34 protein-coding genes are annotated in these 41,234 nt (G+C 59.5%); 17 read left to right on the top strand and 17 right to left on the bottom strand.

Annotated elements, in window-relative coordinates; all coding sequences use genetic code 11:
- Window positions 1-515 precede the first annotated feature (515 nt).
- From U9R81_RS05070 to U9R81_RS05030, 9 genes are all read right to left on the bottom strand, one after another.
- On the bottom strand, window positions 516-1,694 hold the full coding sequence (locus tag U9R81_RS05070) for a serine hydrolase domain-containing protein (protein ID WP_322494429.1): 1,179 nt from the start codon (window positions 1,692-1,694) through the stop codon (window positions 516-518).
- A gap of 180 nt (window positions 1,695-1,874) precedes the next feature.
- A complete protein-coding gene (locus tag U9R81_RS05065) occupies window positions 1,875-2,687 on the bottom strand; it encodes a lipoate--protein ligase family protein (protein ID WP_322494430.1) in 813 nt (270 codons plus the stop codon).
- Window positions 2,684-3,802 carry a winged helix DNA-binding domain-containing protein gene (locus U9R81_RS05060; protein ID WP_322494428.1) on the bottom strand — a complete coding sequence of 373 codons (1,119 nt, stop codon included), beginning with the start codon at window positions 3,800-3,802 and terminating at the stop codon, window positions 2,684-2,686. Before U9R81_RS05060 ends, U9R81_RS05065 begins: the two co-directional genes overlap by 4 nt.
- Before the next feature lie 307 nt (window positions 3,803-4,109).
- Window positions 4,110-4,472 carry a hypothetical protein gene (locus tag U9R81_RS05055; protein ID WP_322494427.1) on the bottom strand — a complete coding sequence of 121 codons (363 nt, stop codon included), beginning with the start codon at window positions 4,470-4,472 and terminating at the stop codon, window positions 4,110-4,112.
- On the bottom strand, window positions 4,444-4,686 hold the full coding sequence (locus tag U9R81_RS05050; protein WP_322494426.1) for a hypothetical protein: 243 nt from the start codon (window positions 4,684-4,686) through the stop codon (window positions 4,444-4,446). The genes U9R81_RS05055 and U9R81_RS05050 overlap by 29 nt, the downstream gene beginning before the upstream one ends.
- A 43-nt stretch (window positions 4,687-4,729) precedes the next feature.
- Entirely contained in the window at window positions 4,730-4,960 is a 231-nt protein-coding gene (locus U9R81_RS05045; RefSeq protein WP_322494425.1) for a hypothetical protein, read from the bottom strand.
- A gap of 60 nt (window positions 4,961-5,020) precedes the next feature.
- Window positions 5,021-5,935, bottom strand: a complete 915-nt coding sequence (locus U9R81_RS05040; protein ID WP_322494424.1) for a DUF4032 domain-containing protein — start codon at window positions 5,933-5,935, stop codon at window positions 5,021-5,023.
- A 321-nt stretch (window positions 5,936-6,256) separates the two neighbouring features.
- Complete coding sequence (locus U9R81_RS05035; protein WP_322494423.1) at window positions 6,257-6,889, bottom strand: metallophosphoesterase; 633 nt, start codon at window positions 6,887-6,889, stop codon at window positions 6,257-6,259.
- A 15-nt stretch (window positions 6,890-6,904) separates the two neighbouring features.
- The gene (locus tag U9R81_RS05030) at window positions 6,905-8,458 is read right to left on the bottom strand and encodes an ATP-binding protein (RefSeq protein WP_322494422.1); all 1,554 of its coding nucleotides are present in this window, start codon (window positions 8,456-8,458) and stop codon (window positions 6,905-6,907) included.
- Between the two features lie 308 nt (window positions 8,459-8,766).
- Here U9R81_RS05030 and U9R81_RS05025 point away from each other — a divergent pair, with 308 nt between their 5' ends.
- A complete protein-coding gene (locus U9R81_RS05025; RefSeq protein WP_322494421.1) occupies window positions 8,767-9,240 on the top strand; it encodes a glutathione peroxidase in 474 nt (157 codons plus the stop codon).
- A gap of 170 nt (window positions 9,241-9,410) precedes the next feature.
- Here the strand turns inward: U9R81_RS05025 and U9R81_RS05020 are convergent, their stop codons facing one another.
- The 4 genes from U9R81_RS05020 to hypF form a co-directional block, all read right to left on the bottom strand.
- On the bottom strand, window positions 9,411-12,047 hold the full coding sequence (locus U9R81_RS05020; protein WP_322494420.1) for an Eco57I restriction-modification methylase domain-containing protein: 2,637 nt from the start codon (window positions 12,045-12,047) through the stop codon (window positions 9,411-9,413).
- Window positions 12,048-12,238: 191 nt separating this feature from the next.
- Window positions 12,239-12,688 (bottom strand): type II toxin-antitoxin system VapC family toxin, encoded by a 450-nt coding sequence (locus tag U9R81_RS05015; protein ID WP_322494419.1) that lies wholly within the window; start codon window positions 12,686-12,688, stop codon window positions 12,239-12,241.
- Entirely contained in the window at window positions 12,675-12,953 is a 279-nt protein-coding gene (locus tag U9R81_RS05010) for a hypothetical protein (RefSeq protein ID WP_322494418.1), read from the bottom strand. The genes U9R81_RS05015 and U9R81_RS05010 overlap by 14 nt, the downstream gene beginning before the upstream one ends.
- Window positions 12,954-13,103: 150 nt before the next feature.
- A complete protein-coding gene (gene hypF, locus U9R81_RS05005) occupies window positions 13,104-15,458 on the bottom strand; it encodes a carbamoyltransferase HypF (protein ID WP_322494417.1) in 2,355 nt (784 codons plus the stop codon).
- Between the two features lie 340 nt (window positions 15,459-15,798).
- Between hypF and U9R81_RS05000 the strand changes: the two genes are divergently transcribed.
- The 16 genes from U9R81_RS05000 to U9R81_RS04925 all read left to right on the top strand — a co-directional run bounded on the left by U9R81_RS05000 (window position 15,799) and on the right by U9R81_RS04925 (window position 32,520).
- Window positions 15,799-16,662: a DUF1641 domain-containing protein gene (locus tag U9R81_RS05000; RefSeq protein WP_322494416.1), complete on the top strand. Its 864-nt coding sequence runs from the start codon at window positions 15,799-15,801 to the stop codon at window positions 16,660-16,662.
- A 182-nt stretch (window positions 16,663-16,844) separates the two neighbouring features.
- Window positions 16,845-17,189 (top strand): hydrogenase maturation nickel metallochaperone HypA, encoded by a 345-nt coding sequence (gene hypA / locus U9R81_RS04995; protein WP_322494415.1) that lies wholly within the window; start codon window positions 16,845-16,847, stop codon window positions 17,187-17,189.
- Complete coding sequence (hypB, locus tag U9R81_RS04990) at window positions 17,186-17,881, top strand: hydrogenase nickel incorporation protein HypB (protein ID WP_322494414.1); 696 nt, start codon at window positions 17,186-17,188, stop codon at window positions 17,879-17,881. Before hypA ends, hypB begins: the two co-directional genes overlap by 4 nt.
- Before the next feature lie 73 nt (window positions 17,882-17,954).
- Window positions 17,955-18,926: a hydrogenase gene (locus tag U9R81_RS04985; RefSeq protein WP_322494413.1), complete on the top strand. Its 972-nt coding sequence runs from the start codon at window positions 17,955-17,957 to the stop codon at window positions 18,924-18,926.
- An 18-nt stretch (window positions 18,927-18,944) separates the two neighbouring features.
- Window positions 18,945-20,582 carry a nickel-dependent hydrogenase large subunit gene (locus U9R81_RS04980; RefSeq protein WP_322494412.1) on the top strand — a complete coding sequence of 546 codons (1,638 nt, stop codon included), beginning with the start codon at window positions 18,945-18,947 and terminating at the stop codon, window positions 20,580-20,582.
- A 314-nt stretch (window positions 20,583-20,896) separates the two neighbouring features.
- Window positions 20,897-21,418 (top strand): hydrogenase maturation protease, encoded by a 522-nt coding sequence (locus U9R81_RS04975; RefSeq protein ID WP_322494411.1) that lies wholly within the window; start codon window positions 20,897-20,899, stop codon window positions 21,416-21,418.
- The gene (locus tag U9R81_RS04970) at window positions 21,384-21,710 is read left to right on the top strand and encodes a hydrogenase maturation protease (protein ID WP_322494410.1); all 327 of its coding nucleotides are present in this window, start codon (window positions 21,384-21,386) and stop codon (window positions 21,708-21,710) included. Before U9R81_RS04975 ends, U9R81_RS04970 begins: the two co-directional genes overlap by 35 nt.
- Window positions 21,707-22,930, top strand: coding sequence for a hypothetical protein (locus U9R81_RS04965; RefSeq protein ID WP_322494409.1), 1,224 nt, complete (start codon window positions 21,707-21,709; stop codon window positions 22,928-22,930). Before U9R81_RS04970 ends, U9R81_RS04965 begins: the two co-directional genes overlap by 4 nt.
- Before the next feature lie 260 nt (window positions 22,931-23,190).
- Entirely contained in the window at window positions 23,191-23,565 is a 375-nt protein-coding gene (locus U9R81_RS04960) for a hypothetical protein (RefSeq protein ID WP_322494408.1), read from the top strand.
- Between the two features lie 49 nt (window positions 23,566-23,614).
- A complete protein-coding gene (locus U9R81_RS04955; RefSeq protein WP_322494407.1) occupies window positions 23,615-24,472 on the top strand; it encodes a NifU family protein in 858 nt (285 codons plus the stop codon).
- Window positions 24,469-25,572 (top strand): NHL repeat-containing protein, encoded by a 1,104-nt coding sequence (locus tag U9R81_RS04950; protein ID WP_322494406.1) that lies wholly within the window; start codon window positions 24,469-24,471, stop codon window positions 25,570-25,572. Before U9R81_RS04955 ends, U9R81_RS04950 begins: the two co-directional genes overlap by 4 nt.
- A gap of 163 nt (window positions 25,573-25,735) precedes the next feature.
- Complete coding sequence (locus U9R81_RS04945; RefSeq protein WP_322494405.1) at window positions 25,736-26,002, top strand: HypC/HybG/HupF family hydrogenase formation chaperone; 267 nt, start codon at window positions 25,736-25,738, stop codon at window positions 26,000-26,002.
- Window positions 26,003-26,171: 169 nt separating this feature from the next.
- Window positions 26,172-27,293, top strand: a complete 1,122-nt coding sequence (hypD, locus tag U9R81_RS04940; protein WP_322494404.1) for a hydrogenase formation protein HypD — start codon at window positions 26,172-26,174, stop codon at window positions 27,291-27,293.
- A 290-nt stretch (window positions 27,294-27,583) separates the two neighbouring features.
- Window positions 27,584-28,639 carry a hydrogenase expression/formation protein HypE gene (hypE, locus tag U9R81_RS04935; protein WP_322494403.1) on the top strand — a complete coding sequence of 352 codons (1,056 nt, stop codon included), beginning with the start codon at window positions 27,584-27,586 and terminating at the stop codon, window positions 28,637-28,639.
- A gap of 282 nt (window positions 28,640-28,921) precedes the next feature.
- Window positions 28,922-31,921 carry a leucine--tRNA ligase gene (locus U9R81_RS04930; RefSeq protein ID WP_322494402.1) on the top strand — a complete coding sequence of 1,000 codons (3,000 nt, stop codon included), beginning with the start codon at window positions 28,922-28,924 and terminating at the stop codon, window positions 31,919-31,921.
- Window positions 31,922-32,094: 173 nt separating this feature from the next.
- Window positions 32,095-32,520 carry a hypothetical protein gene (locus U9R81_RS04925; RefSeq protein WP_322494401.1) on the top strand — a complete coding sequence of 142 codons (426 nt, stop codon included), beginning with the start codon at window positions 32,095-32,097 and terminating at the stop codon, window positions 32,518-32,520.
- Here the strand turns inward: U9R81_RS04925 and U9R81_RS04920 are convergent.
- The 4 genes from U9R81_RS04920 to U9R81_RS04905 form a co-directional block, all read right to left on the bottom strand.
- A complete protein-coding gene (locus tag U9R81_RS04920; RefSeq protein WP_322494400.1) occupies window positions 32,517-34,010 on the bottom strand; it encodes a Calx-beta domain-containing protein in 1,494 nt (497 codons plus the stop codon). The two genes, U9R81_RS04925 and U9R81_RS04920, sit on opposite strands and share 4 nt — an antisense overlap.
- On the bottom strand, window positions 33,994-36,723 hold the full coding sequence (locus tag U9R81_RS04915; RefSeq protein ID WP_322494399.1) for a sensor histidine kinase: 2,730 nt from the start codon (window positions 36,721-36,723) through the stop codon (window positions 33,994-33,996). Before U9R81_RS04915 ends, U9R81_RS04920 begins: the two co-directional genes overlap by 17 nt.
- A 139-nt stretch (window positions 36,724-36,862) precedes the next feature.
- Window positions 36,863-39,034, bottom strand: a complete 2,172-nt coding sequence (locus U9R81_RS04910; protein ID WP_322494398.1) for a GAF domain-containing protein — start codon at window positions 39,032-39,034, stop codon at window positions 36,863-36,865.
- A gap of 5 nt (window positions 39,035-39,039) precedes the next feature.
- The gene (locus U9R81_RS04905; protein WP_322494397.1) at window positions 39,040-41,025 is read right to left on the bottom strand and encodes a GAF domain-containing protein; all 1,986 of its coding nucleotides are present in this window, start codon (window positions 41,023-41,025) and stop codon (window positions 39,040-39,042) included.
- Window positions 41,026-41,234: the final 209 nt, after the last annotated feature.

Raw genomic sequence — 41,234 nt, 5'->3', positions numbered from 1 at the left:
AGGGGTGGAGTCGGCCCAAAATCAAGGCGCACCTCGCGCTCGTCTCGCTGGATTTTGCAAAAGTCCAGTTAGTAACCAACGCCTTACCGCTCATGCCAAGAGCAGGCAGGGTAACAGTAACATCATAATCAGTGCGTTCGAGACATCTGCTCGCATCAGGGAGAGGAAAACCCACTTTGTTGTCCTTGCGCGGGCGCGCAGTGCCCGAAGCAATCTCCCGCTTTAGCGCCGATCATCCCTCAGCGCATAACTACCCGCTGTCATTGCGAGGGGGCGGAGCCCCCGAAGCAATCTCCTACTTCAGCGGAAGCAACCTCTGTAGGCACAGCTCCCGCTTTCGCAGGGGATTGCTTCGCCGCCTCCGGCGGCTCGCAATGACATAGCTCAGCTTAATGGCATCCCGTTCTCTTGCAGAATACACCTCTCTCCGGCTATCAGCCGGAAATGTCACGTGTACGTTATGCAAGCCAGCCTGATCGTAGGCATGTGAGGCTTGACGATCCCCTTGTCTTCCCTCACGGCAGCATTGCGCCGATGGCCGCGGCAATCGCGTCGGCTTTGGTGCGTTCCATATTGCTCAAAACAATCACCGTGCTCTGCGTGTCGGGATAGTAAGCGAGGTGGGTGACGGCCCCCGACATAAAGCCGGGGTGGTAGATCACCTTGCGCCCGTTGCGATCTTCGATCTTCCAGCCGTAGCCGAAATTGTTGCGGACGGGGGTGTACATCTGGGAGAGTTCGGCGGCGGGTAGTAGTTGCCCGCCGTTGAGTGCAGTAACAAACCGGTAGAGGTCTTCAACCGTTGAATAAAGGCCGCCGGCGCTGTAGAGATTGCTGGTGTCGATCGGGATCGCCCGTTCCGCTCCCGGCCCCAGATAGCCAACCGTGCCGTTGAGCGCCGAGGCGTCGCCGCTGTCGTAGCCGCTGTTAGCCATACCCGCCGGGGCGAAGATGTTGGTGCGGATGTAATCGGCGTAGGATTGGCCGCTCACCGCTTCGATCACCAACCCCAATACCACATAGTTGGAATTGCCGTACCGAAAGGCGCTGCCCGGCGTGAAGTTGAGCGGCAAATTGCGGAACCGGGCCGCGAGCTGGGTGGGTGTGACCGGCGAACGTTCGAGTTGCTCGAAGTCACGGAAGTCAGTGTAGTTCGGGATGCCGGCGGTGTGGGTGAGCAGATGGTGGATCGTGATCGGTTGCCATGCTGGCGGGCAGTCGGGCAGGTAGCGGCAGACAGATTCGTTGACGTTGAGTTTGCCTGCCGCTTGCAATTGCATAATCGCCAGCGCCGTGAATGGCTTGGTGATCGAAGCGATGCGAAAGCGAGTCTGGGCCGTATTGGGCAAATCGCGCTCGACGTTGGCCTGCCCATAGCCGCGCGCCACCAAGATGCGCCCCTGCGTGGCGACCAGCACCGACCCGCGGAATTGGCCTTTGTCGGTCAGATCGCGCAGGTAGAGGTCGATTTGGGTGGCGATATCAACCAAGCTCGGCGTTGACGTCGGACGCACCGGTTCCATCACGGCCACTAAGGGGGTGCTGGCCGGCAATGGCCGGTCGGGGGTGACGCTGGGCAAGATGGTCGGCTGCGGCCCCACCGGCGCCCACGCCGAGATGACTGGATCACGCTGGCCGCAGGCGGTCAGTGCGATGATGGCGAGGATAGATACGACGAGATTCAAGCAGCGCATAGACATATCAAGACGCAAAGCGAGCAAAGGCGCAGAGACGTTAAACGCAAAGGCGCCAAGGTAGCAAAGGCGCAAAGTTATTAAACGCAAAGGCGCTAAGAGCGCCAAGGGGCGCACAGCATTGGAATGACCCTCTGCGTACTCTGCGACCTCTGCGGTAAATCCTCATGACTCCCCCACTTATCCCAACGGCGCAAACCGGGCCTGCGCCGCCGCCATTGCCACCAATTCCGCCGCCGTCCAATCGGAAGGCGTGATAGTTACATCGTACCGCTGATGGAGCGCGGCGGCAAATGCGGTTGCCAAGGCGGCTAGATCGGGCGGGTTGGCGCAGACAGACGCCAAATCAGTCACGCGATCCACTAGTCGTTCTACCAAGAGGCGGCGTTCAGGCTCAGCGATAGCCAACAGCTCTGCCAACAGCGCCCCCGGCCAATGGGTGTAGAGGCCAACTTGAAACAGCATCCCTTCGCGCCGGCGGATCTGGGCAAAGCCCACCAGTTTGCGCCCGCCTACCAGCACTTCATACGGTGATTGGCCGCCAAAACACGCTCGCGCCACCAGCGGATCGAGCGTTGCTCGGTCAGCGCGCGCGGCAGCGATCTCGATCAGCGTGGTCGCGATACCAAACTGGGCCAAGGTCGCTTGCCAGACCTCGCCCAACCAGCGGTACGACTCGCTGACGTCGGGATGGACCAGCGGATGATCCGCCGGCAACGCAATGTCTTGCATCAGGAAGCCGGGCACGAAGAGCACCGCAGTGCCGCCGCTGGCCCGCCGGTGCAGCGTGATGCCAGCGTCCGCCAAGGCCGCCCGATCAACCTCGCTCAACTTCTGGCCTGAACCAATCACCAACGCCGGTTGGGGGGCGGCGACATACCAGCGGATCGCCGGTTGGAATGTGGTCGCCAAACCAGCCAGCATCGCCGCGCCGGCAGCCAGCTCGCTGGCCGGATCGCCTTGCGCCGGCGGTAATAGCCGCCACACGTTCATTCCTCCCATCGGCATTCCCCCAACGGCGCCGCAAAGTGCGCAGCAACCCCGGCAGCCAACCTCTCAAGCTGCGTCCGCGTTGCCGCCGGCAATGCCCCAAATGGGCGCAACGTCACCACGAGCGCCGATCCACGCCAATCGTACCGCCACGTCCCAGCGATCCGCCCCGCCACCACGATCGTCGCCTCGACATGGCCGGCGGGTCGCCAGACCTGCTTATAGCCAACCGCATCAACCAACCAGCTCCGGTCGCGAGTAGCGAGCAAGAGTGGATCGAACCGGCCCAATAAGCGGGGTGGAAGATCGCCGGGTTCCGGCAATGAATTCAAACGCGCTAATTGGCTCTGCAACCACCACGCCGGCTTACCGGCAACCGTCACCTTCACCACCTCATCCCCCAACAACGCCAACCAACGCTTCATTTCCACCTGCGTGCGCCCACGCCAAGCGGTCAGATCGGCGAGGGTTGCCGGGCCAAAAGCGGCCAGATAGCGACGGATCAGCTCGGCATTCGCTTCCTCAGACGGCGGCGGATCCCACGCTAAATCAGGCCGCCAGCGCAACCGGTGGGCCATGCGGGCTTCGCCGCCGTTGGGGGCAGCGTGGCAAGCCAAGCCGCGCCGGGTCAGAATGGCAAAGATACCGCCCCAACCCGACAAATGGCGATCATCAATCTCAGGGGCGAGACGGCGCAGATCGCTGCGCCCCATCGTCTCGTGCTCGGCCAACCAGCGCGCAACGCGCGCGATAAACGCCTCATACGCTGCCGGATCCCAGCCCTCACGCAGTGCCTCTTGCTCCCAATAGGTGGCGCGATCAGCCTGTGCCGCGTAGATCAGCGGCCAATCAGTCGCAGCATAAAGATGCAACGTCCCGCGCTGGCACCACAACCGCACCAGCGAGCGTTCGTGGTAGAGCAAATGATCCAGTTGAGCCGCCGTAAACTCCGGCACACGATTCCAGAGCGCCAACCCGGCGGCGGGCAACATCTGCGCCTGCACACCGGCCAGATGGGTGGCCGCCGCCACCGCATCACCAAACGTCGCCAGCAATCCATTCTGCCCAAACCGGGCAACAGCCGACTGTGCGACGGTCAGATCAAGTACAACTTTCATGGCGATCTTATCACTTCAAGCGCCGCTGCGCCACGAGCAAAGACCCTCACCAGCAGTTCGCTGCCGGCAGGAATGGTAGGGGTTGGCGCAATCTCGACGGCGGCAAATGTGCTGTCAGAAACTGCACGGTATCGCTGAGCGCCCACTCTCGAGGCAGATAGACAGGCAGAGTCCGAGCGGCATCATGAGGTGCAGCAGCCCGCCGCACAAGCTGGGCCATCACCGTCTCAACCCGATCAAACTCGCCATACACGCATCGTACTACCAGTGCAACAACCGTCATTGCTGCGAGCAAGCCGCCGATTGGCTATGCCGAACGCTCTTCAGAATCAGCTATCAGCGGCCATGCCAAACCAACCCCGCCAAGAACCAGCGGCAACGTCACCCATGCTGGAGCGCCAGTCCGCAAGGCGAGCAAGCTTGCTAATACCGCAGCTAGACCTATCCAACTCACAATTGGCCGGACAACCACCCATTGCGTTACCACACGCCAACCAGTTGCCAGCCCCGGCCATACTGCTAACACGAGCGCCGACAATCCCGGCCACCATGGCCATGACACAGTGGGTAACCAGTATTCAGCCGTCACCGGAACCAGCGCCAAACCGATCGCCGGCGCGAGCGCCAACAGCGCCCCTGCATCACGCCACAATACGGGCCACCGCAACACAACGCCTGCCATCCACACCCATAGCAGCAAAACGCCCCAAGCGATAATCTGGACGCTCAAGCGGCCATTGCTTGACGCCGCTCAAGGCTATTCCTAACTCTCGCACATCGGACAGCGCGATGTATGGCTCGGTAGACCAGCGCAACACCGTCTCGCCAGTGATAGCAGTAGGCACTAGCAAACGATAGCGACGCCAATATCCGGCTACGGTCACAGTACCCAAGTCGCCATACCAATGCCGGCGCGCCGCGATAGCCTTAGAGAAACAATGCCGCTTGCGGTTGCGACCAGCGGAACAGATCGGTTTCGTTTTGTTCGTTACCGTGGAAGGCAACCAGCACCGGTTCGTGATCTTCACCAACGCGCCAAATGTGCGGTGAACGAGCCGGCGAGAACCATAACAAACCGATGGTGATGAGCGTCAACGCCACCGGCAGCAACAAGGCTGGTTGGAACGAAAAAGTTGGGTGCGCAAGTGTTCTAATCACGCTGCGTATTATAGCTTCAGATCGGGAACGGCGCAATCGTGGCGGAGAGTGGTTGATTGCCTAGATGGCGCCGGCTTGCTTGCCGCGCAACGCACCGAGCAGCCAATCGGTAATCGCCGCCAAGCTACGCCGGCCAAAGAGCCGCACATAATCCGACGCCGCCACGAGCGGCCCGGGATCGGCGCCGCCGTTGCGTTCACGCAAATACCAGCGATGATCCATGATCCAGCGGTAGAGGTCGGCCTCGGTGCGGCCGGGGAAGTAGCGTAGCGCATTCTGCGCCCGGATGACCTCGATAACCGGCATATAGACATTATCGTACCAACTCGCTACCGCCTCCTCGCGCGACACTGGCCGGCCCAACTCTTGGCCCAGATAGTAGCGATGGGCATTGATATGGCGCACCAGATCGAGATAGCCGCCGGGTTCGCTAAACTCGATCCGCTGATCGGGCCGCAGATCGGCAAGGCCAGTCCACTCGAGAAAGTCGCTATACTCCTCTTTCAAGAGCAGATCGCGCACGCTGAGATTGGTATCGAGCGGTACGTCAACCACCAACTCGGTCACAATCGCGTCAATCTCGCGCTGGCCCTGAAAGCGGGCCACCGAGATACGGTGATGGCCATCTTTAACAAAGTAAATATCACCCAGCTTATACAACTCGACCGACGGCAAGGGCGTACCTTCATGATGCGCGCGATCGATGCTCATCCAGCGAAAGCGATTGGCGTTATGCCGCGGCGCAAACTGGCGGTCGAAATCGCTGTAACGGCCCTCGCTGCCGATGATCTTATCCAGCGGAACTGTCTGATGGCCAAGGTAATGTTGCCCACGTACATTCAGCCGCGCCCGCACCTCATCGAACGGCAACAATTCGTTGGGACGGCGCGTAATCAGCGCCAGCAGCTCGCGCAGCATCTGGTCGCGGCGAATGCGGGTGAATTCATCATGAACGATCGCTTGAATGGCTGACATCGGCCACTCCTTTCGGCCTCATCATATAGTGATGGTCAGCGCACACACACCGCGCTCGGAAAGCGACCGGCGACGCCGGCGGTCGTTGTCGCGGGTAGCGTACCATGAGTCAGACGCGATTACAACCTAAAAGGTTGCACAAAGAACTATATCGAAAGGTTGTGAGATAGCCACAAAAAGACGCACAAGTGGTCTAACAGCCGTATAGAGCACCGTTGTCGATTAGGGGAAGCGGGTTGCTGTACATGTGCAGCATCACGATGCTATGCACTGTGTCTAAAGCAATGACGTTAAACCTCAAGTACCTAGCCAATGACCATCTCACACCACCAGATCCAGCACCCGATAGCCGGCGGTGTTGATGACGAGCGTATCACCCACCTGCGTCTCGGTAGCATGGCCAAAGCCATACGAGAGATGGATATGGCCGTGGATGAGATAGCGCGGGCGAAACCACTGCATCATCAATAGCAACGCGCGAAAGCCGCGATGGGGGTAATCAGGGCCGTTGTGAATGCCAAGCGGCGGCGCATGGGTCAACAACACATCAAGATACCGGCCATAGCGCAGCCGGTTGAGCAACAGGCGCGGCGCCATCCGCCACACTCGCAGCATCATCTGCGTGTCGGTGTACTGGTGGTGGCTATCGGGCTTGTAGCGGATCGAACCGCCCAAACCACTGATTAAGAGACCTTGATGGCATACCACCCGATCTTCGACACAGACCGCGCCACGAGCATAGCTGACCACTTGCCCATCGGCTTGCACTTCCGGCGAATCGTGGTTGCCCCAAACATAGAAACAGGGCTGGCCAAGCATCGTCACCACAAACTCAAGGTAATAGATCGGCAGATCACCGCAGGCCAGCACTAATCGGACATCGGCAAAGCGTTGTTTGATATTGAGACTGTAGACGGCTGGGACGATTTCGTCACTGATCGTAAGCGTGCGCATGCCGCCTATTGTACTCTATTTTGTACCCGCTGAAAAAGCTGGTTCAGGCAACGGCAAATAGATGGCGAAAGTACTGCCACGCCCCACTTCACTCGCCACTGTTACATAGCCGCCATGCGCTTCAGACACCCATTTCACGATCGACAATCCCAACCCGGCGCCACCGCTATGGCGTGAACGCGAGCGATCCACCCGGTAGAAGCGGTCAAAAATATGGGCAAGTTCAGCTTCGCTGATGCCGACACCGGTATCAGCCACACTCAGACAGGCAAACTGCTCGTAGCGTTCGAGACCCAACACCACCAACCCTCCCGGTGGTGTATATTGCAGCGCATTCACCCCTAAATTCAACAACGCTTGCTTAATCCGATCACGATCGCCATAAACCAGTATTTGATCCTCAGCGCCGATCCGTAACCGCACTTGGTCGGCCAACGGGCGTAGCTCGCGAAACACCTCAAGCAGCAGCGTATCCAGCTCAACCGGCTCGTGGCGTAAAGCGTCATGCGTCTCACTTTGGGCGAGCAGCAACAAATCATTCACCATCCGGATCAAGCGCGCCGTTTCGCGCCGCATATCACCGATCACCTCTTTGAGCAACGCCGGATCGGCGCCAGCGCCGCGATCGAGCACTTCGAGATTGCCCTGCATCGCCGTCAACGGTGTGCGCAACTCGTGGCTGACATCGGCGACAAAGCGCTGCTGCGTGGAAAAGAGTCGTTCAAGACGCGATAACAACTCATTGATCGTCACGGTCAATTGGTGCAGCTCGTCACGCTGAGCCGGTTCGGGGATCCGGCGACCGAGATCCTCTGCTCGCACAATGCTCTGCGCGGTCAACGTGATTTGCTCAATTGGGTGCAAAGCCCGCTTCGACAGATACATTGCACCGATCCCGGTCACGATCAAGGCAATCATCCCGCCGCCCAGCAGAATTTGCTGCAAGAGCGTCAATGTATCAGCCACATCATCAAGGGGACGGGAGACTTGCAAGAAACCGAGCAATTGGCCATCACGCAAGACAACCGGAGTAATCAGTGACTTGACCGGCACGTTGTTGACTTCACGGACAAGCGTGATCCCGTTCTTATCGGTTGAGGTTAATTGCAGCGCTTCTGGCGGCAACGGCAGCATATACGGTTCGAGATTCGGGGTATTGCTCACCAATGTGCCATCAGGACGAAAGAATTGGGCGCCGATATTGCGATTAGTGAACAGTTGAATGAAACCACGATTCAGATACAGTTCCAATTGCCCGCTCGGTGTCCGGATGCTTTGCAAGCCAACGGCATTGAGAATTGCCCGCACCTGCTGCGTCGCTGAGGTCAAATCGCTTTGCACCCCAGCGTAGAGCGCTTGCGCGACGGCAAAATGGACACCGATACCGATAATCAGCAACGCAACCGAAAAGAGGCTGGTGTAGAGTAGGGTCAACCGCACCCGAAACGGGACGGCGATCAAGTTCTGGCGCAAACGCTGCCACCACAGCCAGCGCACTGGCGCCGCAGGAGGTTGGTCGGGGGCAGAGGCAAGAATGGTTTGCGCCAGTTTGTCGTTGATATCAGTCATACGTCTGTGATACGGAATGTGGGTACATCTGTTGTCCTTTCAGGCATCCTGTCCGCTGAAGCAGGAGATTGCTTCGGGCGCTGCGCGCCCTCGCAATGACAGCCAAACCGTGTCCTTGCGCGCCGCGTAGGGGCAGAGCGATACGCTGAGCCGAGCGGTGCAGCAATCTCCCCCGACAGCGGGAGCGATGCCTTATTGCCATCAGCATACCACATTAGCTGCCGGCGTGACGGTTGACAATTCTGCGAAATCAGGTCATACTATTTAAAGTTCATTTTTTGAAACTTCAAACGTTCAAGCCAACACCGATGAGCATCTACGAATTTTCCGCCTACACCATTGACGGGGAACTTCAACCATTCTCCACCTATCGCGGCAAAGTGTTGTTGATCGTCAACGTTGCCAGCCACTGTGGGCTTACGCCGCAGTACGGCGACCTCGAATTGCTCTACCGGCGCTATCGTGAGCGCGGGTTGATAGTGCTTGGCTTTCCGAGCAATGATTTCAACCAAGAGCCGGATGATGAAGCGACGATCAAATCCTTTTGCGCCCGCAATTATGCCGTGACGTTTCCATTATTTGCCAAGATCCATGTGAATGGACCAGACACCCATCCGCTCTTTGCTTATCTCAAAGAGCAACAACCGGGGTTGTTCGGCAACACTGCCATCAAGTGGAATTTCACGAAGTTTCTGGTTGACCGCAACGGGCGTGTGGTGCGCCGCTTTGCGCCGACCGATACCGTCGGCGCGATTGAGCGCGAGGTGGTGGAGTTGCTGTGATGAAACGATGGAGGCGCATGTGGAGTTCGGCAGTTGGACTGCCGCACTCCATATTGTTATGGCGTGAGATCGCCGCCGCCGAAGTCGTCAAATCCGGCGCCGCTGCTGTTGTGGAACCAGACGCCGATCTGGCCGACTACATGGATCGACCGCATCGCAGCCGTGTGGCTCTACAGGTTATCCGCGGCGTCACGGCCCATGCGGTATTTAATGTCATAATTGATGATAAAATCCAATTCCGCATCGCTGAACCCGTAATCCGTCGCCAACGCGCGGTCAATCCGGTCGAGGATCGGTTTCGCCTGCGCTACATCCACATTGATTTCGCACGTCTGAATGATCGTCCCGCGCCGCAGCCGGGTGGTGCGGTGCGCGGCGTAGGTTGCTAATAACGCTTGTTCGAGTTCACGATATTTACTTATGTCAACATGATACAAATCAAATACCGGCAGTTCCCACACTTCGCGCGCAACCACATCCATACAATTTGAATTGATAATCCAATACCAATAAAAGAGTTGGCTATTCAATAACGCCACCACTACCGGACGAAGGTGCGCGGGTATCACAATCGGTTTGTAGTGTGACGATAGTTTTTCCAGCAATGCTTTGCGCCAGTATCTCCCGCCGGAATGATAATAGACTGTTGCGCCATCTTCGACCACGAAATCTTTCAGTTTGCGCTGGTGCGCATGCATTTTGGTCAAAATATCAATCTCGATTGGCGCGCCAATCTTGGGCAACGGATTCACGTGGGCCGGTATGCCATTCCACCGGCAATACGCGAGCTTTTCAAACAAGAAAGGCCGGTCGCTGTGCGCGCCGCTAAACCAGCGGTAGTAGGACGTGGTGTAGACGGTTGGTTCAGTTTCAGCGCGCGCGAGCAGGGTTATCGTCAGGTTCATATCAACCCCGGCAAAGAGTTTGCCGGGCCGCACCGCGTAGTTGCTGTGCCATTGGGTGTAGGCGCGGTAGAGGCGCTGTAACGACTGCATGCTATCTGTCGAAATAGAAGCGATGGGTACGATCATGCCAAAGTGGCCTCGTTTCGCTAACAACGTCAACGCGCGTTCGATCACTAATGCATAGAGATTGCCGCCATCTTCGGTGGTGTACCCCGCCACCCGATACTCATGCCGCACCTTACTGTAGGCAACATACGGCGGATTGCCCACAATCACCTCAAACCCGCCACTGGCGAGGATGTCAGGAAATGCGATAAACCAGTGTAACGGCTGGGTATTGTAGCCGCCGGCGGGCAATCGCCAGAGCAGGCCGCTCTGAGCCAAATCAAGGTCGAGCTGCGTGTTGAGTTGGTTGAGCCGTTCGCGCAGGCGCCGGCGCGTGGCGCTCGCATCCGCCGGATCGAGGTTGAAGCGAAGCCGCGTGTCGCGAGACGTAGCCAGTTCGCGCTGTACAGCCTGTATCTCACTTAGCAGCTCAGGCGCAGCCGAGCCAATTTCTTCCGGTTGTGCATATCCCACCAGCGCATTGCCGGCCCGCAGGTTGAACTCGATGTCGGGCAACGGTTCGATCTGATCTGTATCGTCGAGTTCCGCCACTATGCTGAGAAACAGCCGCCACTTGCTGATCTCAACCGCTTCAGCCATCAGATCAACGCCGTAGAGGTTGCGCACCACGATGCTCTTGGTGATGAAGTAGTCCCGGTTCGTATGCCCATCCGCTTCTGCCACCACTGCGCCCAACGGCAAACCCGCCGTCTGCTTCAACTCGATCAGCTCGTCCATCCGGTCGAGCACGGCGACGTAAATCGGCTTGAGCACGCGCAGCGCCGCCAACAGAAATGCGCCGGAACCGGCGGTCGGGTCGAGTACGCTGAGCGGCAACCGGCCCTGTGCCGGATCGCCGGCCAAGGTGGTGTAGAGCGCGTACACCTCGGGCGCATCGAGCAGCGGGATCAGATCGAGCAGCAACGCTTCAAGGTCGAGATTCGCCGTCACCGCGTCGTTGATCGTCGTGATCTGACCTGCCGCCGCGGCGGCCTCAATCGCTGCCACCCGCGCGCGCCGCTGCGCCTGCTCGCGCGCAGTTTCGGTTGGCAACGGCTCAGCCTGTTTCAGCGCCGGGTAGAGGTAGGTTGTGATCGTCTGCGCCAACCGGAGCGGCGCGAGCGAGGGACCAGCTTTGTCGAACAGCGCCGGGATGATGGTCGCGCGGCAGATGTAGCCGGTGATGTCAGCGCGAGTATAGTAGGCTCCCATCTGCTTTTGATTAATGTATTGCTCAAAGATATACCCCAACACATCGGGGTCGATCGCGCGGTCGCTCGTGCCGGGCCGCTCGCTCAGGCGCCACCGCCAACTGCTGAAAAACGCAAACAACCGCTCAAACGCGCTGTCGGGAATATCCAGCGCCGCGCCATACTGCTCCTCTAACGGATGCGGCGCAAACAAGCCGCCATTGAGATAGGGGATCGTACCCAGCATCCGCTGAACTTCCGGAGTGCGCTGGGCCGGCGGGCGAGCAAAGCCCTCGAAAAATAGCGCGCGCAACACGTCGCGATAGTAGCGATCCGGCCCCAGATGTGCCTTACTCCACGCCAGCCGTTCACGCAGATAATCGCGGTTCTGGTTCAAAAAGCCTTTCGCTTGCAGAAAAGCGATAAACAGCAAGCGATTCAATATCACCGAGGCATACCAGCGCCGATCGCTTTCGGCGGGAATGCCGCGCACAAAGGTCTGCAAGGCGTCGTGGTGTTGTTTGCATTCAGCGTAAAAACGCTTGGTAATCTGATCAAGATGTAGGTGGCGCGTGATCCGCACCGAAGAAGTAGTTGTGATGCGCATGATATGAGGGCGTAAATATATTTATGATGTTGCGTTTGCAAAAATGCAGTTTTCGCCTGCACTGCCAATTCGTCCTTCTGTAGAGCCGCACGGCCGTGCGGCTCCTGAACAATGATGTTACCAAGTTCAATCATGTCATCCCGATCAATAATGCCATCAAAAACCAAACCGGTAACCGCATGGCGGATAAATCAAACTGCCACCTGCCCACACCCGTGCAACGTTGCCAGCGCCGCCGCCGGCGTTTGCACGGCGATCACCCCGCTCAGATAACGATGATGCTCGTCATCGAGGCTGACCAGTGTTGTGTCGTAGCGCAGCGCAACCGCTGCGTAGACTGCATCAGCGCCACGCAGAAATTGATCGGCGGCCAACTCGGCGGCAGCTTGCGCCAATGCCGCATCGATCGGGACATACGTAGTATGAGGCAGATCACGCAATAGGTCGGCGTAGACTCGCCCCCGCATAGGATCGCGGAAGAAGCGGCTAAATGCGCCAGCCACTTCCGGCAACACTAACAAGGGTTCGACCAAAGGGATCGCTTTTAGCCGGATCGCTTCCAGTAACTCGTCGCACACGATCGCTGCTGGGTCTCTTGCGTTGATCCGGCGCATCAAGACACTAGCATCAAGTGTGAACATGGTCAGAACCCTCGATCATCTGTTGGCGGCTGCGGCGATCAGCGAGCAATTGCTCGGACGGATCAGGGCTAGGTGGCGCCAGCGTTTCCATTTCACGCCAAAACGACGCCAGTTTCGTCCACGGATCAGCGCCGGCGCCGGTTTGCGCAGGTGTGGCAGGCAGTGTAGCCGCTAACCGCCGGGCCAGATGCGCAATGAGCTGGGCCTGTTCGGCGGGAGTAAGCTGTTCGGCTAGTTGCTGCACTTCAGCGAGAGTCACAGGCATCGGCATGCTCCTTTCAGCGAGATGCCAGTATTGTAGCGCACGGTGGCGTGGTTGACCGCTGCGGGAAAAAGGCGTCTCTAACACTTACCCTCATCTTACATTTGTGTTTTTCGTGTCTTTTCGCGGCTATTCCTATTGTGTTTTTTGTGGCTATCCCATCCCACAAATCGCCCCAGCCACCGCCACCTGCCCCAACGCCAACCCGCCATCGTTCGGCGGGGCAAGGCGCGGGATCAGCACCGTGAAGCCTTCGGCTTGCAACGCACTAGTCAGCGTCTCCAACAGCAAGACATTTTGAAACACGCCGCCGCTGAGAGCGACGGTGGTGAGAGCGCGCTCATCGCGCACCCGCCGGCACGCCGCCACGAGCGCCTGCGCCACGCCGTGATGCACCCGGCCTGCGATCGCTGCCGGTGCAACCCCGGCCCGCAGATCAGTGACCAGCGCCGCCAACAACGCTAACCCGTCGAGCGTAAACGGCCCGTTAGCAGTGGCCGGCTCGCGCAGCGGCATCGGGTAGGGCGGCTGCTGCAGATCGGCGATCTGCTCGAAGAGAATGGCCAACTCGCCTTCGTAACGAGCAATCTGGCCTATCCCAGCCAATGCAGCAGCGGCATCGAACAGCCGCCCGAGGCTTGAAGTGCGCGGACTATTGAGGTTCCGTTCGATCATACGGGCCAGCACCTGCCAAGCCGCCTGATCGAGCTGGTGGGTAAACGGCAGCGCCAGCCGCCAGAAATCGGGGCCGTAAAGCTGGGCTAGCGCCGCCGCCGCCACCCGCCACGGCTGGCGCACCGCCTGCTCACCACCGGGCAAGACCAGCCACCCTAGATGGCCCACCCGTTCGTAAGCGGCGCAGGTCGCTACCAGCACCTCACCACCCCACACCGTACCGTCCGGCCCGTAGCCGCTGCCATCGGCGGCAATCCCGATCACCGGCCCGGCGTGACCGTATTCGGCCAGTACCGCCGCGATATGGGCATGATGGTGCTGCACGCCGATTTTGCGCTCGATCGGCATCGCCAGCGCTGCTTGGGTGGCGAGATAGCCGGGGTGCAGATCGTACGCCACCACCTCCGGCGTGATGTCAAACAGCTGCTCAAAATGGGCAATCCCCTCATGGAACGAGCGTAGGGTGGGCAGATTCTCAAGATCGCCGATGTGATGGCTGAGAAAGACCTCGCGCCCACGGGCGAGCGCGAAGGTGTTCTTGAGATGGCCGCCACAGGCGAGGATCGGGCCGGGCAGTTCGCGCGCGAGCGTGATCGGCGCCGGTGCATACCCGCGTGAGCGGCGAATGAGCAGCGGCCCGCCGGCGGCCACCCGCGCCACACTATCGTCACAGCGCATGTGAATAGGCCGGTTGTGCGTTAGAAAAGCATCGGCAATCGGCCCCAACCGCTGCGCCGCGTCATCATCCTCGTACGCAATTGGTTCATCGCTGAGATTACCGCTGGTTAGCACAATAGCTGCCAGCCGCGCTGGCCCGACCGCCGCCGCATACTCGGCCATGAGCAGATGGTGCAACGGCGTATACGGCAGCATCACTCCCAGCGTCTGCATCCCCGGTGCAACCGATGGTGCCACCGGCGCGGCAGGCCGGCGCGGCATCAGCATAATCGGACGGGCCGGACTAGTCAGCAACGCGCGCGCTGCCGGATCGATGATACACAATTGCGCAGCCGTTGCTTCATCACGGGCCATCAACGCCAATGGCCGCGCCTCGCGCTGCTTGCGCTGGCGCAGCCTGCTCACCGCCGCTTCGTCATCGGCGGCGCACGCCAGATGGTAGCCGCCTAACCCCTTGATCGCCACGATCTGGCCTTGGGCCAAAGCCGTCGCCGCTGCTCCTAACGGATCAAGACGATCACCAGTCTCACTCCCGATCTCCCTACTCCCTACTCCCCGCGTAAACTGCACCTGCGGCCCGCACGCCGGGCACGCGGTTGGCTGGGCATGAAACCGGCGATCGCGCGGATCGTCGTACTCGGCCCGGCACTGTTCGCAGAGCGGAAAGCTGCGCATCGTGGTATTGGCGCGATCGTAGGGCACATCGAGCACAATCGTAAAGCGAGGGCCGCAGTTGGTGCAGTTGGTAAAGGCATAGCGATAGCGCCGGTCGGTGGGATCAGTAATCTCACGCAGGCAATCGGCGCAGGTGGCGGTATCGGGTGCAATCAGCGTGCGGCGTTGGGCCTGCGTTTGGCTGGCCGCGATCACAAACGCCCGCTCGCCTGCTAACGCCAACGGCTCGACGCTTACCTGCTCGATGCGGGCCAACGGCGGCGCTTCGCGTTGCAACGCCGTCACAAACTCGTGCAGCGCACCTTCCTCACCCTCGATCTCAATCGTCACCCCAGTGCTATCGTTGCGCACAAACCCCGCCAGCCCCCAACGTTCCGCCAAGCTAAACACAAAGGGCCGGAAGCCGACCCCCTGCACAATCCCGCGTACATTCACCCGCCAGCGCCGCTGCTGGGGGTTGGTTATCGTTTGCTCCGTCATTGTTATGTTTAGTCAAAACACAAGCGCACAACTGCCAGCCATCTACCCGCCCTACCGGCTATCGCTCCGATCCCAACATTTTGATGCAACATCACTTGCGCTATCACTGTAGCACGCATCTCCATTTTGCACAAGATAATTCCGAACACTTGCACCGCTATCATAACCAAAGGTTATGAAGTTATCACTTGATGTTAATGATTTGCGACCGCTATAATTCGTACCAACAATCACGTTTTACGCATCACCATCGGCCAAGCCGTCACACTTCAGGTTTCTGCTCGCCACAATGTGTTTGTGAATTTGGTTTCGCTACTGTCACCCTTGCATGAGGAGCGCAATGAGCAGCAATGGCGCCGCCACGTATACCGACCGTCCGCTGAACGCCGCCGCATTACTCGACCGGCTCAACGAACCGCAGACGGCTGCCGCGTTACACCGCTTGCTTGACCACGCCGAGTTGTTGGCTTTTTCCGCCGGCGCGGTTGATAGCCTGTTGCAACGCGGTGAAGTGATCGCTGATAATGTGGCAGCCAGCGTGCAAGAACTGCGCGCGGCGCTGCCGGCAGAGAGCGGCGAATTGGCCGGCCAACTGGTGCGGCTGGCGCGCACGCTGCCGCAACTGACCGATACGGTCGAGCAACTGGCCACGCTCACCGGTCAACCGGCCTTTCAACGTCTGCTCGTCACCCTCAGCAAACCGCAAACCCTCGCGGCGCTTGACCGGTTGCTCGGCCAGAGCGAGTTGCTCGCCTTCCTCGTCAGCGCGCTCGATCACCTGTTGGCGCGCGGCGATGAGCTAACCGAGAATGTCCGTAGTTCGGTCGAAGAGTTGCGCGCAGTCATGGCTGCCAGCGCAATTACGCCCGACAAGCTGATTGATGCGCTGCTCGCCTTCTTGCCCTACTTCCCGCGCCTCGTGGCAGTGGCGCCCAACTTTATCCGCGTGATCGAGAAGATCGAACCGTTTATCGCTTCCGAAGAGTTCGATGCGTTGCTCGACTCCGGCGTTTTCCATCCCGATACCGTCCAACTGGTCGGCGAAGCCGGCGATGCCTTCGTCGCCAGCCGCGAGGCGTTGCGCCAGTCACCCAAGCCGGTTGGCCTATTTGGTTTGCTCCGCGCCTTGCGCGATCCCGATGTGCAGCGCGCCGCTGGCCTGATCGTCGAATTTGGCCGCCGGTTCGGTAGTTCGTTGAAGTAAAGGATCGCAAAGACGCTAAGACGCAAAGGGTTTGTTGAGAAAGAGTACCGCTATGCTCAAGCCCAAACCCAAAAAATCTCTGCGATCTTCGCTCCTTTGCGTTAAACCCTTTGCGCCTTTGCTTGCTTTGTGTCTTTGCGTTAACCGTCTTTGCTCGCTTTGCGCCTATACGTTCAAACGCTATGCACGAGTTGTCGATTGCACACAACATCGTCAATATCGCCAGCGCCGCCGCTGCCGAAGCCGGCGTCGAAGAGATCAGCGCCGTCCATTTGCGGATTGGCGCGCTGGCCGGCGTAGTCGCCGATGCGCTTCGTTTCAGTTTTGCGATTGCCGCCGAAGGCACCTCGCTGGCCAACGCTGAATTGATCATTGAAGAAGTGCCGGTGGCAGTCTTTTGCCCCACCTGCAACACCGAAGTGACCTTACCGAACCCGCGCTTGTTCCGCTGCCCACAGTGCGGCCAACCTTCCGGCCAAATCGTTCACGGGCGCGAATTGGAATTGGTGGCATTGGAGACGCCATGAGCTACGAAGCGAAACGGTTAATCGAAATTCGACAGGGTGTGTTGAGCAAGAACGATCAACTCGCCGCCGAGCTGCGCAACCGCTTTCATGCCGCTGGTGTGTTTGTGGTCAATCTGCTCTCGAGCCCCGGCGCCGGCAAGACCAGCCTGCTCGAGACGACGATGCGCGCGCTGCTGGCCGAGTATCGGGTAGCGGCGTTGGTCGGCGATCTCGCCACCGATAACGATGCCCGCCGGCTAGCGCGCAGCGGCGGCTTGGTACGCCAAATTCAGACCGGCGATATGTGCCATCTTGAGGCCGACATCGTTGCACGCCATCTCGAAGGCTGGGACTTAAACGAGATCGATCTGCTATTTATCGAGAATGTCGGCAATCTGGTCTGCCCATCAGGCTACGATCTCGGCGAGGCGACGCGGGTGGTGTTGCTGTCAACTACCGAGGGCGAAGATAAACCGCTGAAGTATCCGTCTACCTTTGCGACCGCTGATGCGGTGCTGCTGACCAAGATGGATCTGGCCGATCCGGTGGGGTTTGATCGCGCCCAAGCCGAAGCAAACATCCGCGCAGTCAACCCGCTCGCGCCGATCATTGCCACCTCGGCCCGCCGCGAGGGTGGTCTCGACGAGTGGCTAGCATGGCTGCGTGAGCGCGTCACGACGCAAGGCGAGCACAGGCGTAACGCTGGTGTGTAGGACAATGCTTTTGGGTTGCGTTTTGACCAAGATTTGTTGTGTGTGACGAGGACGACAACAAGGAGGCGATTCGATGGCAACATTGCTCTGGCTGCAGGGTGGCGCCTGTAGCGGCAACACCATGTCGTTCCTGAACGCCGAGGAACCCAGCGCCTGCGATCTCGTGACCGATTTCGGCATCGAGATCCTCTGGCACCCTTCGTTGGGTATGGAGTTGGGCGAAAACGCGAAGCGGATTTTCCACGATTGCGCCAACGGCGCTCGCCCGCTCGATATCTTCGTGTTTGAAGGATCGGTGATACAGGCGCCAAACGGCACTGGCCGCTACAACATGTTTGCTGATCGCCCAATGCAAGATTGGGTGCGCGAGTTAGCTGCCCAAGCCAGCATTGTGGTCGCGATCGGCGATTGCGCCTGCTGGGGCGGCATCCCAGCAATGGCCCCTAACCCCAGCCAGTCCACCGGTCTCCAGTTCCACAAGCGCGAACTTGGCGGCTTCCTCGGCTCGAACTGGCGCTCGAAGGCCGGCTTGCCGGTGATCAACATTCCCGGCTGCCCTGCCCATCCCGACTGGGTGACGCAGATTCTGGTCGCTGTCGCCAGTGGCCGCGCTGCCGACATCGCGCTCGATGATTTGCACCGTCCGCAAACCTTCTTCACCAGCTTCACCCAAACCGGCTGCACCCGTGTGCAGTTCTTTGAGTACAAGCAATCGACGCTCGAATTTGGGCAGGGCACCCGCACCGGCTGCCTCTTCTACGAGTTTGGCTGCCGCGGCCCGATGACCCGCTCGCCCTGCAACCGCATCCTCTGGAATCGCCAATCATCGAAGACCCGCGCCGGCATGCCCTGCACCGGCTGCACCGAGCCGGAGTTCCCCTTCTTCGATCTGGCCCCCGGCACCGTCTTCAAGACCCAAAAGATCAGTGGCGCGATTCCGAAGGAAGTGCCAACCGGTACCGATCCGGTCAGCTATATGGCACTGGCGGCGGCGGCGCGGGTGGCAGCGCCGAAGTGGGCCAAAGAGGATATGTTTGTTGTATAAGTTAGGGAGAAGCTGGCAATGGTCAATATTATCGAGAATCCGGCAACGATCACCGGGCGCGATCTGCGCATCAGCCCGCTTGGCCGCGTCGAGGGAGACCTCGACCTGCGCGTCACCATTCGCGATGGCGTCGTCACCAGCGCATGGACTGAGGCCTCGATGTTTCGCGGCTTTGAGATTATTTTGAAGGGGAAGGATCCGCAGGCCGGCTTGATCGTTACGCCGCGCATCTGTGGCATCTGCGGCGGCAGCCACTTGACCAAGGCGGTCTATGCCCTCGATACGGCATGGCACACTGAATTGCCGCCCAATGCGACCCTGATTCGCAACATCGCCCAAGCCTGCGAGACGCTGCAAAGCATTCCACGCTGGTTCTACGCCCTGTTTGCGATCGACCTGACCAACAAGAAGTACGCCCACCTGCCCGAATACGATGAGGCGGTGCGCCGGTTCGCCCCCTTTGTCGGCACCAGTTATGAGCACGGTGTGACCCTCTCGAATAAGCCGGTCGAGATTTACGCCATCTTCGGCGGCCAGTGGCCCCACTCCAGCTTCATGATCCCCGGTGGCGTGATGTGCGCGCCGACGCTGGCCGATGTCACCCGCGCCATCGCCATTCTCGAATACTGGAAGGATGAGTGGCTGGAGAAGAAGTGGCTTGGTTGCTCAGTCGATCGCTGGATGCAGAACAAGAGCTGGGCCGATGTGATGGAGTGGATGCACGAGAACGAGCGCCACTACAATTCTGATTGCGGCTTCTTCATCCGCTTTGCAATGGCCGCTGGCCTTGATAAGTATGGCGCTGGGTGGAATAATTACATCGCTACCGGCACCTATTTCCATCCCGAAATCTACGCCCGCCCGACGATCGAGGGGCGCAACGCGGCGCTGATCGCGCGCTCAGGTATTTATGTCAATGGACAGTTCTACGATTTCGATCAGGCCAACGTGCGCGAAGACGTGACCCACTCGTTCTACGAGGGTAGCCACGCGCTGCACCCGTTTGAAGGTCGCACCGAGCCGATCGATCCCGATGTTGGCCGCCGGCAGGGCAAGTACACGTGGGCCAAAGCGCCGCGCTACTTGATCCCCGGCGTCGGCAGCCACCCGGTCGAGGCCGGCCCGCTGGCCCGGCAGGTGATAGCCGGCCGCCCCGGCGCCGCCGATTGGCAAGACTACGACCCGCTCTTCCTCGATGCGGTGACGACGGTTGGGCCGAGTGTGCTGGTGCGGGTGATGTCCCGTATGCACGAAGCGCCCAAGTATTACAAGCTGGTGCGCAAGTGGCTTGACCAGATCAATCTGCACGAGAAGTTTTATATCAAGCCGAAAGAACTGCCCGAAGGGCGCGGGTTCGGTTCGACCGAAGCCGCTCGCGGCAGCCTCTCAGATTGGATCGTGCTCAAGGACGGCAAGATCGAAAATTATCAGGTGATAACGCCGACGGCGTGGAACATCGGGCCGCGCGATGGCCGCGATGTCAATGGGCCGATGGAACAAGCCTTCCTCGGCACGCCAATTGCTGATCCTAACGATCCGGTCGAACTCGGCCATGTGGCGCGGAGCTACGACTCGTGCCTCGTCTGTACGGTGCATGCCTACGATGAAAAGACCGGCAAAGAGTTGGCGCAGTTCCGCATTGGCGAGGGCGCGTAACAGGGGCAAGCGCGCAAGGACGTCTGCGCTGGTGGTTGAGGCAAATCGCCGGCGCAGACGAACTCACGTTGCTCAGGTTGGAGGGATATGTGGCATTGCGCGCCGCACGGAGGGGTAGAGCGGTGCTCTGCCCGAAGCGCGGCGTGGCAATCCCCCGCGCTAGCGGGAACGAGCGGTTGAGGCAGATCTACCGTGAAAGCGGGAGATTACTTCGGTCGGGCGGCTCCCTGCGGGGCGGGTCGCCGCCGCTCCCTCGCAATGACAAGAGGGGTGTGGCACGCAACCATCTTGACGTATCACTAGATCATTATGTCATGCATGAACAACTCTTAATCATCGGCTGTGGCAACCTGTTACGCGGCGACGATGCGGTCGGGCCGGTATTAGTGCGGCGCTTGCTCGAACTCGGCCTGCCGCCCGGAGTCGGTGTAGCCGATGCTGGTACCAGCGGGATGGATGTCGCCTTCCGTATGCGCGGGATCGAGAACGTGATTTTGGTTGATGCCGCTCGCACCGGCGCCGAACCCGGCACTATCTACGTAGTGCCGGGTTCGGTTGTTGAGCAGTTGCCGCCGCTGACCGGCATCAATCTGCATGCTTTCCGCTGGGATCACGCGCTGGCGTTTGGCCGCTGGTTGCTCAAAGATGCGTACCCACGCTCAGTACAGGTGTATTTGATCGAGGGGAGCGACTTTACCATCGGCGCGCCGCTTAGCTCAGCGGTTGCCGCGCGGATGGAGGATTTGGCCCAGCACTTGAGCCGTAACCCGTGGCAGCCGTACCTTGGCCATGGCATCGTTGATGAAGACCGAAACAATGGAGAGTTGGCTGCTTGAATTGACAACGCAAGGCTACTTGCATCTGCCAGCGGCGCTGGCGCAACGCTACTTTCCGGCTGATTTGCTGGTGGCGTTGCCGCGCGCTGGCGAAATTTGGCTAGCACCGTTGCGCGGGCCGGCAGCCGGCGGTCTGTTGTTGAAACAACGCAATGCCCGCGGCGACCGTAGCGTCTTGATTTGGGAAGTTTTGCCGCCGGCAACGCCGCCCGGCCCGCGCCGCGCCGTGTGGGATGATGATCACGGCGTGTTGCGGATGGCATTGTCGCCAGAACCGGAGCATACGTTATGAATCATCTTGCTGTGCGTCCGCAACCATTGGGCATTTTCGCCCTTCCTGCTGGATATTTAGTCTTGCCGCCCAGTGACAATCTCGCCGCCGGCCCGGCATTAGCCGCTCTGCTGCGTGGCGAAATCCCGGCTGAATGGCCGCCGGAATGGTGTTTCTACGCTCACGCGCTGGCCGGCGAGGTCACAGCGGCGCTAGCGGCATTACCGCCAAGCACTGATCTCGTGACCCGCTACAACCGCTATGTGTTGGCCGGCTCCCACGCTGATGACTTGATGCTCCATACCCTGCTCGATGGCGAATTGGCGTGCTTGCAAGGGGTGGCAGCGTTTACGATGGGTCATCGCCGCGAACCGCCGCCGCTCGCTGGCGCGACCGGTGAGGTGCAGGCACTGGTGCTGGTCGCCCACGCTGCGGCGGCAATTGAGCAGGGTGACATTCCCGCCGCTGACCGGCATTTTGCCGAGGCGATTGCGGCTGCTGCTCCCGTCTCGCCGGCGCTGGCCGGCCAGATCGCGCTCAACCGGGCCGAGCTGGCGATGCAGTATGGCGGCGAGTTGGCGCTGATTACGCGCTGGTTGCAGCAAGCGATTGATTACATCCCGCCTGAAAGCCTCTCGGAAGTGCGCGCCCGCGCGGCGGCGCAACTGGGCCAACTGCTGCAAGAGCATGCCAATGGCCAGCGCGGGCCGTTGCAAGCCGCCGTGCGCTGTTACCAAGAAGCGCTCCGTTTCTACCGGCGCGAGACCCATCCGCTGGAGTTTGCCTTCATCCAGAACAATCTGGCGCTGGCCTATCTCGCCATGCCGATGACCGAAGCCGGCGACCGGCTGCGCGGCGCGATTGCGGTGCAGGCGCTGCGCGCGGCGCTCAGCGTCTACGATCCCGATCAGCATCCGCATGAGTGGACGAGCGCCCGCCTCAATTTGGCAAACGCGCTGCAATACGTTCACTCGGCTCGCCCAGCCGAGCATCTGCTCGAAGCGGTGGCAATTTACGAAGACCTATTGCAGCGGCGTAACCCGGCTGCCGATCCGGCTGGCTATGCCCGCATTCTGGCCAATCTGGGCAATGCCCTCGCTCATCTCGGCATCTTCGCCGAAGCCCGCGAACGGTTGCTGCAAGCCGATCACCTCTTTGCCCAGATCGGTGATGAGCCGGCGATGATGACGGTGCGCGAGTTGTTGGCGAATATCGATCAGCACGAGGCGGTCGGAAAGTAGCGCCGGACGGCTGTCCGGCTCCTAACGACGCAGGGATGATCAACGCAAAAGCGCGAAGAACGCGAAGATCGCAAAGGTGGTTAACGCAAAGGCGCGAAGAACGCAAAGATCGCAAAGATTTTTTATGGTTTTACTACAAGCCGTACTTATTGACCAACATCCAAACCCAAAACCTTTGCGTACCTCTGCGCATCTCTGCGTCTTTGCGTTTCAAAATCTCTGCGCCTTTGCCCGCTTTGCGTCTTTCGGTTGAGAAGAGTATGGAAGCATACCAACGCCAACAATTTGATCTGCTGCTGATGATGGCGACCGAACGCTTCGTTGAGCGGATCGTCGAGCGCTGCGCCGGCCCCGAATCGGCCTTGACCCGCTTGCGCGCCGATCCGCAAGGCGAGGGCATCTGGCTTGATCGGTTTGTCGCAGCGATCTTCCAAGATTTTTTGCTCGACAATCCGGCAGGGGCGTGTTTTGTCCTGCAAGCGTTGAGCGGACGCTCGCTGTCTTCACCGCCGGCAGGCAAGATTGAAGCGATGCTGCAAACGATGGCGCGCCAAGCGTTCGCCGAACTGTTGCTGCTGCGCAGCGAAGAGGCGCTTGAGCAGATGATCGGGTATGGTGGCTCGCAATCGGGTTAAAGCCTCCTCCGCGCTCGCTGCAGCTAGATAACAACCTATCGAGATGCCTATGACCCAATCGCTCACAACTGCTGACGAACTCGAACAAGCCGCTGCGCGGGTTGATGCTGCAGTGGCCGCCGTCGCCAAACTCGAACCGGCGGCGCAGACCGCCGCTGCCGAGTTAAAGCAGGCCATCGAGGCTTTTCACAAACTGGCCCTCACCACGATCGTTCGCCGGCTCAAGCAAGACCCGCGCGGCAAAGAGCTGCTGCTCGAACTGGTCGAAGATCCCGTTGTATACGCGCTGCTGGTGATGCATGGCATCGTGCGCGCTGACCCGCTCACCCGCGCCCGCCGCGTACTCGACGGCGCGCGCCCGTATATGCAGTCGCACGGCGGCGATGCCGAGTTGGTCGATGTGCGCGACGGCGTGGCGTATGTACGCTTGCATGGCTCATGCAACGGCTGTTCGCTCTCAGCCTTTACCTTGCGCAAGCATGTCGAAGAGGCCCTGTTGCACGAGGTGCCGGAAATCACCCGCCTTGAGGTGGTCAATGATCAAGCGACCCCAGCCATTCTCCGTGCCGAAGCGCAGGAAGCGCCGGCCATCGAGAAGGGATGGCTGCGCGGCCCTGCCGTCGCCGAGGTGCCGCCCGGCCAGATGGTGAGTTTCGCCACCGAACGCGGCAGCGTGCTGATCGTCAATTTGGCCAACCGGCTGAGCGCCTATCGCAACGCTTGCGCCCATCAAGGCCGCCCGCTCGATGGCGGGATGCTTGACCCTGACGCTGGCACGCTGACCTGTCCATGGCACGGCTTCTGTTTCGATGTCCAGAGCGGCGAATGCCTGACTGCGCCGCAAGCGCAGCTTGAGCCGTTCCCGCTCCGGGTTGTTGATGGCATCATTTGGGTGCGACCGCAATGATGGCGATCAAGACAGTCCGCTGGTTGGGGGCACCGGCGCCGGGTGGGTTGGCGCTGCCGGCGGCCAGCCCGACCCCTACCCATCTCTATGCGCCGCGCGGCGTCTATTTCGACGACGAGCGGCTGATTGTAGTTGATTCAGGCAACCATCGTGTCTTGATCTGGCACGGGTTCCCAACCCATGATCACCAACCGGCTGATGTCGTGCTTGGCCAGCCCGATTTCTTCCGCGAAGGGCCGCGCGCGTCCGGTCACGATCCCACCAATGGCTTCCACCTACCCACTGGTGTAACGGTTGCGGAAGGAAGAATCTACCTTGCCGATGCGTGGCATCATCGTGTATTATGTTGGCATCGCATTCCAGATCGATCCGGCACGCCGCCTGACAGTGTAATCGGGCAAGATTCGTTGCTTGATATCGAGCCAAACCGCGGCGGCGCGGCTGGCCCGCAGACGCTCTACTGGCCGTATGGCGTAGCGTGGATCAACGGCTGGTTGTATATTGCTGATACCGGCAACCGGCGGGTGCTGGGTTGGCATGGGTTGCCGGAACGCAGCCAACCGCCCGACCTGATCCTCGGCCAGCCCGATCCGTGCAGCAATGCCGAAAATCGCGGCGGCCCGCCGGCGGCCAACAGTTTTCGTTGGCCGCACGCCGTTGCCGGTGATGGCGAGACGTTGTATGTCGCTGATGCCGGCAACCATCGTATCTTGGGATGGACCCCGCCGCCAACGGCTGATCGGCCTGCCGATCTGGTATTGGGGCAGTCAGATATGCAGAGCGCGTTTGAACAACCGCACGTGCCGCAGGGAGCGCACCGGCTTCGCTTCCCGTATGCCGTAGCCTGTGCTGGCGACCGGTTGTTCGTGGCCGATACCGCCAACAATCGCGTGCTGCTTTGGCATCCTATCCCGCGTACCGGCGCCGGTCTGCCGGCGCAAGCGGTCTATGGCCAGTACAATTTTGCCGATAGCGGCGAAAACCGCTGGCAAGCCGTCGGTCCCGATACGCTCTGTTGGCCGTATGGCCTCTGCGCGCATCGCCAGTGGCTAGCGATCGCCGACTCTGGCAATAATCGGGTCTTGATTTGGGAGGTGTAAGGCACGCACAGCCGCCAAACCGCAAAGGACGCTACAGTTGCCAACGCTCACGATCCAGCCACATACAAAACCTTTGCGCCCTTCGCGTTCTTAGCGCCTTTGCGTTAAAAAACCTTTGCGCCTTTGCTCACTCTGCGCCTTCACAGGTTGAAAGGAATTGCGTATGTGTCTCGGCATTCCCGGTCGCATCATCGAAATCTACGACAACGGCCTCACCCGGATGGGCAAGGTCGATTTCAACGGCATTGTCAAAGAAGTGTGTCTCGCCTACCTGCCCGATCTGCAAGTTGGCGATTACACGATCGTGCATGTGGGTTTTGCGATTACTCGCCTCGATGAGGAATCGGCGCGCGAAACGCTTGCTCTCTTCCAGTCGCTCGGCGTGCTCGAAGAGGAACTTAATCCTGATGACTTGCACAAACCCGTATGAGGCAGAGGCGCAGAGACTCTACACGCAGAGACGCAAAGGACGCTAAGAATGTTTATATTGGTGGCATAAGCGCGGTGACAGCCCCATTAATAGAAAAACGTAGCGTTCTTTGCGCCTTTGCGTTACAAACCTTTGCGTCTACGCATTGATATTGAATGGAGAGCATGCGATGAAATATCTTGACGAGTTTCGCGATCCTGATTTGGCCCGCCGCCTGTTCGATCAGATCCGGCGTATCACCACCCGGCACTGGGCAGTTATGGAGGTCTGCGGCGGCCAGACCCATTCGATCATTCGCAATGGCATCGACCAGTTGCTGCCGCCGGAAATCGAGCTGATCCACGGCCCCGGCTGCCCGGTCTGCGTCACGCCGCTCGAGATTATCGACAAGGCGCTCGCCATTGCCGCCCAACCCGGTGTGATCTTTTGCTCGTTCGGCGATATGCTGCGCGTGCCCGGCAGCCGCAAAGACCTCTTCCGCATCAAAAGCGAAGGCGGCGATGTGCGGATTGTCTACTCGCCGCTCGATGCGGTCAAGCTGGCCCAGCAAAACCCTGACCGCCAAGTCGTCTTCTTCGCCATCGGCTTCGAGACCACCGCTCCCGCCAACGCCATGGCGGTCTATCAGGCGGCCCGTCTCGGCCTCAAGAATTTTTCGATGTTGGTTTCGCATGTGTTGGTGCCTCCGGCCATCAGCGCGATTATGGAATCGCCCACCAACCGCGTCCAAGGCTTTCTCGCCGCCGGCCACGTCTGTAGCGTGATGGGTACCGAAGAGTACCGTCCGCTGGTCGAGAAATACCGCGTGCCGATTGTCGTTACCGGCTTCGAGCCGCTCGACGTGCTCGAAGGCATTCGCCGCGTGATCCTCCAGCTTGAGCAGGGCCGCGCCGAGCTCGACAACGCTTACGAGCGGGCTGTCCGCCCTGAAGGCAACGTTGCCGCCAAACAGATGCTGGCCGATGTTTTCACCGTCACCGACCGGGCATGGCGCGGGATCGGCGTGATTCCACGCAGTGGCTGGCGGCTGAGCGAACGCTACGCCGAATTCGACGCTGAGCGCCGCTTCGACGTGAGCGACATCCAGACTGCTGAGTCGACCCTCTGCCGCAGCGGCGAGGTGTTGCAAGGCTTGCTCAAGCCTAACCAATGCCCGGCGTTCGGCAAAGAATGCACCCCGCGCACCCCGCTCGGTGCGACCATGGTGTCGAGTGAAGGGGCTTGTGCGGCCTATTATCAGTATGGCCGGTTTGTACCTGCGAACACGATCGGCGTGGCATCGTCACCCTAAGGCGCAGAGCGAGCCAAGGATCAGTAGATCCGGACGGCTGTCCGGCTTCGTAAAGACGCAGAGTGTGGATACACGCAGAGACGCAAAGACGCTAAGGATTTGGATGGATCTGTAATAAGTATGACAATATCCTTGCCCTGTATACGATAAAGATCAATACGATGTCGTGTCCACAAACCACCGCCCTAACAACACCATCCCATCCCAAACCTTTGCACTCTTTGCACCTTTGCGTTAAAAAATCTTTGCGCCTTTGCCCCTTCTGCGCCTGACTGTAAGGATTGCACCCTATGACCGCACTACTCGACTTTAGCAACTGGGTCTGCCCGGCGCCATTGCGCGACTATCCGGCCATCGTGATGGGTCACGGCGCCGGCGGCAAGCTCTCGGCTGAACTGATTAACCACCTCTTCCTGCCCGCGTTCGGCGGCCCGCGCGGCCCGCTCGCTGACGCTGCCAACATCGAGATCGGCGGCGCGCGGTTAGCGATCTCAACCGACAGCTTCGTCGTGCGCCCGCTCTTCTTCCCCGGCGGCAATATCGGCGAACTGGCCATCAACGGCACCATCAACGATATTGCCATGATGGGAGCGCAGCCGTTGGCCTTGACCGCCAGCTTCATTCTCGAAGAGGGCATGCCGCTCGATCAACTCGGTGTGATCGCCGAGAGTATGGGTCGCGCTGCCCAGCAGGCCGGCGTTACCCTCATCGCCGGCGACACCAAGGTGGTCGATCGCGGTCACGGCGACGGCGTGTTCATTACCACCACCGGCTTTGGCCTCATCCCGGCAGGCGTGAATATCGGCCCGGAGCAAGCCCGTCCCGGCGACGCGATCATCGTCAGTGGGCCAATTGGCCTGCACGGCGTCGCCATCCTCAGTGTGCGCGAAGGGATCGAATTCGGCGCGCCGGTGGTCTCTGACACCGCTGCGCTGCACGGCCTTGTCAGCGCCATGCTCGCCAGCGGCGCCCGCATCCACACCCTGCGCGACCCCACCCGTGGTGGCGTCGCCGCCGCGCTCAACGAGATCGCCGCCGATGCCCAGCTCGGCATCGAAATCATCGAACGCGATGTTCCAGTGCCGCCCGCCGTCCAAGCCGCCTGCGAACTACTCGGCATGGATCCGCTCCACATTGCCAATGAGGGCAAACTCATCGCCTTCGTCGCGCGCGACGACGCCGAACGCCTGCTGACCGCTATGCGCGCTGACCCGTTGGGTCGCGACGCTGCCCTGATCGGCTATGCCACCGCCGATCACCCCGGCGTGGTCGTGGCCCGCACCGGCATCGGCGGCATGCGCGTGGTTGACACCCTCGTTGGCGAACAACTGCCGCGTATCTGCTAAACGTCAAGCGGCGAAACGCAAAGGCGCGAAGGACGCAAAGGTTTTTGTGGGGAAGCCAATGAACGCGCTTGCCCCAACATTCATACATATCTCTGCGACCTTTGCGTCTTTGCGTTTACCATCCTCTGCGCCTTTTTTTGCTATAATGCAGCAAGACGCTTCGCTTTTGCACCGTGAAAGGAGGTGAGCGCATGGCCGACTCTAGCCTTGATGGCCTTAGTAATGGCCCAATTGTCAATTTGATCCGTCTTTGCATGCTCACCTCAAGAGGTATTGAATCGTATGAGCGACACCAAAACCGACAAGACTCAGATTGAACGCTACGATCCCGCCGCGATCGAGGCCAAGTGGCAGGCCAAGTGGGCCGCCGACCAGCTCTACCGTACCCCGCCGATCGATCCCGCCAAACCAAAATATTACGTGCTCGATTTCTACCCCTACCCCAGCGGTGACGGCCTTAGCGTCGGGCACTGCCGCAACTACGTGCCCACCGATGTCGTCGCCCGCTATTACCGCATGCGCGGCTACAATGTGCTGCACCCGATGGGGTGGGACGCCTTCGGCCTGCCGACCGAGAATGCGGCAATTAAGACCAAAACCAACCCCGCCGTGCTCACTCGCCGCTACAGCGCCAATTACAAGCGCCAGATGAATATGCTCGGCCTGAGCTACGACTGGGATCGCGAGATTACCTCCTCTGAACCTGATTATTATCACTGGACGCAGTGGATTTTCTTGCGCCTGTACCAGTCGTGGTACGACCGACGAGTCGACAAGGCCCGCCCGATCAGCGAGCTGGAAGCGGAATTGGCTGAGTATGGCACCAGCCGGCTCGATCTGGCCTTGACCGACCCGCAGGTGACAGCAGAGGAGTGGCGCGCGGCGACACCGCTGCAACGCCAAGAGATTTTGCGCCGTTTTCGCTTGGCTTATCGCGGTGAAGCGGTGGTGAATTGGGATCCGGTTGATAAGACGGTGCTGGCCAACGAAGAGGTGCTGCCCGATGGCACCGCATGGCGGAGCGGGGCTAAGGTTGAGCGTAAGGTACTCAAGCAGTGGTTCTTCCGCATCACCGCTTACGCCGACCGGCTCGACCGCGATCTAGATACGGTTGATTGGCCGGAGCGGATCGTCACTATGCAGCGCAACTGGATCGGGCGCTCACGCGGCGCCGAGGTGGTCTTCCACACTGAGGCCGGCGATCCGATTATCGTCTTTACGACGCGCCCTGACACGTTGTGGGGGGCAACCTTCATGGTGCTCTCGCCTGAGCACCCGCTAGTGGCGAAGGTGACGGCCGCAGGGCAGCGCGCGCAGGTCGAGGCGTATGTCGAACAGGCGCGCTATCGTCCGACCACGACCGCCGTGGCGGAAGAGAAAGAAAAGACTGGCGTCTGGACAGGTGGCTATGCGATTAATCCGGTCAACGGCGCGCGGATTCCGATCTGGATCGCCGATTATGTCTTGATGGGGTACGGTACCGGCGCGATTATGGCTGTGCCGGCCCACGACGAGCGTGACTTCGCCTTTGCGCTGAAATACGATCTGCCGATCATTCCGGTCATCAGCCGGCCCGATAACGCCGCTCGCTCGCTGCTGCGCGCCGAGGCGATTGCAGCCGATACTGCCGATGCCTTGCGCGCCGCCGGCTTCACCGTCACCACCCAAGATGACGGCAATCTGCTGGTCGAGCTGTCCGGCGATCGAGCGCGTGAGTACGCTGCCATCGTGCAGCCGCGCCTGTGCAACGGCTGGACGGAAGTGGCCGGGTCGGGTTGGCTGTTCATCTTCCCCGATGCAGTGTTCGATCTTGACTCGATCGCTGCCGATGAACAGATCACCACGCGCTTGCGCGCTGCGACCGGCAACGCCGAGATTCCGTCGGCGATGGCCTATCTGCACTCGATTCCCGCCTATCGTGACCTGATCTACCACGATGAACTCGGCACGCCGATTCACTCTGGCCCGATCAACGGCGCTCCCGCCGCTCAGGCCATCGAGCAGACGATCGCCTACCTCGAACAACAGGGCATTGGCAAAGGCCGCACCAACTACAAGATGCGCGACTGGCTAATCAGCCGCCAACGCTACTGGGGCACGCCGATCCCGATTGTCCACCGCGAAGACGGGTTGGAAGTCGCGCTCAGCGATGATGCCCTGCCGCTCACCCTGCCCAACGTCGAGAGCTATGAACCGACGGCGACCGGCGATTCGCCGCTGGCCCTGATCGATGACTGGGTGAATGTGACCCTGCCCGACGGCAGCCGGGGCCGGCGCGAGACCGATACCATGGGAACGTTCGCCTGTTCGTCGTGGTACTTCCTGCGCTTCGCTGACAACCACAACGACAAGGCGCTGGCGAGCCCTGAGGCGCTTGACTACTGGTTGCCGGTTGACATGTACGTCGGCGGGGCCGAGCACGCCGTCATGCACCTGCTCTACGCCCGCTTCTGGACGAAGGTGCTCTACGATTTGGGAGTGGTCAAGTTCTTTGAACCGTTCACCTGTCTGCGCAATCAGGGCCTCATTCTGGCTCCGCCGCGCGAGGTTGAGGGCCAGATCATCATCGAGAAGATGTCGAAGTCGAAGGGCAATGTCATCACTCCCGACGAGGTGGTGGCCGAGCACGGCGCTGACGCACTGCGTGGCTACGAGGCCTTCATCTCCGACTTCGAGCTGTCGGTGCCGTGGAACACCGACGGTGTGCCCGGCGTCAAGCGCTGGCTCGACCGGGTATGGCGGATTGTGCTCTACCCCACCGCTGAACGTGGCCAAAGCAACGCCACTATGAGCGAGCGCCAGTTGCGGCGCGTGGCCCACCAGACCATCCAGCGCGTTGAGAATGACATCTTGAACTTTAAGTTCAACACCATGGTCGCCGCACTGATGGAGTTTACTAATACGCTGTACCGCGCGCGTGACGCTGGCTTGACCGGCGCCCCGGCGTGGAACGAGGCGATCGAAATCCTGCTCTTGCTGATGGCGCCGATCACGCCGCACATCGCGGAAGAGCTATGGATGCGGCTCGGCAGGCCGTACAGCATCCACCAGCAACGCTGGCCAGTCGCCGATCCCGCCGTCGCCGCCGAGGAAGAGGTCGAAATCGTCTTCCAAGTCAACGGTAAGGTGCGCGGTAAGCTGACTGTGCCGGTCGAGATTGACGAAGCGCAGTTGCGTGAATTGGCCCTGCAGAACGAACGAGTCCAGCAATTTATCAACGGCAAACCGATCCGGAATGTCGTTGTGGTTCCCGGACGGTTAGTGAACGTCGTGGTCGGGTAATTCGTCACTCTGGAGTGCGACAGTACCCACTGCCGCTACTGTCGTACTGGTGGTCTGGAGTGCGGTAGTGAGCCTGCCGCACTCCACAGAAGATACATCCCCAATATCTTGGGTGACATTCGCACAACGTGCCCGTACCGCAATGTGGTTGGTGATAACTATCTCAAAACACCATGCGTATCCCGCCAATCCTAACCCACCGTTTCATCCGCGCCTACATCGTCATTGCGCTTGGCGCAGTGCTCTTCGCCCTTCGTCGGGTGTTCTTGCCAACCTTCTTTGAAGTACAAGGGGTCATGTTCGACATCGCCGTACCGTCGGCGCTCAACAGTTGCTACAACCGTCCGGCCCTCAATACGTGCAGCGATGCGGTGATTGTGGTGCTCACCGTGTTTGGGGTGGTGGCAGCGGTCGGCTGGGGCAATCTCGCGATGACTGTCTTCGCCCTGATTCTCGCTATCCCGCCGCTCGCGCTCTACTTCGCACTTAGCCCAATCTGGCCGCCACTGATTGCACTAGCCTTCATCCCTATTGCGTTGGAGCTCGGGTTGTGGTTCCTTTTCCCGCGCCAACCCGATCAACCGCCGGATCAAAGCTAATCATCATTACGAATAATCCCAATGGCCTGCACCGTACTGCCCAATGCGCCACCGATTACCTCATCGAGCACCACTTCGAGGAATTCGTCCAGTTCGCGAATATCATCACCGATCACGGTCACGATAATCACTGGACTGTTATCACCAGGTGGAATGATCAGCTCACCCCGCGTTGTTGCGAGGTAATCCTCGCCGGGTGTTGCTGAGATAGGCAACACCCGATAGCGCACACGCAGCGTTCCTTCCCGCTGCGTATTGCTCAGACTCAGACTAAATTCGAGTTGGGTCGTTGTCCCCGCCGGCCCTTCTTGCACCTCAGCCGGGCTAATGCTCACGCTCGTGACGTCATCATCAATAATCGTCAAGACCTGCTCGCTCTGGCCGGGGAACAGGACACCGCCACTGATTCCTGTCAGCCGGAAAATGATCGTCTCATCCACTTCATCAATCGTATCGCCATTAATTTCTATCGTCACCGTGCGTACAGTGCCGGTAGGCGAACCGGCTGGGAAGATTAATGTATCGGTCGTTCCTCCCGGCACGCGATAATCGCTATTAGACGTTGCTGGATTGGTTGTGCCCTCCACAACTTCATAGGTCACGACTACCTCATTGTTGGCCGCTTCGCGCAACTCAACGACAACTTCGCGGCTAGTAACCGTTGGCGGATTTCCCTCAATCACTGGTTGGATGATTTGCACCGACACTACCGCGACTGGCGTCGGTGTGAAGGTTGCCGTCGCCGTGGGCGTCGCCGTCGCCGTGGGCGTCGCCGTCGCCGTGGGTTGCGGACGTGCTGTGGCCGTCGCTGTCGGTGTGAAAGTCGGTGTCAGGGTAACGGTTAGCGTCGGTGTGACAGTGCCTGTCGCCGTCACCGTTGGTAAGGGTATTACCGTCACTGATGGCGACGGTCGCAGCGTTGCCGTTGCAGCTAGGGTTGTCGATGTCGGGCTAGGCCGAACTTCCGGCACGGCTGGCGTCGCTGGTGTTATCGCCACTGGTGTTGCCGTTGCGGGTGTCGCCGGACTGGGCAGCACACCAATACCGCTGGCCGTTGGGGTGGGTGTCGGAGTAAGCGGCGGCAAACCGCCGCCAGCCGGCAGTGCGGTCACTGTTGTGGTTGGCGTCGCGGTTGGCGATGCCGGATCGATCCGTACCGGCGGTGGCGGCACCTCTACAATCGGCGCCGGTGAAAACCGGGTCGCTTGGCTCGTTGGCGTCTGTGTGCGGCGCGCAATCTCGGTCGCAGCCAGATTGGGCAAATCGCTGGCCGGCGGCGCAAAGCTGAGATCAGCCGGAAATGGTTCGTAGGCGCTCAACGCATTCGCCGCGCTAATGCTCTTAAACGGCTCATTCACCGGGGTGAGGAACCAAAAGACGAGTTGCACCACACACGCTACCGGCAGCAGCGCGCATACCAACGCTGCCACCACCATCCAGCGCAAATAATCGCGTTTAGTTGGCCACTGGCTGTTACCCAGCGACTGCACGGCTCTGCTCCTTTGCGCAACGCAACCGGATGGTAAAGGTGCTCCCCTGACCGGGGATGCTCGTCACAGTGATCGTTCCTCCTTGTAGCTCTATCAATTGGCGCGCGATCGCGAGGCCAAGCCCGCCGCCGCGTTGGGCGGAATTATTTCCGTCCACCCGTTGAAAGCGAGTGAACAGCCGCCCAATCACGTCCTCGGGAATACCGGGGCCAGTATCGCTAACTGCCACCCAAACGTCACTGCCCGCAATGCCGGCGCTGATCAACACACGACCTTGCGGCACATAGCGCCGAGCATTGTCGAGCAATTGGCTCAGCGCTTGCTTTAATAGTTCTCGATCTGCCAGCACCAATGGCAGATCTTCAGGCAACGCAAGGGTGACTTGCACGCCACGCTCGCGAAACGCGGCGTACAACGGGAGCAGCGCCGCTTCAACAATTGGCGCCAATTTAATCGCCTGCAGGTTGGTCTCGACTTGACCCGAATCGAGATTGGCCACCATAATCGCATTATTGACCAGATGGGTCATTTGGACGGCGCTCTGCCGGATCCGTTCTAACATCTCGCGCTGCTCGGCATCAGATACTGGGATTGCTTGCTTCAGCAAGAGATCGGTATAACCACGCACGACGGTGAGCGGTGTGCGCAGTTCGTGGGAAATGGTCGCGATGAAATCGGTCTTCGCCCGATCGATCTGGATCGAAGCCGTGATATCGTGTAAAACGATCACTTCGCCTGACAATCTGCCATCGGCGAGGCGAACCGGTGACCTGCTGATCGTCAGAAAGCGGTCGCCTATCCTGACCATCTGATCAGGCCGGCCAAACAATTCTGAGCGAGCTTCACTCCCATTGAGCGGCAATTGACGCAAGTGCAACTCACCGTTGACCGGCAACACTGGCTGCAACATCTGCTGAGCCGTAGCATTGATTAATACAATCCGGCCTCGCGCATCACTCACAATCACTCCATCACTGATCGAGGCGAGAATAGCCCGTCGTTGTTCAGCATCGTATTGCGCGGCTTCATATAACAGCGCATTTACCAATGCCACCGCGGTCATATTGGCGATCGCCTGCAAATGGGGCAATACTGATGTTGGGAGGGCGTCCGGTTCGGGATGGGCAAAGATAAGCCCGCCAATCGTTAGCTGATCTTGCTGCAATGGGATCGCCAACGCACTGGCAATCCCAACAGCCGTAAGGTTTACGTCGGCGTAGGGCGTCAATTGAGTTTCACCCGGCATGGCCAATGTGGTGAGACGGCGGCTGGACAGCACCGCGTAGCGCTGCGGAGAGTCAGGCCGCAATCGGAATTGCCACCCGTCAGGCGCCGGCACAACCGCGATCGCTTCGATCTGCGGCAGCAGATCGGCGGCGCTGGCGGTAGCAATCTGCAAGATCGACTCGATGCGTAGTTCGCGATTGAGCTGCCGGCTCGTCTGATACAAATGCAACAGGTGAGCCGTCATCTGGTTAAAGGCTAACGACAGCCGGCCGAATTCATTCTCTTCGGCAATGACGCTGCGGCGATCGAGCTGGCCAGCGCTTACCGCATCGGCTACCGACACCAATTCATCAAGCGGGCGGGTAATGCGACGCGCCACCCAATATCCGACAAACACCGCAGCCAGCGCTAAGGTCGCTGTCACCCCCAATACCGCATTGCGGCTACTGGCCCACGCGCTCAAAATAAAATCGCGTGACAGGCCGACGGCAAAATAACCGCTCTGCGCGCCGCGGATGATCAGCGGCGCATACACCAGTTGGTATTCGTAATCACCCACACGGGCGGTCGTAAGCAACGAGCAAGCCGGCACGTTGACTCGTTCAACCGGCGTCACTACGCGACCGCTCAGATTGCCAATATCAAGGCACGTCCCGTGTTCATTAATCTCGGCTAATAGCGCGAGTTGAGCCGGATCGAGCCGTAACACCGGTAGAAAACTCGCGGGGGCAGTCGTTTCCAGCAGCGTGCCATCGCTATTCAACAAGGCCGTTAATTCGGCTTGACTACGTTTTTGGAGGAAGGCCAAGGTGCGATCGAGCCGTTGCGCGACCAATAGACCACCAAGCAACTGGGGCGATTGGTTATTATTGGAGCGTGCATAGACTGGAGCAACAGTAAAAAAATGCAGCACATCGCTGCCATCAGGCTGGCGAAATGCAATTAATCCGCTGTATTTGTCACCAAGCGCGTCATCAGCGCCGATCGTCGTCTGCACGCCGCGCAGCACGTTCTCGACCAGCGGCGAGCCAGCAAGGTTCGTACCCACATAACGGACAGGGGCATCACTCCCCGGCGCGCGTTCCCAATCGAGCAAGGCCAATCCAGTGGGGTCAAAGATGATAAGCCGATCCGGAGCGACGTTCTCATTGCTCTGGCCCAGCGTCCACAAGCCACGTAACGCTAAAGCAAGCCCATCTTCATCGCGCTGCGCTATCGCATCAACTACCGCCGGGGCGCCGGTATCAGCATTGGCAGCGGTAAAGGCAATCTGGCCGAGGTAAGCAATATTACTAATTTCGCGCAACGCAAATGTTTCGGCAAAGTTACGCGCAACTTGCCCAAGCTGGTTATTGAAGCGCTCTTGCCAACTACCGGCTACCAATGTCATGGCAATGCCGGATCCCACCAGCATGACGATGATCATCAGCAAGAGATAGGGCAGGATGATAGTATATTGAATGCGTGAGCGCAGGATACGTATCACTTGCCGCACGGCGTCACCCCCCTGTTGAGCCATTAACTAGGTGTGCGGCGACGACTCGTTGCCAGTATAGCCGATGATGGTCACATGCAATAGGGGGTCTTGTTAACAGATTCGTCATCTCTCGTAGGATGAAGCGGGATCACTGCGCAACCGGTAACGCAAACGCAAACGTGCTGCCCATTCCCTCACGGCTGCGCAGCCAGATCTGGCCATGATGGGCCTCGACCGCTAGTTTGCAAAAGGTCAGGCCAAGACCAGTCCCACGCACTTTGTGCTGCTGCACTTGGCCAAATTTCTCGAAGATGCGGGCATGGTATTGGGGCGGAATGCCCGGCCCCTCGTCGCGCACCCAATAGATCAGCCACTCACCGGCTGGTAACGCTGGCAATGATAAGGGAATCTGCGAATGCGTCCCCCCATTAATACTGACCGGCAGGGAAAGATGGCGCGCGCCAATCGCGACGCTGCCGCCCAAAGGAGAAAATTTGACCGCGTTATCGATCAGGTTCTGCAACACCCGCACGATCTTCTCACGGTCAGCTTCGATCGGCGGCAAACCGACGGCCAGGTCTTGGAACAAGGAAATCTGGCGCTGCTGTATTGAGGCTTGCAGACGCTCGATCGCCTCATCAACGACCGCGTATGGCGACAGAGGCTCAAGATTCAACGTCATCCGTCCCTGCTCCATCTTACTGATATCGAGCAGGGTGTTGACCATTTCAAGCATTGATTGGCTGCCCTGATGGGCAATGCTCAACAATTCTTGTTGTTGGGGTGAAACCGGCCCGCCCAAACCGCGCTGCACCATCATAATCCCATTCATAATGGCGGTCAGCGGCGCGCGCAGATCGTGAATAAGCATGCCGGTATAATCTTCGCGCAGCCGGGCCAGCTCACGATCTTTTTCGATATTTTCAAACAGCGCTAGTTGGCCGATTTGCATCCCGCCGGCATCGCGTACCGGCAGAATGGTATGGCGCAAGTAGCGCACTGGCCCTTCCGCCAATTCGATCTCAACCACCCGATGCGGCGCGCCATCATTCAGCCATGCCGGTTCTTCGACCACCTGCGCTCGCGCCATCAATTCGGCGATCACGTCATCGATCCGGCGGCCAATCAACTCGTCACGCGAACGGTAGAACAGCCGCGCAGCCGCCAGATTGCTGGCCACGATCACACCGCGCATATCGGCCATTAAAATGCCGTCGCTGGTCGAATTGACAATCGCCTCGAAGCGATCGCGCACGGTGCTGACCTGTTGAAAGAGGCGCGCATTTTCGAGTGCAATCCCGATCGTCGCTGCCATCCGGTTGAGCCGGATCGCTTCTTCCTCGGTGAAATGGCCGGTGCGCTTATTGAGCAGCTCGATCACGCCAATGGTACGACCTTTAACCACAATCGGCACACAGAGGATCGACTTCACATCATAGCCGATCCCATCGCTGACCGCGCGGTAAAAGCGCGGATCGTTGTCAGGGTCATGCACAATCGCATATTGCTGGGTACGCGCCACATAGCCCACGATCCCCAACCCCGGCGGGACGCGCATCCCAACCAGCTTCTCTTTCCCCTCTTCCAAGGTCATTACAAACACCAGTTCTCCGGTCTCTTCGTCAAGCATCAGCAATGAACCGGCATCAACGCGGAAGAACTGGTTAATTTTTTCCATCACTAGATGGTAAATGTCACGCGGATCGAGCAACGAGTTGACCGCCGCCGCAATATCGTTCAGCGTCGCCAACTCGGCGTTGCGATGTTCCGCTTCCTCAATGGTGCGGAAAGCCGTGATGGCCGCCGCCAATTGGCTGCTCATCAGGCGAGCAATGCTCACCTCTTGCTCATCAAACCGGCGCGGTTGCTGCAGGGTCGCGAAGGCCAAGGCGCCAATCACCCGATCTTGCGCCACTAACGGAATGATCAAGAGTGAGCGCACCTGCGCCTCAAGCAGTGCCTGCAACAAATTGATCGCAGTTGGCGCGCGATTACCCTGCTGCAAAATTTCAGCAATATCTGCAATCTGCAACGACTGGCGATGCTGCAAAGCATGCTGCATCAGCGGCAAATCGCGCAGCGGGATTGGCGGCGGTAACGAAACGCGCGGCGGAAAGGTGCTGACCAACGCTATTGTCTCGCCGCTGGCATCAAGCTGCAACACGCCGCAGAGCGATACGCCTAGCCCTTGCACAAACTCGTTCAGCGCGAGCATCAGCAACTCATCAAGAGTTGCCGCTGTTTCAATCGCGGTTGCGATGCGCAGCAATCCTTGGGTGCTCAAATCTGATCGTCTGATGACCGGCAATCGCTCATTCATAGTGATTATGCATAACTGGCCAGTCGGTAAATCGGCATCGGTTCATCGCCGTTCTGCAAACTGACTGGCGTTAATGGCTCAAGGGTAAATTGCCCAGACTGCGTCATTTTCAACACAGAAGCAGCGACGACAACCTCATCGTTACGCGCCAATTGGCACAACCGGCGCGCTTCGCGCATTGCCGCACCCGTCCATGCTATGGTTGCCGGTTGATCGCCGCCGAGCACACCCACGGCGAGTTGGCCGGTGGTAACGCCACCGGCGATCACGAGATCAGTGCCAAACTGCTGGCGCCACTGCCCGCGCAGGCGCGCGATCGCAGTCTGTAGCTGCTGCGCGGCCTGCAACGCTCTTGGCGCATCGTCAAACCGTGGTTGCGGAAAGCCGAAGATGGCGCAAAAGCTCCGTTCATCAATTGCGACATACGCGCCTTGGTGCTGATAGACAATGGCCCGGCATTCAGTGTGGAACGGGTTGGCAATGTGTTCGATCAATTGATGCACCGTCAAATCAGTGAGGCGATCCACGCCGCGCAGACAAGTATAGAGCAGGGTTGCAGTAATGACATGTGGTTGCAGCGCCTGCATCGCTTTCGCTTGATGGGCAAGCAGATCGCGGATCACCTCAGGCGCAAGATACATACCCAATAATTGGCGTGCCTGCGTGATTTCCGGCGGCTCGATAATTCCTTCGTAGCGATGGCGCACCATCATCGCCACGGCGTATGCTGCTAAGGCGGCAACAAGGGCTAATGCGCGCTGGCTGTAGCGATAAGGAGTTGGGTCAGCCAGCGTCAACACCCCTAACGGACGGTTGCCGTGAAACAGTGGCATTGCCAACGCCGAGCGCATCAATTCTAACCCCGGCGTGGGGATCCAGCGCGTATCACGCTCAATATCATCAATAATAGCGCCGCGGCGCGTGCGCAAAACCCAGCCGGCCAACCCATGCTTGAGGATCGGCGCTGCAGCGAGATTCAGCGGCAACCCATCACCGCCGCTTAAAGTGATGCGGGTGCGGAGGGTGAACGATTCGGCATCGATTAGCAGCAACGTGCCATGGCTGGAATCGGTCACGTCGGCGGCGATCCGGAGCAATTGCCCCAATGCCCGTTCGAGGTCAGGTTGTTCGACCACGCTAGTCATCATCTGCTCGAACGCAGACAAGCGGCGTTGCTCGCGATCGAACCATTGCCGGTAGACTGAAGCTTGCAGATGGACGGTGAACAGCACTGCCGCTTGCTCAATCAACTGCTGCTGCGCTTCATTCAGGCGCACATCAGCGCCGGCGATCATCAGGCACAGAGCGCCAAGGGGGGTTTGCTGCACCCATAATGGCCAACTCGTAACCGTTAACGCTTGTGGCGATGTTGCGGCAAGCAGGCTACGCATCTGCACGCTCGAAAAGCTTACTGAGCGGCGCTCGCGCACGGCGCGCCCGATCGCGCTGCCATCTATGTCAAAGGTAACGGCCCGGTTCACACTGACCAAGCCCCAACTCGCCGAAGGGATCAAAATGCCGCGTTCGGGATCGTGCAACAGCAAAACCGCACCCCGCACCGCCAAATGACTGGCTAAACATTCCGCCACTGCTGCGACCATCGCGTCGCGATCATTCGCCGCGCTGAGCCGCTGAGCCAAAATCGCCAATGCCGGCGGCTGCGGCACAGCCGCGATGGAATCCGCTACGGTTTGCCGTAGCGCCACTAGTGGATCACGATCGGTCACTGGCGGTAGATCAGCTTGCAACACCAGAGCGGCATGCCGGCGCGCCTCCACGAGCGCATAGCGCAAGCTGATCCATGCCGCCAACGAAAGCGCCAACCCGATCACGCCGCCGAAGAGTAACGCAACCACAAAGGCGACTGGTGGCGAGTCGCCTGCTTGCGGCACGACGGTACTGATCAGCGCATAGAGCAGTAAGCCAAGCGAAATGCCACCGGGCAGGGTCAGAGCAAGGATGCGACGAATGTTGCTGCGAGGCAGGTACACAATGACTCCGCGACTAACCTAGAAACGATTGGTATCACCATATCATGAACGTATCACAGCAGTCAGAATTGCTTTCTATTATACTTAGTTTCAAGAAAAAAGATGACCGGTTCACAGGATGTGACCGGTCATTTACTGGAGCGGGAGACGGGATTCGAACCCGCGACCTACACCTTGGCAAGGTGTCGCTCTACCAACTGAGCCACTCC

The sequence above is a fragment of the Chloroflexus sp. genome (genome assembly GCF_034435895.1).
Classification (GTDB): Bacteria; Chloroflexota; Chloroflexia; order Chloroflexales; family Chloroflexaceae; genus Chloroflexus.
Note: the sequence above shows the minus strand (reverse complement) of the source record. Positions and strands in the feature narration are given on the sequence as shown.

Coding starts and splice junctions, on each gene's coding strand:
- hypB (WP_322494414.1), top strand. CDS start 17,186: ATGAGCTACGAAGCGAAACGGTTAATCGAAATTCGACAGGGTGTGTTG.
- U9R81_RS04910 (WP_322494398.1), bottom strand. CDS start 39,034: ATGAATGAGCGATTGCCGGTCATCAGACGATCAGATTTGAGCACCCAA.
- U9R81_RS05030 (WP_322494422.1), bottom strand. CDS start 8,458: ATGACTGATATCAACGACAAACTGGCGCAAACCATTCTTGCCTCTGCC.
- U9R81_RS04950 (WP_322494406.1), top strand. CDS start 24,469: ATGATGGCGATCAAGACAGTCCGCTGGTTGGGGGCACCGGCGCCGGGT.
- U9R81_RS05040 (WP_322494424.1), bottom strand. CDS start 5,935: ATGTCAGCCATTCAAGCGATCGTTCATGATGAATTCACCCGCATTCGC.
- U9R81_RS05070 (WP_322494429.1), bottom strand. CDS start 1,694: ATGCGCTGCTTGAATCTCGTCGTATCTATCCTCGCCATCATCGCACTG.
- U9R81_RS05020 (WP_322494420.1), bottom strand. CDS start 12,047: ATGCGCATCACAACTACTTCTTCGGTGCGGATCACGCGCCACCTACAT.
- U9R81_RS05025 (WP_322494421.1), top strand. CDS start 8,767: ATGAGCATCTACGAATTTTCCGCCTACACCATTGACGGGGAACTTCAA.
- U9R81_RS04945 (WP_322494405.1), top strand. CDS start 25,736: ATGTGTCTCGGCATTCCCGGTCGCATCATCGAAATCTACGACAACGGC.
- hypD (WP_322494404.1), top strand. CDS start 26,172: ATGAAATATCTTGACGAGTTTCGCGATCCTGATTTGGCCCGCCGCCTG.
- U9R81_RS04955 (WP_322494407.1), top strand. CDS start 23,615: ATGACCCAATCGCTCACAACTGCTGACGAACTCGAACAAGCCGCTGCG.
- hypA (WP_322494415.1), top strand. CDS start 16,845: ATGCACGAGTTGTCGATTGCACACAACATCGTCAATATCGCCAGCGCC.
- U9R81_RS04985 (WP_322494413.1), top strand. CDS start 17,955: ATGGCAACATTGCTCTGGCTGCAGGGTGGCGCCTGTAGCGGCAACACC.
- U9R81_RS05000 (WP_322494416.1), top strand. CDS start 15,799: ATGAGCAGCAATGGCGCCGCCACGTATACCGACCGTCCGCTGAACGCC.
- U9R81_RS05035 (WP_322494423.1), bottom strand. CDS start 6,889: ATGCGCACGCTTACGATCAGTGACGAAATCGTCCCAGCCGTCTACAGT.
- U9R81_RS04980 (WP_322494412.1), top strand. CDS start 18,945: ATGGTCAATATTATCGAGAATCCGGCAACGATCACCGGGCGCGATCTG.
- hypF (WP_322494417.1), bottom strand. CDS start 15,458: ATGACGGAGCAAACGATAACCAACCCCCAGCAGCGGCGCTGGCGGGTG.
- U9R81_RS05065 (WP_322494430.1), bottom strand. CDS start 2,687: ATGAACGTGTGGCGGCTATTACCGCCGGCGCAAGGCGATCCGGCCAGC.
- U9R81_RS05060 (WP_322494428.1), bottom strand. CDS start 3,802: ATGAAAGTTGTACTTGATCTGACCGTCGCACAGTCGGCTGTTGCCCGG.
- U9R81_RS04975 (WP_322494411.1), top strand. CDS start 20,897: ATGCATGAACAACTCTTAATCATCGGCTGTGGCAACCTGTTACGCGGC.
- U9R81_RS05015 (WP_322494419.1), bottom strand. CDS start 12,688: ATGTTCACACTTGATGCTAGTGTCTTGATGCGCCGGATCAACGCAAGA.
- U9R81_RS05010 (WP_322494418.1), bottom strand. CDS start 12,953: ATGCCTGTGACTCTCGCTGAAGTGCAGCAACTAGCCGAACAGCTTACT.
- U9R81_RS04970 (WP_322494410.1), top strand. CDS start 21,384: ATGAAGACCGAAACAATGGAGAGTTGGCTGCTTGAATTGACAACGCAA.
- U9R81_RS04965 (WP_322494409.1), top strand. CDS start 21,707: ATGAATCATCTTGCTGTGCGTCCGCAACCATTGGGCATTTTCGCCCTT.
- U9R81_RS04930 (WP_322494402.1), top strand. CDS start 28,922: ATGAGCGACACCAAAACCGACAAGACTCAGATTGAACGCTACGATCCC.
- U9R81_RS04925 (WP_322494401.1), top strand. CDS start 32,095: ATGCGTATCCCGCCAATCCTAACCCACCGTTTCATCCGCGCCTACATC.
- hypE (WP_322494403.1), top strand. CDS start 27,584: ATGACCGCACTACTCGACTTTAGCAACTGGGTCTGCCCGGCGCCATTG.
- U9R81_RS04960 (WP_322494408.1), top strand. CDS start 23,191: ATGGAAGCATACCAACGCCAACAATTTGATCTGCTGCTGATGATGGCG.